The organism is Isoptericola cucumis (assembly GCF_014635665.1).
Taxonomy (GTDB): Bacteria; Actinomycetota; Actinomycetes; order Actinomycetales; family Cellulomonadaceae; genus Isoptericola; species Isoptericola cucumis.
The window spans coordinates 111,575-167,389 of record NZ_BMDG01000012.1 but is presented as its reverse complement, the minus strand read 5'-3'; the positions used below and the strand labels follow the sequence as shown (position 1 = coordinate 167,389).

54 protein-coding genes (2 of these 54 only partly in view) are annotated in these 55,815 nt (G+C 74.6%); 33 read left to right on the top strand and 21 right to left on the bottom strand.

The annotated features are described in order from the left end of the window. Both IEW03_RS16845 and IEW03_RS16840 read right to left on the bottom strand, forming a co-directional pair. Positions 1-364, bottom strand: partial view of a DoxX family protein gene (locus IEW03_RS16845; protein WP_188524851.1) — the 5' portion only. 11 nt of this gene lie to the left of the window's left edge; the window shows 364 of its 375 coding nt (coding positions 1-364); the start codon lies at positions 362-364; its stop codon lies off the left edge, out of view. A gap of 76 nt (positions 365-440) precedes the next feature. Further along, positions 441-2,078 carry an ATP-binding cassette domain-containing protein gene (locus IEW03_RS16840; RefSeq protein ID WP_188524850.1) on the bottom strand — a complete coding sequence of 546 codons (1,638 nt, stop codon included), beginning with the start codon at positions 2,076-2,078 and terminating at the stop codon, positions 441-443. 115 nt (positions 2,079-2,193) lie between these two features. Here IEW03_RS16840 and IEW03_RS16835 point away from each other — a divergent pair, with 115 nt between their 5' ends. The 3 genes from IEW03_RS16835 to IEW03_RS16825 all read left to right on the top strand — a co-directional run bounded on the left by IEW03_RS16835 (position 2,194) and on the right by IEW03_RS16825 (position 4,408). Next, positions 2,194-3,114, top strand: a complete 921-nt coding sequence (locus IEW03_RS16835; protein ID WP_229738378.1) for a LysR family transcriptional regulator — start codon at positions 2,194-2,196, stop codon at positions 3,112-3,114. A 54-nt stretch (positions 3,115-3,168) separates the two neighbouring features. After that, complete coding sequence (locus tag IEW03_RS16830) at positions 3,169-3,537, top strand: hypothetical protein (protein ID WP_229738377.1); 369 nt, start codon at positions 3,169-3,171, stop codon at positions 3,535-3,537. A gap of 148 nt (positions 3,538-3,685) precedes the next feature. Next, complete coding sequence (locus tag IEW03_RS16825; RefSeq protein ID WP_229738376.1) at positions 3,686-4,408, top strand: AAA family ATPase; 723 nt, start codon at positions 3,686-3,688, stop codon at positions 4,406-4,408. A gap of 30 nt (positions 4,409-4,438) precedes the next feature. Here IEW03_RS16825 and IEW03_RS16820 read toward each other — a convergent pair whose 3' ends face one another. Genes IEW03_RS16820 through IEW03_RS16810 form a run of 3 tightly spaced genes read right to left on the bottom strand, consistent with a single transcriptional unit; the run spans position 4,439 to position 7,130 of the window. After that, on the bottom strand, positions 4,439-5,278 hold the full coding sequence (locus IEW03_RS16820; RefSeq protein ID WP_188524848.1) for an ABC transporter permease: 840 nt from the start codon (positions 5,276-5,278) through the stop codon (positions 4,439-4,441). Next, positions 5,275-6,282 (bottom strand): ATP-binding cassette domain-containing protein, encoded by a 1,008-nt coding sequence (locus tag IEW03_RS16815; protein WP_188524847.1) that lies wholly within the window; start codon positions 6,280-6,282, stop codon positions 5,275-5,277. Before IEW03_RS16815 ends, IEW03_RS16820 begins: the two co-directional genes overlap by 4 nt. Continuing rightward, on the bottom strand, positions 6,279-7,130 hold the full coding sequence (locus IEW03_RS16810) for an alpha/beta hydrolase (protein WP_188524846.1): 852 nt from the start codon (positions 7,128-7,130) through the stop codon (positions 6,279-6,281). The genes IEW03_RS16815 and IEW03_RS16810 overlap by 4 nt, the downstream gene beginning before the upstream one ends. A gap of 254 nt (positions 7,131-7,384) precedes the next feature. Between IEW03_RS16810 and IEW03_RS16805 the strand changes: the two genes are divergently transcribed. The 4 genes from IEW03_RS16805 (at position 7,385) to IEW03_RS16790 (ending at position 12,681) form a co-directional block, all read left to right on the top strand. Further along, the gene (locus IEW03_RS16805; RefSeq protein ID WP_188524845.1) at positions 7,385-8,563 is read left to right on the top strand and encodes a sensor histidine kinase; all 1,179 of its coding nucleotides are present in this window, start codon (positions 7,385-7,387) and stop codon (positions 8,561-8,563) included. After that, complete coding sequence (locus IEW03_RS16800) at positions 8,560-9,234, top strand: response regulator (protein WP_188524844.1); 675 nt, start codon at positions 8,560-8,562, stop codon at positions 9,232-9,234. Before IEW03_RS16805 ends, IEW03_RS16800 begins: the two co-directional genes overlap by 4 nt. Before the next feature lie 112 nt (positions 9,235-9,346). Then, the gene (locus tag IEW03_RS16795; protein ID WP_188524843.1) at positions 9,347-10,183 is read left to right on the top strand and encodes an ABC transporter ATP-binding protein; all 837 of its coding nucleotides are present in this window, start codon (positions 9,347-9,349) and stop codon (positions 10,181-10,183) included. After that, on the top strand, positions 10,183-12,681 hold the full coding sequence (locus IEW03_RS16790) for an FtsX-like permease family protein (RefSeq protein WP_188524876.1): 2,499 nt from the start codon (positions 10,183-10,185) through the stop codon (positions 12,679-12,681). The genes IEW03_RS16795 and IEW03_RS16790 overlap by 1 nt, the downstream gene beginning before the upstream one ends. 81 nt (positions 12,682-12,762) lie before the next feature. On the opposite strand, the gene IEW03_RS16785 is transcribed toward IEW03_RS16790, so the two are convergent. Together IEW03_RS16785 and IEW03_RS16780 are read right to left on the bottom strand one after the other, a co-directional pair. Continuing rightward, positions 12,763-13,506 carry a ThuA domain-containing protein gene (locus IEW03_RS16785; RefSeq protein ID WP_188524842.1) on the bottom strand — a complete coding sequence of 248 codons (744 nt, stop codon included), beginning with the start codon at positions 13,504-13,506 and terminating at the stop codon, positions 12,763-12,765. Then, positions 13,503-14,609, bottom strand: a complete 1,107-nt coding sequence (locus IEW03_RS16780) for a Gfo/Idh/MocA family protein (protein WP_188524841.1) — start codon at positions 14,607-14,609, stop codon at positions 13,503-13,505. The genes IEW03_RS16785 and IEW03_RS16780 overlap by 4 nt, the downstream gene beginning before the upstream one ends. 303 nt (positions 14,610-14,912) lie before the next feature. Here IEW03_RS16780 and IEW03_RS16775 point away from each other — a divergent pair, with 303 nt between their 5' ends. Continuing rightward, positions 14,913-15,650, top strand: coding sequence for a dienelactone hydrolase family protein (locus IEW03_RS16775; RefSeq protein WP_188524840.1), 738 nt, complete (start codon positions 14,913-14,915; stop codon positions 15,648-15,650). 19 nt (positions 15,651-15,669) lie between these two features. Here the strand turns inward: IEW03_RS16775 and IEW03_RS16770 are convergent, their stop codons facing one another. From IEW03_RS16770 to IEW03_RS16755, 4 genes are all read right to left on the bottom strand, one after another. Beyond that, positions 15,670-16,392 (bottom strand): M15 family metallopeptidase, encoded by a 723-nt coding sequence (locus tag IEW03_RS16770; protein ID WP_229738375.1) that lies wholly within the window; start codon positions 16,390-16,392, stop codon positions 15,670-15,672. Between the two features lie 345 nt (positions 16,393-16,737). Then, the gene (locus IEW03_RS16765; RefSeq protein ID WP_188524839.1) at positions 16,738-17,106 is read right to left on the bottom strand and encodes a maleylpyruvate isomerase N-terminal domain-containing protein; all 369 of its coding nucleotides are present in this window, start codon (positions 17,104-17,106) and stop codon (positions 16,738-16,740) included. Continuing rightward, entirely contained in the window at positions 17,103-17,312 is a 210-nt protein-coding gene (locus tag IEW03_RS16760) for a winged helix DNA-binding protein (protein WP_188524838.1), read from the bottom strand. Before IEW03_RS16760 ends, IEW03_RS16765 begins: the two co-directional genes overlap by 4 nt. A gap of 85 nt (positions 17,313-17,397) precedes the next feature. Further along, positions 17,398-18,036, bottom strand: a complete 639-nt coding sequence (locus IEW03_RS16755; RefSeq protein WP_188524837.1) for an isochorismatase family protein — start codon at positions 18,034-18,036, stop codon at positions 17,398-17,400. A 119-nt stretch (positions 18,037-18,155) separates the two neighbouring features. On the opposite strand from IEW03_RS16755, the gene IEW03_RS16750 reads away from it, so the two are divergent. Then, positions 18,156-19,115, top strand: a complete 960-nt coding sequence (locus IEW03_RS16750) for a GlxA family transcriptional regulator (RefSeq protein WP_188524836.1) — start codon at positions 18,156-18,158, stop codon at positions 19,113-19,115. Positions 19,116-19,152: 37 nt separating this feature from the next. On the opposite strand, the gene IEW03_RS16745 is transcribed toward IEW03_RS16750, so the two are convergent. Beyond that, positions 19,153-19,989 carry an SDR family oxidoreductase gene (locus tag IEW03_RS16745; protein ID WP_188524835.1) on the bottom strand — a complete coding sequence of 279 codons (837 nt, stop codon included), beginning with the start codon at positions 19,987-19,989 and terminating at the stop codon, positions 19,153-19,155. An 88-nt stretch (positions 19,990-20,077) separates the two neighbouring features. Here IEW03_RS16745 and IEW03_RS16740 point away from each other — a divergent pair, with 88 nt between their 5' ends. Together IEW03_RS16740 and IEW03_RS16735 are read left to right on the top strand one after the other, a co-directional pair. After that, the gene (locus tag IEW03_RS16740) at positions 20,078-20,656 is read left to right on the top strand and encodes a DapH/DapD/GlmU-related protein (protein ID WP_188524834.1); all 579 of its coding nucleotides are present in this window, start codon (positions 20,078-20,080) and stop codon (positions 20,654-20,656) included. Between the two features lie 62 nt (positions 20,657-20,718). Continuing rightward, a complete protein-coding gene (locus IEW03_RS16735; protein WP_229738374.1) occupies positions 20,719-21,270 on the top strand; it encodes a putative immunity protein in 552 nt (183 codons plus the stop codon). Positions 21,271-21,321: 51 nt separating this feature from the next. Here IEW03_RS16735 and IEW03_RS20500 read toward each other — a convergent pair whose 3' ends face one another. Continuing rightward, positions 21,322-21,885, bottom strand: coding sequence for a TetR/AcrR family transcriptional regulator (locus IEW03_RS20500; protein WP_229738373.1), 564 nt, complete (start codon positions 21,883-21,885; stop codon positions 21,322-21,324). A gap of 137 nt (positions 21,886-22,022) precedes the next feature. Between IEW03_RS20500 and IEW03_RS16725 the strand changes: the two genes are divergently transcribed. After that, positions 22,023-23,885: a flavin-containing monooxygenase gene (locus tag IEW03_RS16725; RefSeq protein ID WP_229738372.1), complete on the top strand. Its 1,863-nt coding sequence runs from the start codon at positions 22,023-22,025 to the stop codon at positions 23,883-23,885. Continuing rightward, positions 23,882-24,931 carry an SMP-30/gluconolactonase/LRE family protein gene (locus IEW03_RS16720; protein WP_229738371.1) on the top strand — a complete coding sequence of 350 codons (1,050 nt, stop codon included), beginning with the start codon at positions 23,882-23,884 and terminating at the stop codon, positions 24,929-24,931. The genes IEW03_RS16725 and IEW03_RS16720 overlap by 4 nt, the downstream gene beginning before the upstream one ends. A 49-nt stretch (positions 24,932-24,980) precedes the next feature. On the opposite strand, the gene IEW03_RS16715 is transcribed toward IEW03_RS16720, so the two are convergent. Then, positions 24,981-25,538: an AAA family ATPase gene (locus IEW03_RS16715; RefSeq protein WP_229738370.1), complete on the bottom strand. Its 558-nt coding sequence runs from the start codon at positions 25,536-25,538 to the stop codon at positions 24,981-24,983. Between the two features lie 153 nt (positions 25,539-25,691). On the opposite strand from IEW03_RS16715, the gene IEW03_RS16710 reads away from it, so the two are divergent. Together IEW03_RS16710 and IEW03_RS16705 are read left to right on the top strand one after the other, a co-directional pair. Beyond that, a complete protein-coding gene (locus IEW03_RS16710) occupies positions 25,692-26,507 on the top strand; it encodes a sugar phosphate isomerase/epimerase family protein (RefSeq protein WP_188524832.1) in 816 nt (271 codons plus the stop codon). Continuing rightward, the gene (locus tag IEW03_RS16705) at positions 26,504-27,628 is read left to right on the top strand and encodes a Gfo/Idh/MocA family protein (RefSeq protein WP_188524831.1); all 1,125 of its coding nucleotides are present in this window, start codon (positions 26,504-26,506) and stop codon (positions 27,626-27,628) included. The genes IEW03_RS16710 and IEW03_RS16705 overlap by 4 nt, the downstream gene beginning before the upstream one ends. On the opposite strand, the gene IEW03_RS16700 is transcribed toward IEW03_RS16705, so the two are convergent. Genes IEW03_RS16700 through IEW03_RS16690 form a run of 3 tightly spaced genes read right to left on the bottom strand, consistent with a single transcriptional unit; the run spans position 27,625 to position 30,160 of the window. Next, positions 27,625-28,278 (bottom strand): TetR/AcrR family transcriptional regulator, encoded by a 654-nt coding sequence (locus tag IEW03_RS16700; RefSeq protein ID WP_188524830.1) that lies wholly within the window; start codon positions 28,276-28,278, stop codon positions 27,625-27,627. The genes IEW03_RS16705 and IEW03_RS16700 overlap by 4 nt on opposite strands. A gap of 43 nt (positions 28,279-28,321) precedes the next feature. Continuing rightward, positions 28,322-29,299, bottom strand: a complete 978-nt coding sequence (locus tag IEW03_RS16695; RefSeq protein WP_188524829.1) for an ArsR/SmtB family transcription factor — start codon at positions 29,297-29,299, stop codon at positions 28,322-28,324. A gap of 27 nt (positions 29,300-29,326) precedes the next feature. Further along, positions 29,327-30,160, bottom strand: coding sequence for an alpha/beta fold hydrolase (locus tag IEW03_RS16690; protein WP_188524828.1), 834 nt, complete (start codon positions 30,158-30,160; stop codon positions 29,327-29,329). Positions 30,161-30,222: 62 nt separating this feature from the next. On the opposite strand from IEW03_RS16690, the gene IEW03_RS16685 reads away from it, so the two are divergent. The 5 genes from IEW03_RS16685 (at position 30,223) to IEW03_RS16665 (ending at position 32,282) form a co-directional block, all read left to right on the top strand. Further along, positions 30,223-30,870 carry a TetR/AcrR family transcriptional regulator gene (locus IEW03_RS16685; RefSeq protein WP_188524827.1) on the top strand — a complete coding sequence of 216 codons (648 nt, stop codon included), beginning with the start codon at positions 30,223-30,225 and terminating at the stop codon, positions 30,868-30,870. A 100-nt stretch (positions 30,871-30,970) separates the two neighbouring features. Continuing rightward, a complete protein-coding gene (locus IEW03_RS16680) occupies positions 30,971-31,336 on the top strand; it encodes a cupin domain-containing protein (protein WP_188524826.1) in 366 nt (121 codons plus the stop codon). Further along, positions 31,336-31,629: a DUF4287 domain-containing protein gene (locus tag IEW03_RS16675; protein WP_188524825.1), complete on the top strand. Its 294-nt coding sequence runs from the start codon at positions 31,336-31,338 to the stop codon at positions 31,627-31,629. Before IEW03_RS16680 ends, IEW03_RS16675 begins: the two co-directional genes overlap by 1 nt. Before the next feature lie 74 nt (positions 31,630-31,703). Next, a complete protein-coding gene (locus IEW03_RS20495) occupies positions 31,704-31,868 on the top strand; it encodes a YciI family protein (protein WP_229738369.1) in 165 nt (54 codons plus the stop codon). Between the two features lie 66 nt (positions 31,869-31,934). After that, positions 31,935-32,282 carry a DUF5808 domain-containing protein gene (locus tag IEW03_RS16665; RefSeq protein WP_188524823.1) on the top strand — a complete coding sequence of 116 codons (348 nt, stop codon included), beginning with the start codon at positions 31,935-31,937 and terminating at the stop codon, positions 32,280-32,282. A 21-nt stretch (positions 32,283-32,303) separates the two neighbouring features. Here the strand turns inward: IEW03_RS16665 and IEW03_RS16660 are convergent, their stop codons facing one another. Further along, a complete protein-coding gene (locus tag IEW03_RS16660; protein ID WP_188524822.1) occupies positions 32,304-33,077 on the bottom strand; it encodes a thioesterase family protein in 774 nt (257 codons plus the stop codon). 20 nt (positions 33,078-33,097) lie between these two features. Then, on the bottom strand, positions 33,098-33,853 hold the full coding sequence (locus IEW03_RS16655; RefSeq protein ID WP_188524821.1) for a FadR/GntR family transcriptional regulator: 756 nt from the start codon (positions 33,851-33,853) through the stop codon (positions 33,098-33,100). Positions 33,854-34,012: 159 nt separating this feature from the next. On the opposite strand from IEW03_RS16655, the gene IEW03_RS16650 reads away from it, so the two are divergent. The 12 genes from IEW03_RS16650 to IEW03_RS16595 all read left to right on the top strand — a co-directional run bounded on the left by IEW03_RS16650 (position 34,013) and on the right by IEW03_RS16595 (position 53,029). Next, positions 34,013-35,179, top strand: coding sequence for a trans-sulfuration enzyme family protein (locus IEW03_RS16650; RefSeq protein ID WP_188524820.1), 1,167 nt, complete (start codon positions 34,013-34,015; stop codon positions 35,177-35,179). Positions 35,180-35,243: 64 nt separating this feature from the next. Next, positions 35,244-36,812 (top strand): Na+/H+ antiporter NhaC, encoded by a 1,569-nt coding sequence (nhaC, locus tag IEW03_RS16645; RefSeq protein ID WP_188524819.1) that lies wholly within the window; start codon positions 35,244-35,246, stop codon positions 36,810-36,812. A 263-nt stretch (positions 36,813-37,075) separates the two neighbouring features. Further along, positions 37,076-39,664, top strand: a complete 2,589-nt coding sequence (locus IEW03_RS16640; RefSeq protein ID WP_188524818.1) for an alpha-L-rhamnosidase — start codon at positions 37,076-37,078, stop codon at positions 39,662-39,664. A gap of 147 nt (positions 39,665-39,811) precedes the next feature. Next, positions 39,812-41,353, top strand: coding sequence for an ABC transporter substrate-binding protein (locus IEW03_RS16635; protein ID WP_188524817.1), 1,542 nt, complete (start codon positions 39,812-39,814; stop codon positions 41,351-41,353). Positions 41,354-41,390: 37 nt separating this feature from the next. Next, positions 41,391-42,332, top strand: coding sequence for an ABC transporter permease (locus IEW03_RS16630; protein ID WP_188524816.1), 942 nt, complete (start codon positions 41,391-41,393; stop codon positions 42,330-42,332). After that, a complete protein-coding gene (locus IEW03_RS16625) occupies positions 42,329-44,119 on the top strand; it encodes a dipeptide/oligopeptide/nickel ABC transporter permease/ATP-binding protein (protein WP_188524815.1) in 1,791 nt (596 codons plus the stop codon). The genes IEW03_RS16630 and IEW03_RS16625 overlap by 4 nt, the downstream gene beginning before the upstream one ends. Continuing rightward, on the top strand, positions 44,119-44,964 hold the full coding sequence (locus IEW03_RS16620) for an ATP-binding cassette domain-containing protein (protein WP_188524814.1): 846 nt from the start codon (positions 44,119-44,121) through the stop codon (positions 44,962-44,964). Before IEW03_RS16625 ends, IEW03_RS16620 begins: the two co-directional genes overlap by 1 nt. Next, positions 44,964-49,016, top strand: coding sequence for a glycosyl hydrolase family 2 protein (locus IEW03_RS16615; protein WP_229738368.1), 4,053 nt, complete (start codon positions 44,964-44,966; stop codon positions 49,014-49,016). Before IEW03_RS16620 ends, IEW03_RS16615 begins: the two co-directional genes overlap by 1 nt. Next, entirely contained in the window at positions 49,016-50,458 is a 1,443-nt protein-coding gene (locus tag IEW03_RS16610) for an L-fucose/L-arabinose isomerase family protein (protein WP_229738367.1), read from the top strand. The genes IEW03_RS16615 and IEW03_RS16610 overlap by 1 nt, the downstream gene beginning before the upstream one ends. 51 nt (positions 50,459-50,509) lie before the next feature. Continuing rightward, entirely contained in the window at positions 50,510-51,133 is a 624-nt protein-coding gene (locus tag IEW03_RS16605) for a sugar O-acetyltransferase (protein ID WP_188524812.1), read from the top strand. Beyond that, positions 51,126-51,722 carry a TetR/AcrR family transcriptional regulator gene (locus IEW03_RS16600; RefSeq protein ID WP_188524811.1) on the top strand — a complete coding sequence of 199 codons (597 nt, stop codon included), beginning with the start codon at positions 51,126-51,128 and terminating at the stop codon, positions 51,720-51,722. Before IEW03_RS16605 ends, IEW03_RS16600 begins: the two co-directional genes overlap by 8 nt. An 83-nt stretch (positions 51,723-51,805) precedes the next feature. Further along, entirely contained in the window at positions 51,806-53,029 is a 1,224-nt protein-coding gene (locus IEW03_RS16595) for an MFS transporter (RefSeq protein WP_188524810.1), read from the top strand. 16 nt (positions 53,030-53,045) lie between these two features. Here the strand turns inward: IEW03_RS16595 and IEW03_RS16590 are convergent, their stop codons facing one another. Further along, positions 53,046-53,465 (bottom strand): VOC family protein, encoded by a 420-nt coding sequence (locus tag IEW03_RS16590; RefSeq protein WP_188524809.1) that lies wholly within the window; start codon positions 53,463-53,465, stop codon positions 53,046-53,048. A 171-nt stretch (positions 53,466-53,636) separates the two neighbouring features. Here IEW03_RS16590 and IEW03_RS16585 point away from each other — a divergent pair, with 171 nt between their 5' ends. After that, complete coding sequence (locus IEW03_RS16585) at positions 53,637-54,656, top strand: YdcF family protein (RefSeq protein WP_188524808.1); 1,020 nt, start codon at positions 53,637-53,639, stop codon at positions 54,654-54,656. A 21-nt stretch (positions 54,657-54,677) separates the two neighbouring features. On the opposite strand, the gene IEW03_RS16580 is transcribed toward IEW03_RS16585, so the two are convergent. Next, positions 54,678-55,815, bottom strand: partial view of an MFS transporter gene (locus tag IEW03_RS16580; RefSeq protein WP_188524807.1) — the 3' portion only. The gene runs 326 nt beyond the window's last position; 1,138 of the gene's 1,464 nt are visible here — the last part of the coding sequence; its start codon lies off the right edge, out of view; the stop codon is at positions 54,678-54,680.

Below are 55,815 nucleotides of genomic sequence, written 5' to 3'. Positions count from 1 at the left end.
GCTCCGGTCCGAAACGGCCCCACGCCACGAAGAGCATCGCGCCGAGGAAGACGAGGTCGCCGAGGAGCTCGGTGTACTCGTTGCGACGGATCCGCTCGGTCACGGCGCCGGCCATGTAGAGCGCCATCGCCGAGGCGGCGACCGGCACCAGGACGGTCGCGATCCCGAGCAGGCCGGGCAGGACCAGCCCGAGCCCGCCGAGCATCTCGACGACGCCCATGAACTTCACCTTGCCGGGCGAGAAGTCCTCGGGCCAGCCCAGCCTGGCGGCATACCTCTCGTAGGACCACACCTGCTTGACGACACCTCCCGCGATGAAGCCGGACGCGAAGAGGGCTGCGACGATCCAGAGGGCGACGTTCATGATGCTCCGTTGTTCGGGTGACGTGATCGGACAGGGAGACGACGAGACGACCGGCCGGCCTGTGACGTCGCCGGTCTCAACCGGCGAGGTCCGGGTCGTCCGGGCGGAGCTCGGACAGGCCGGCGTCGAGGAGCAGCCAGCGCTCGACGCCGACGGACCGCAGGAACTCCTGGTCGTGGCTGACCACGACCAGGGCGCCGCGGAAGGACTCCAGCGCGGTGGTGAGCCGGTGCCGGCTGGTGAGGTCGAGGTTGTTGGTCGGCTCGTCCAGCAGCAGGAGCTGCGGCGCAGGCCGGGCGAGCAGCAGCGCGGCGAGCGTCGCGCGGAACCGCTCCCCACCGGAGAGCGTCCCGACCTCCTGGTCGGCGGCGCGGCCCCGGAACTCGAACCGCGCGAGCGCGGCCCGCACGTCGTTGACGCCGGCCCCGGGCGCGAACCGACCGACGTTCTCGGCCACGCTCAGCTCGTCGTCCAACAGGTCGAGGCGCTGCGGCAGGAACCGTAGCGGGACGTGCGCCCGGGCCGTCCCGGCGGACGGCCGCACCTCGCCCGCCAGGGCGCGCAGCAGCGTCGTCTTGCCGGCACCGTTGCGGCCCACGAGGGCCACCCGCTCCGGCCCGCGGACCAGCAGCTCGCCGGTCGCCCGCACCCCGTACGGCAGGACGGCGTCGCGGACGGTGAGCACGGTGCGGCGGGCCGGCACGGCGGTGTCCGGCAGGTCGACGCGGATCGCGTCGTCGTCGCGCACCGCCGACTCCGCCTCGTCGCGGCGGGCGCGAGCGTCGTCGACCTGGCCCTCGTGCATGATCCGGTGCTTGCCGGCCGCGACCTGGGCCTGGCGCTTGCGCTCGCCCATGACGACCTTGGGCTCGCGCTTGGTGTCCCACATCTTCTGGCCGTAGCGCCGGCGACGAGCGAGCTTCACCTGGGCGTCGGCGAGCTCCCGCCGCTGCTTGCGCAGGTGGGACTCGGCGTCGCGCAGGTCCCGCCTGGCAGCCTCCTGCTGGGCGGCGACCGCTTCCTCGTAGGCGGTGAGGTTGCCGCCGTACCAGGTGAGGACGCCGTCGCGCAGCTCGCCCACGTGGTCCACACGCTCGAGCAGGCCGCGGTCGTGGCTCGCGACGACGAGCGTCCCCGGGAAGTCGGCCACCACGTCGTACAGCCGGGCGCGCGCTGTCGTGTCCAGGCTGTTCGTCGGCTCGTCGAGGAGGAGGACGTCGGGGCGTGCGAGGAGCACCGCGGCCAGGCGCAACAGCACGGCCTCTCCGCCGGAGATCTCGCCGGTCGTGCGATCGAGCCCCAGCCCGTCAAGGCCGAGCCGGCCCAGGACGGCCACGGCGTGCTCCTCGACGTCCCAGTCCGTGCCGATCGTCGCGAGGTGCTCCTCGCGCACGTCGCCGCGGTCCACCGCGTGCAGGGCGGCGCGCTGCTCGGCGATGCCGAGCGCCTCGTCCACCCGCAGCCCGGTGTCCAGGGCCAGGTCCTGCGGGAGGTAGCCGACGTCGCCCTCGACCCGGACGGTCCCGGAGGTCGGGCTGAGCTCTCCCGCGACGAGGCGCAGGAACGTGGACTTGCCCGCGCCGTTGAGCCCCACCAGGCTGGTGCGGCCCGCCGGCACGGTCGTCGTGAGGGAGTCGAGCACCGGGGCGCCGTCGGGCCAGGAGAAGCCCAGGCCGGTACAGACGACCGAGGGCGGCTGTCCGTGGTGGCGCATGGTGTTCCTCCTGGTGGACGGGTCGGCGTGGGTCCAGCGTGGCCGCACCGGATGCCCGGAACAACAAGGGATCCCGTTACGATCGTTGTCTGTCGGGTTCACGATCGAGGCCCGGGTGACGCGACGACGAGCGGGACGCGAGGGGGCGTGGGGCGTGGAGCTGCGGGAGATCGAGATCTTCCTGAATCTCGCCGAGGAGCTGCACTTCGGCCGCACGGCCGAGCGGCTGCACGTGTCCGTGTCCCGCGTGAGCCAGTCGATCCGCAAGTCGGAGCGGATGATCGGGGCGCCCCTGTTCGAGCGCACCAGCCGAAAGGTCGAGCTCACCACGGTGGGGGAGGTGCTCCAGGCAGGGCTCCGGCCCGCCTACGAGGGCATCGGCCACGCCGTCTCCTCCGCGTCGGCCGCGGCGCGACGCATGTCCGGCACGCTGGCGCTCGGATTCATGGGCGCGCAGGCGCACCAGCTGGAACCCGTCCTCGCGCGGTTCCGGGCACGGCACCCCGACGCCGAGCTGCGCTACCACGAGGTCGTGTTCAGCGACCCGTTCAGCGCGCTGCGTCGCGGCGACATCGACGTGCTGACCACCTGGCTCCCCGTCGACGAGCCCGACATCACCGTCGGCCCCGTCCTGCGGACCGAGCCGCTACGGCTCCTGGTCGCGGCGGGCCACCCGCTCGCCGCGGCAGGGCGGGCGCAGATCGAGGCGCTCGCGGGTCTCGCGATCCCCGCCGTGCGTGGGGACGCCCCGGCGTCCTGGCTGGACGGCGTCCTGCTCGAGCGCACGCCGGCCGGCCGGGAGATCCCGCGCGGGCCCGCCGTCACGACCTACCAGGAGGTCCTCACCCTCGTCGCCGCGGGAAAGGTCGTCTGCCCCGTGCCCGACGAGGGCCGCCGCTACTTCCCGTGGCCCGGCGTCGTCTACCTCCCGCTGGACGGCGCCGCCCCGGTGCGCTGGGCGCTGGTGTGGCGAGCGTCCGACAGCACACCGCTGGTGCGCGCGTTCGTCGCCGAGACGCAGCGCGCCATGGGCTGAGCCGACCCGATCATTTTCGTCCGCTTCCAGTCGCCGATCCCCGGCAAGCGCGGCGTGCACACCGGCGTCTTCGGTCTCACCAACCTCCTCGGACGGGCGGGGCGCCTGACGCCCGACGAGCACGCGGCGTGGCGCGCAGGGAACGACTGGTACGACGCCGCCTACCCGGATCCGACGGACACCGATCCCTCGGTCTACGACGAGACCGCGCACCCGCGCGCGACGGCATGGTTCAAGGAGTCGGCCACCCACCTCATCGACCGGGTGCCGCCCTACCTCGCGATCCTCGGGGCGCACGGCGTGGAATGTGTCCGGGTCGAGTCGGATGACCCGGGGCGCGTGATCTATGAGGACGACGTCCAGATCGTCGTCGATCCCCACGACCCGGCCGCTCGGACGTCGTTCCATCCCGCGACTTGGTGAGCGGTGTCCCAGGGACGGTTGCTCACCGCAACGGAGCGGAGCGGTTCAGGACCTCAGACGGGTCGTGCTGCGGACGACGACGTCCTGGATCTGCAGGCACCGGTGTCGCGCTGACGTGACGAGCCCCGGCGCACGGCATGATGCCCGTGTGGACTTCTCGCAGCCGCCTGTGGTCCGGGTCGTCCCGGACGCCGAGCGTCCCCTGCCCGCGGGGGTGTGGCCGCGCACGGTGCCCGCCGTCGAGCAGGTGCTTCGCGACGGCCTCGAGCTCGCGCCGGGCGTCACGTTCCTGGTCGGGGAGAACGGCAGCGGCAAGTCGACGCTCGTCGAGGCGGTGGCGGTCGCCTACGGGCTCTCTCCTGAGGGCGGTACCGCGCACGGGCGGCACTCGACCCGCGAGTCCGAGTCGCCGCTGCACCGGGCCGTGCGGTTGCAGCGCGGCGTCGGTTCTGGTCGGTGGGGCTTCTTCCTGCGCGCCGAGACGATGCACGGCTGGTACACGTTCCTCGAAGAGCGCCCGGGACCTCACGACCCGGTGTTCCACGAGATGAGCCACGGCGAGTCGTTCCTCTCCGTCCTCGAGTCCCGCTTCGACGGGCCGGGCCTCTACTGCCTCGACGAGCCCGAGGCAGCGCTGAGCTTCGCCTCGACCCTGACCCTCATGAGTGTCCTGGCGGACGTCACGACCCGCGGCGGCCAGGTGCTGTGCGCGACGCACTCCCCGGTGCTGGCGGCGCTGCCCGGAGCGACGATCCTGGAGGTGGGACCGGAGGGCCTGCGCCCGACGACCTGGGAGGACCTTGACCTCGTGCAGCACTGGCGGGCGTTCCTCGACACGCCGGAGCGCTATCTGCGCCACCTGCTCGGGTGAGCTGAGCGGCCCGCAGCGCGCCGCCCGTGGTCAACGGCTCAGGCGGCGCAACCGTCCCAGGGCGAGCGCCGTGGCCACCGCGGTGACGGCCAGCGGCCAGGCCACGGCCAGGGCCACGGCATGCTCGGCCGGCCACGAGGCTGCGGGGTCGGCGGGGTTGCCGAACAGCTCCCGTGTGGCGATCACGGTGGCCGACAGCGGGTTCCACTCGGCGGGCACGGCCAGCCAGCCGGGCATGAGGGAGGTGGGCACGACGGTGTCCGCCACCATCGCCAGGGGGAACACGAGCGAGAAGTACTTCATCGCCGACTCAGGCCCGCTGACCAGCAGCCCCAACAGGATGCCGATCCAGGAGAAGGCGGCGCGCAGCAGGAGGAGCAGGCCCAGCGCGGCGAGGAACGCGCCGGCGCCCGCGTGCCCCTGCCAGCCGAACAGCAGCCCCAGGGCCATGAGGACCACCAGCTCGACGACGGCGGTGAGCAGGTCCGCGAGCGCCCGTCCGGCGAGCACGGCCGTGGGTGACATGGGCAGGGTCCGCATCCGGTCCAGGACGCCGCCCCGCGCGTCGGCGGCCGTCGCGACGGTGGTGCTGCCGATGCCGAACGCCATGGTGAGCGCGAAGAGGCCCGGCAGGAGGAACTCGCGGTACTCGTCGCCGGGCACGGACATCGCCGTCCCGAACGCGTCACCGAAGACGAACCCGAACATGGCCACGGCCATCACCGGGATCAGGAGGGTGCCGAGCAGCTCGTCCGGGCGGCGCACCAGGCGCAGCAGGTGACGGCGGGCCACCACCCACGTGTCGGCGAGCGCCCAGGCGAGCCGCGCCGGGCCGGTGGTGGGCAGGCTCGCGACGGTCGGTGTGCTCATGGTCCGGTCCCTTCGTGCGGTGTTCCTTGGTGCGCGAGGCCTTGGTGCCCGGGTCCTCCGGTCAGGTGGAGGAACACCTCGTCGAGGTCGGGGCGGAGCAGCGCGACGTCGGCCACCTGCAGCCCCGTCCGGTCGAGGGCCGGGGCCAGGCGGGCGAGGACCTCGCCCCCGCCGTGGACGGGGAACGAGACCTTGCGGGCGGCCGGGTCGACGTCCGGGGGCGTGCCGAGCGCGGCGGACAGGGTGCCGGAGGCCGCCCGCAGGTCGTGACCGACCGGCACCACGACCTCGACGCGGCTGCCGCCGAGCCGGGACTTGAGGTCCGTGGGGGAGCCCTCGGCCACGACCCGGCCGCGGTCGATCAGCGAGATCCGGGTGGCGAGCCGGTCGGCCTCCTCGAGGTACTGGGTGGTGAGCACCACGGTGGTGCCGGCGGCCGCCAGCTCGCGAACCGCCGACCAGACCTCGCTGCGGCTGCGCGGGTCCAGGCCGGTGGTCGGCTCGTCGAGGAAGAGCACGAGCGGGCTGCGGATCAGGCTGACGGCCAGGTCGAGGCGCCGGCGCATGCCGCCGGAGTACTGCCTGACGGGGCGGTCGGCGGCCGCGTCGAGGTCGAACCGCTCCAGCAGGTCCGTGGTCCGTCGCCGGGCCGCCCGGGCGCGCATGCGGTGCAGGCGCGCGAACATCTCGAGGTTCTGCCGTCCGCTCAGGACCTCGTCCACGGCGGCGTACTGACCTGCCACGCCGATGCGCGCCCGGACCCCGGCGGGGTCGGCGGACACGTCACGGCCCGCGACCCGGGCGTGTCCGGCGTCGAACCGCAGCAGCGTGGCCAGGATCCGCACGGCGGTGGTCTTGCCGGCGCCGTTCGGGCCGAGCAGCCCGTGCACCGTGCCGGGGGCGACGGCGAGGTCGAGGCCGTCCAGCGCGGTCCCGCGGCCCGGGTAGGTCTTCCGCAGGCCCTCGGCGAGGACGGCGGGCTCGTGGTCGGCGGCGGTGGTCATGCGACCACCGCGCGCCGGGAGGCGGGCTGCGGGGCCAGGCCCGGCCGGGCGGTGCCGGCCTGCCGGTCCAGCAGCCCCGTGGTGACGTCGTCGTGACGTCCGAGCGCGATGCGGGCGATGTTGAGCAGCGACTCGCTGCGCTCCCGGAAGTAGCCCGAGTGGCCGGTCACGTCGCCCGTCGCGAACCGTGTCGCGCCCAGCGCGGGGTGCAGCGGGGGCCGCCCCAGCCCGAGGGTGCCGAGCCTCGCGTGCGGGAAGTAGCGGATCCAGTCGGTCTCGGCCTGGGCGGCCCACAGCCGGGTGCCCGTGCCGAGCTCGTCGCGGCGCCACACGCCCAGGCCGGGGCTGCCCAGCGCCACGAAGTCGTCGACCCGCGCCGTGGCGAGGGCGAGACCGCCGACCGTGCTGCCGTAGCTGTGCCCGATCAGGGTGAGGTGCGCCGACCGCGGGAGGTAGAAGGTGAGCCGCGCCAGGTCCGGGGCCCCCTCGGCGGCGGGCACGTTGGACGCCGCCGCCGCCAGGTCCGCCGGCGCGCGGTAGCCGACCCACACCACGACGGCCACGTGGGGGTCCGGGTCGAGGGCCTGCATCGTGCGCAGCAGGAGCTCGCCGCGGGCCCGGGGGCTGTCGGGCCCCTCCTCGGTGAAGTAGTTGCCCAGGTGGTGACCGTTCCCCGGCACGAGCACCGCGACGTGGTCGGCGGTGGCGACGTCGCCCAGGGCCTCCACGACGCGGGCACCGCCGGGCGGGTCGCCGGCCAGGATCGTGCGGCCGTCGATCTCCTGCGGCCGGTACTGCAACGGGTCCGCCGGGCCCTGAGCCCTCGGCGGGAGTGTCGTCGTGGTCATGGCAGCGAAGGTAGGAAGCGGGTCTCGCCGGGCACATCACGCCCGGGAGCCATTCGGCCCCTACCCGGGTACTGCCCCGGACGCCGGCCCCGCACGTCGGCCCCGCGCGCGCAGGCGACGTCACTCTCCGGTAGGGGGGCGGGTCGTCCTCGCGCGGGACGCGCGCAGCACGCCGCGCCGTCTACCGTCGGCTGCATGAAGCCGTTCCCCGACCCCGTCCGGAGCCGCACCGGCGCGCCCCCGTGGGGCGCGCCGTGAACCGGGCCGCCGACACCGCCCGCGCGGCGCTGCCTGCGCCGCTGCGCGGGCTGGGCATGTGGGCCTGGGTGATCGGGGGCGTCGTCCTGCTCACGCTGTTCGTGCTCGGCCTCACGCTCGGGTCCATGCTGCACGGCATGCCGTTGGGCGCGGCGCTCATCGGCACGCTGCTGCTCACCGGCTCGATCGTCGTCGCGCTCGAACGACCCGTGGTCGGCGCGCTGCTGCACGTGGCGGGTGTCTTCACGACGGCGCTGTTCTCGACGGGGGAGCCGTGGCCGGCGCCGGTCGTCACGATCCTGGCGCTCGTCGCCATGCTGCTCGTGCTCGCCACCACGGCGCGCTGGTGGGTGGGCGTCGCCACCTGGGCGGTCGCGTGCCTCGGGCTGGTCGTCGTCGCCGGCGCGACGCAGCCCACGGGCGACGCCGTCGGCAACCTCATCGTCACCGCGAGCGTGACGTTCGCGGCGCTCGCGGTGGGGCTGCTCCTCGCGCTCTGGTGGCGGGCGAGCACCGACCTGGACGAGGCGCGCGTCCAGGCGCAGCAGGAGCACGAGGCCCGCCAGTGGGCCGAGGAGCGCTCGCGCGTCGCGCGGGAGATGCACGACGTCGTGGCGCACTCCATGTCGATCGTGCACATGCGCGCGACGTCCGCGCGGTACCGCATCCCCGACCTCCCGGACGCGGCGGTCGCCGAGCTCGACGGCATCGCGACGCAGGCGCGCGAGGCGCTCGGCGAGATGCGGGGCGTGCTCGGCGTGCTCCGCGGCGACGACGCCGCCCAGCTGGCGCCCCAGCCCGGGCTCGCCCAGCTGCAGGAGCTGGTCGACGGCGCCCGCGCGGCCGACGTCGACCTCACGGCGCACCTCGACGTCGTCGAGCCGGCGCCGCCCGAGTCGGTGCAGCTCGCGCTGTACCGGGTGGCGCAGGAGGCCGTCGCCAACATCGTCAGGCACGCGCCGGGCGCAGCCGCGCGCCTCACCCTCGAGGCGGGCGAGCAGCTCACGCTCACGGTCACGAGCCGCGGCGGCGTCACCGCCGAGGCGCCGGATCGCGGTGGTGCGGGTATCCGCGGCATGATCGAGCGCATGACGACGATCGGGGGCACACTCACGGCCGGGCCCGTCCCGGGCGGCTTCGAGGTCAGCGCGGTGGCTCCGCGCGGCACCGCATGATCCGCGTGCTGGTCGTCGACGACCAGGCCATGTTCCGCGTCGGGCTGGCCGCGATCCTCGACGCGCAGCCCGACATCAGCGTCGCCGGCGAGGCCGAGGACGGCACGCAGGCCCTGGCCCGCGCGCGCAGCCTGCGGCCGGACGTCGTCCTCATGGACGTGCGGATGCCCGGCATGAACGGCATCGACGCGACGGCGGCGATCCTGGGCGACACGATCTCGGCGCACCGGCCGCGCGTCGTCATGCTCACGACGTTCGACATCGACGACTACGTGTTCGCGGCGCTGCGCGCGGGGGCCAGCGGGTTCCTGCTCAAGGACGCCGCGCCCGACGACCTCGTCGCCGCCGTGCGGACCGTGCACGCGGGCGACGCACTGCTCGCGCCGCGCGTGACGCGCATGCTCGTCGAGGAGCTGCTGGAGCGCCCCGCGCCGGCACCGAAGCGTGACGTGCTCGTCGCGCTCACCGAGCGCGAGCGCGACGTGTTCATGCTGATGGCCCGTGGCATGTCGAACTCCGACATCGCGCGCCGCCTGTACATCGCCGAGCAGACGACCAAGACGCACGTGAGCCGCATCCTCGGCAAGCTCGGCCTGCCCGACCGGGTGCACGCCGTCGTGCTCGGGTACGAGGCGGGGCTCGTGCGCCCCGGCGACCCGCTGCCCGAGTAACCCCCGTACGCCGGTAGCCCCCAAGTTGGCTCTCGCGTGTGATGCCCCGGCCGCCACCGTCCCCCCACTGTGGGTCGCGTCGGAACGAGACCCACGCGAAAGAGGACCGGACATGAGGGCACGAAGCAGCAAGCGCCGCACGGCAGTCGGACGACCGGAGGCGACGGCCGGCACGCCCGGCCTCGCCGTCGAGCTCCGTGGCGTCCGGCGGCAGTACGGCCGGGGCGGGAACACGGTGCACGCCCTCGCGGGCGTGGACGCCGCCCTCCCGCGGGGCACGTTCACCGCGATCATGGGCCCGTCGGGCTCGGGCAAGTCCACCTTCCTGCAGTCCGCGGCCGGGCTCGACCGGCCGACGGCGGGGGCGGTGTTCCTCGGCGGGACCGACATCACCGGGCTGAGCGAGGACGAGCTCACCGAGCTCCGGCGCGACCGCATCGGGTTCGTCTTCCAGTCGTTCAACCTGCTGCCGTCGCTGACGGTGGAGCAGAACGTCCTGCTGCCCACCCGCCTGGCGGGGCAGCGTCAGGACCGGCGGCGGGCGGCCGCCGTGCTCGCCCAGGTCGGCCTCGCGGACAAGGGGCGGCGGCGTCCCGGCGAGCTCTCCGGCGGGCAGCAGCAGCGCGTGGCCATCGCGCGCGCCCTCGTCACCGCTCCGGACGTGATCTTCGCCGACGAGCCGACCGGCGCCCTCGACACCCGTACCGCCGCCGACGTCCTCGGGCTGCTGCGGCAGGCCGTGGACACGCTCGGCGCGACCGTCGTCATGGTCACGCACGACCCGGCGGCGGCGGCCTGGGCCGACCGCGTGCTGTTCCTCGCCGACGGCTCGTTCGCCGGCGGCCTGGAGCGGGCGTCGGCCGAGCAGATCGCGACCCGGATGACGGCGCTCACCGCGGTCGCGGCCGGCGGCGCCCGCCCGGGTGCGATGGCAGGGGCGGCGGCGTGATGCGCACCACCGGCCTGGCCCGCGCGGCCGTCCGCGCCAAGCCCGCGTCCTTCGCGGGAACCTTCGTCGCGCTCCTGATGTCCGCGCTGATCGTCGCGGCGACCGGGACGCTGCTCATGACGAGCCTGACCGCGTCCGTCCCGCCCGAGCGGTACGCGAACGCGCCGGTCGTCGCGGCGGCCGACCAGAACGAGTACGTCGTCACCGGCACCGGCGAGGACCGTGAGGCCGAGCCCGTCCCGCTCCCGGACACGGCCCGGGTCGACGCCGGCCTGGCGGCGCAGGCCGCGCAGGCGCCGGGCGTGGCGGACGCCGTCGCGGACGTCACCTTCCCGGTGCGGGCCGGGGGCGACGCCCTCACCGCGCACGGCTGGGGCTCGCACGCGTTCACCGGCTCCGCGCTGACCTCCGGGGACGCGCCGGGCGCGGGCGAGGTGGTGCTCGACGCGACCGCGGCGGACGCCGCCGGCCTCGCGGTCGGCGACACGGTCGCGATGCAGACCGCCGCGGGCCAGCGGGACTTCCGCGTCGCGGGCCTGGCCGAGGCCGGGCCGGGCGACACGGCACGCACCACCGAGGCCGCGGCCGGCACCGCCTGGTTCGCCGACACGGAGGCGCCCGCCCTCGCCGGCCACCCGGGCACGGCGGACGCCGTCGCCGTGCTGGCGGAGCCCGGTACCGGCACGGGCGCGCTCGCCGCCTCCGTGCAGGAGGCGCTGGCCGGCTCCGGCGCGCAGGTGCTCGTCGGCGACGACCGCGGCGCCGTCGAGGAGCGCGGGCTCGCCACCGCGAAGCAGACCCTCTTCGGCATCGGCGGCTCGTTCGGCGGCATCGCCGCCATCGTCGCCGTCTTCACGGCGGCCGGGACGGTCGCCCTGTCCGTCTCCCAGCGCGCCCGCGAGTTCGCGCTGCTGCGCGCCGTCGGCGCCACGCCGCGGCAGATCCGCCGCGCGGTCGCCGCCGAGGCGGTGCTCGTCGCGCCGCTCGCCGGCATCCTCGGGACGCTGCCGGGCCTCGGGCTCGCCCACTGGTGGTTCGGGCAGCTGCAGGACCGGGGCGCGATCCCCGAGGGGGTGCAGCTGGAGGTCAGCGTCTTCCCGCTGCTGGCCGCCGTCGCCGTCGGGCTGCTCACCGCGCTCGGCGCCGGGTGGATGGCCGGGCGCCGGCCGGCACGGACCAAGCCGGGCCAGGCACTGTCCGAGGCGTCGGTCGAGCGGCTCCGCCCGGGCAAGGTCCGGACGCTCCTCGGCCTGGCCGCCCTCGCCGGCGGCGCGTCGCTGACCGGCGTCTCCGCCAGCTCGACCGGGGACGACGCCGCCGGCGCGGCCCTCGGCGTCGTCATGCTGTTCATGCTCGCCGTCGGGCTGCTCGGCCCCCTGATCGCCCGGGTGGCCGCGGGCCTCTTCGGCCTCCCGCTGCGCGGCGCCGGAGCCTCCGCGTCGCTCGCGGCCGCCAACTCGCGCACCAACGCGCGGCGCCTCGCGTCGGCCACCACCCCGGTCGTGCTCGCCATGGCCTTCGCGTCGACGCTGGTCTTCATGCACTCCAGCGAGAACCACGCCGCCGACGAGCAGGTGCGCGCCGGCATCACCGCGGACCACGTGATCACGGACCCGGCCGGGCTCCCGGTGGACACCGTGGAGCGGGCCGCCGGGACGCCCGGGGTGGACGGCGCCGTCGGCGTGCTGAGCACCCAGGTGCTCGTGCCGGTCGGCTCGGGCGAGTTCTCGTCGCTGTCGGGCGCGGGCACCCAGGGGATCACCGGCTCGGGCGCCGAGCTCGCCCAGGTGCAGGACCTGGACGTGCGCGACGGCGACCTCGACCGGCTCGGCGAGGGCCGGATCGCCATCGACCGGACCCTCGCCGCCTCGGCGGAGGTCGGCGTCGGCGACGAGCTGGCGATGTTCCTGCCGGACGGCACCGAGGCGAGCCCGGAGGTCGTCGCGGTCTACGGGAACGGCCTCGGCCTCGGGACCGTCACCATGGACCGGGCCGACCTCGACGGGCACGTCACCTCGGGGTTCGACAGCACCCTGCTGGTCAGCGGCGGCTCGGCGGAGGCGCTCGCCGGCCTGGGCGACGTCACCGACGCCTCCGGCTACGCGACCGCCCAGAACGGGGAGGCCGCGCTGGGGGCCTGGATGAACGCCGCCATGGCCGCAGTCCTCGGCGGGTTCGCCGCCGTCGCCGCCGTCAACACCCTGGTGATGATGGTCCTCGACCGTCGTCGCGAGCTGGGCTCGCTGCGCCTCCTGGGCGCCACGCGGCTCCAGGTGCTGAAGATGCTCCGCTGGGAAGGCCTGCTGGTCGCCGCGATCGGCGTGGTCCTCGGGTCCGCGATCGCCGCCGCCACGCTCTTCCCCATGATGCAGGGCGTGACCGGCGCGGCGCCGTACGTGCCGCCGCTGGTCTACGGGTCCTTCGTGGCCGCCGCCGTCGGCCTGTCCCTCGCCGCGGTCGCGGTGCCGGGGCGCGCGGTCCTGCGTCGTCGGTCGTAGCGGCCGGCCTGCCACCGACGACGGGGCCGGTGAGCACCACGCTCACCGGCCCCGTCCGTTCGCCGCGTCCTGCGCCGGTGGTCAGACCGGCTGGACCAGCCAGTCGCGGCGGGCGGGGTTGGTCACCTCGGGGAGGCGACGCTCGCCGTCGGCCGGGGCCGCCCAGCGCACGCCGTTCGCGAGGACGCGACGAACCTGCGGGTGGAAGTACACCGGGTACTCCTGGTCGCCGGGGCTGAAGTAGAAGATCCGGCCGCGGCCGCGCGTGAACGTGACACCCGAGCGGAACACCTCGCCGCCCTCGAAGGAGCTGATGAACACCACCTCGTCCGGGTTGGGGATGTCGAAGTGTTCGCCGTACATCTCCTGGTGCTCGACGACGAGCGGCTGCTCGATCCCCGCGGCGATGGGGTGGCCGGGGGACGTGGTCCACACGAGCTCGCGCTCGGCGTCGTTACGCCAGGCCAGGGAGCAGGTGGTGCCCATCAGGCGGATGAAGATCTTCGAGAAGTGGGCCGAGTGCAGCACCAGCAGGCCCATCCCACCGAGCACGTGGCGCTGGACCCGCGCGACGACCTCGTCGTCCACCTGGTCGTGGGCCATGTGCCCCCACCACAGCAGCACGTCGGTGCCGGCGAGCGCCTCCTCGGAGAGGCCGTGCTCGGGCTCGGCGAGCGTCGCGGTGCGCACCTCGACGTCGTCCCCGAGCAGCTCGGTCAGGCCTTCGGCGATCGCGCCGTGGATGCCGTCGGGATAGATCGCGCGGATCTCGGCCTGGGTGGTCTCGTGGACGTTCTCGTTCCACACGAGGACACGGGTGGTCATGCGGCACCTCCGACGATGTCCAGGTTCTCGTCCAGGGAGACCTCGCGGCCGGCGGCCGCGGAGGCATAGGCGGCGTCCACGATCTTGGCGCGGCTCAGCCCGACGGTGCCGTCGTGCTCCGCCCAGGTGTGCGGGTCGCGCACGTGCTCGAGGAAGGTGTCGACGACCGCGACGTGCCCGCGTCCGGCCTCGGCCGTGACCGGCGTGTCGAGCTGCTCCGAGCCGTGGCCGGAGAAGATCGTCAGCTCGCCCGCCGGCGCGTAGTCGACGACGGACAGGTCCGCGCCGCCCTCGGTGCCGTACAGCGTGATGCCGAACTCGTCAGGGGTGGCCCGGTGCGTGGCCCAGCTCGTCTCGAGCACGACGGAGCCGCCGCCCTCCAGGCGCAGCAGCACGGTGGCCAGGTCTTCCACCTCGTACGCCGACCCGGTGCCGTGCTTGACGTCGCCCGACCCGCCCAGGCCGCGAGGGCCGAGCTCGGCGTGGGTGACGGCGGACACCGTGGTCACGCGGGGCTCGTCCATCAGGTGCAGGGTCCAGTCGAGCACGTGCACGCCGAGGTCCACGAGCGGGCCGCCGCCGGCCATCTCGGCGTTCGTGAACCAGCTGCCCAGGGCGGGGATGCCCGCCCGGCGCAGCCACATCGCCCGGGCGTGGTACGGCCGGCCGATGGTGCCGTCGTCGACAGCCGCGCGGACGGCCTCGATGTCGCCGCGCCGGCGGTGGTTGAACGTGATCTCCAGGACGCGACCCGCCTCGCGCGCCGCCTCCACCATGGCCTGCCCCTCGGCGGCCGTCCGGGCGATCGGCTTCTCGCACAGCACGTGAGCGCCCGCGCGGAGCGCCCCGATGCTGATCGGCGCGTGCAGGTACGTCGGCACCGCGACGCTCACGACGTCGAGGTCGCCCCTGGCGACGAGCTCTTCCCAGTCCTCGTACGTGGCGACGCCGTACTGCTCCGCGAGGGTCGCGCGGGCGTCGGCCTCCTTGCCGGCGACGGCCACGAGCTCGACGCCCTCTGCCGCATGAAGGGCGGCCATGTGCTGTTGGCCCGCCCAGCCGAGGCCGACGACCCCCGCGCGGATGACACCGTTGTCAGACATGCTCCTCGTTCCTCTGGCTGGTGTGGCGAAATGATTCGAGGCCAGAATTTAATGACCCGGTTGCGAGGCTAGTGAAGCGAGGTGACGAGGTCAACGCACGGCGCCACGATGGTCCACCGTGTCTTCGCACGATGTCGCCGGTGGGCGACGACGATCGCTGGTAGGTTGCCAGACGCCGTGCGACAGACCGAGGAGGTGGTACCCGTGGACGCAGTATCGACGTGGGTGCTCTCCTTCGGGGTCACGGTCGGGCGATAGGTCGCCCGGGAGCGCCGTTCACCAGCACTCCCGAAAGGCACGACCATGGACCTCTTCTCCGAACGGCGCCTCGACGACGGCGTCCTCGAGCGCGAGCTCACCCTCGGCGACGTTCCCGGCATCCTGTGGACACCGGCCTCCGCCTCGCCGTCCGCGCCCGTGCCGCTGATCCTGCTCGGCCACCCCGGCGGGCTGGGCAGGATGCACGCCCGGCTCTCGGCCCGGGCCAGGCGGTCCGCGGCGGACGGGTTCGCCACGGCGACCATCGAGCTGCCCGGGGGTGGTGGGCGGCCCCGGCTGCCCGCCGTCGACGAGGCCCGCGCCGACCTGCAGCGGGCCCTCGCGGCCGGACAGCCCGTCACCGACGACATCGTCGACCGCCTGGTCCTACCGCTGGTCGAGCAGGCCGTCCCGGAGTGGCGGGCCACCCTCGACGAGCTCCTCGCGCTCCCTGAGATCGGCGGACCGGTCGGGTTCTCGGGCGGGGTGGTCGCCGTCGGCGTCCGGCTGGCTGCGGTCGAGCCGCGCATCGCGGCCGCCGGCCTCTTCGCGGGGAGCTACGTGCCGCGCTCGACGTTCGACGACGCCCGTCGGGTCACGATCCCGCTGCACGTGCTGCTGCAGTGGGACGACGAGGGCAACGACCGGCAGCTGGCCCTGGACCTGTTCGACGCCTTCGGCTCCTCGCAGAAGACGCTGCAGGCCAACATGGGCGGGCACACCGGCGTCCCGCCCTTCGCAGGTGACGACGCGGCCCGGTTCTTCGCCCGGCACCTGCGCTAGCGGCCGCCCGGGCCTGCCGTCAGGAGGCGCTCATCTGCTGCACGCCGGCGGTCCACTCCCAGTGCCACGGCTCGTACTTCGAGCCGCCGTAGCGGGCCCAGTCGGGGTTGTCCCACCCGTACGCCGGGGCGTTGGCGGCGAGCCAGTCCCACCGGTCCCCGGAATACGACTCGGCGCAGATGTCCACGGCGAGCCCCCAGCCGTGGTTCGACGACCCGGGCACGGCGGCGAGGTAGCCCTTGGCGGCCTTCGTCGCGACCTGCTGGGAGTAGCTGCGGTAACCGTCCGTGATGCACATCGGCTCGCCGAACTGCGCGATGTACGCCTGGTTCAGCTTGGCCAGGGCGACGGCCGCGTCGGCGCGCACCTGCGTGTGGCCGTCCCACAGCGTGCACATCTCGCTGCTGGGGACCTGGCCGTTGGAGCCGTACCCGGCTGCCTCGCCGTCGCAGCCGGGCAGCACGGGAGGCGGGGGCGCGGCGGAGATCTCTCCCTGGGTCGGGCCCTCGACCGACATCCGGGCGTCCTTGGCCACCGTGACCTGGGTCCCGCCGGCCACTGCCGCTGTCCGCCCGGCAGAGGTGCGGGCCTGGCCGCGCGAAGCCCCTCCGTCGCGGTCGTCGACCGCGGCGGCGGCTGCCGCCGTGACCGCGTCCAGAGCGCCGGTGGTGGGACGGTCGTCGGCCTCGGGCGCGGTGGCCTGGGGTGCCGTGGTGAGGGCCGTGGTCGTGGCGACGGCCACGGTCAGCCCGACCCCGATGCCCGCCCAGCGGCCCGGGGTGCGCCCGCGGCGACGCGTGGAAGCGGCCGGGAGGGCGGTCGTGCGCGCGGCGGGCCGGACCGTGGCGTGTGCGGGGGGACGGGTCGGCTCGGTGGTGCCGCGTCGCGCCGGGGCCGGGTGCCGGCTCCGGCCGCCTCGTCCGGGGTCGCGTCGGCTGGGCAGGGGAGCGGCGGGGGTGCGGGGGTCGGTCGCGGAGGGCGACTCGGAGCTCCCGTGCGTCATCGTGCCGCCCGCCTTTCCTGGTGCTTCTGAACCACTGGCCGGGCAGGAACGTATCGCATCACCCCACCAAAAGTCACGAAACGATCACGGGCGGGGAATGCGGCCGGACAGCCGGACGATCCGATCCAGGGTGCTGTCGCCGGGCTCCAGCGGTGCACGGACGACTGCGAACGCCATGCCCTCCCCGCGCGCCGTGTCCGGAATCTGCTCCATGCGGCGCAGCACGAGGTCGGCGACGTCGTCGTCGACCTCGCACTCGAGACCGGTCGCGCGCGCGAGGTCCCAGGTATGGATCACGGTGTCGCACAGCTGCATCTCGTCCAGCACGTGCCGGTACAGGTCGCCGACGTCCCAGCCTTCGCAGGGTGTGGGGAGGTCGAGGTCGCCTGCCGTGACCTCGGACAGAGACGTCGCGAACGCCTCGGTGGCCGTGTGCAGCGCGGACGTGTTCATCGTCGAACCTCCAGGGCGCGCTCGAGGATGTCCTGCAGGGAATCGCGGCCATGGGCGAGGAGGCCGGACAGCAGGTCGTCCTCGGCGGCCCAGATCGCGCTGCGGACCTCCTCGACCGTGTCGCGACCCCCGGCCGTCACGTGGATGGAGTGCCGGCGACGGTCCGTCCCGGTGCGCCGCTCGGCGAGCCCGCGCGTCTCGAGCACGTCGAGGTCGTGGACGATCCGGTTCCTGCTGTACCCGAGCCGGTCCGCGATCTGGGTCTTGCTGAGTCTCGAGCTCTCGCGGCCCTCAGGCGCGCGGCGCGACGGCGCGTCCCCGGGCCGCCGAGGTGACCAGGTCGCCGGCGGGCAGGGACCGCCCGCTCTTCGCGGCCTCGGCCCACGTCCGGGTGTCGGTGACCGCGACCCAGTTCGAGTGCAGCAGGGCCATGAGGGTCTCGTGGACCTGTCGGGCGGGGGCTGTCCCCGCGTCGTTGGCGAGGTCGATGGCGCCGGTCGCGTCGGAGAGCACCTCGACGATGAGCCCGAGCGGCTCGGCGGCGGCTGCCGAGCCGACGACGCAGTTGTTCGTCATGTAGCCCACCAGGGTGAGCGTGTCGACCTCGTGCTCGCGCAGCCACTGCTCGAGGTCGGTCGCGGTGAAGATGCTCGAGTAGTTCTTGACCACCCGCTTCGCGGCGAAGGCCGTGCGGCGCTCGATCTGCGGGTGCAGCTCCCGGCCCGCCGAGCCGGCTGCGAACGCGGGCGCGTCGCCGGGCGCCTCGTGCTGCACGACGACGACGGGGACGTCGGCCGCCTCCGCGGCGTCGATCGCGTCGAGGATGCGGGCGAGGGAGTCCTCGCGGGGCGGGAACTGGATCGGCAGCGCGCCCTCGAAGTACTCCTGCTGGACGTCGATCAGGACGAGGGCTCGGCGCGGGGTGCTCACGGTGTTCTCCCTGGGGGTGGACGGGACGGCGCGGGGGCGCCGTCGACCTCATCGTGCTGCCGCAGGACGCGGTACCGTGAGTGGCAGGAAAGCACATCTTCGATGAGATCAGGACAACCATGAGAGTCGCAGTCCACGCCTTCGACGGGATCAACGCGTTCCACCTGTCCGCGCCGCTGCTGGTGTTCGGCGAGGTGGCCCGGCTGGGCCTGGCGACGGGCTGGAGCACCACGGTGTGGAGCGAGGACGCCGGCCCCGTCCGCACCTCGGAGGGCCTGCTCGTCGGCGACCTGGCCGGCCCGGAGGCCGTGGACTCGGCGGACCTGCTGGTCTTCCCCTCCTGGCCGGTCGACACGCCGGAGCCGAGCGGCGCGCTCCTCGACGCTGCCCGGGACACGCACCGTCGTGGCGGGGGACTCGTCGGCCTGTGCCTCGGTGCGTTCCCCGTCGTGGCCAGCGGCGTGCTCGACGGACGGACGGCGACCACCCACTGGGCGCACGCGGCGGAGCTCGCCGACCGGTATCCCGCCGTCGACGTGCAGGCGGGTCCCCTGTACCTGGACCACGGCGACGTCCTGACCTCCGCCGGCACCGCGTCCGCGCTCGACGCCTGCCTGCACCTCGTCCGGCGCCGGCTCGGGGCGGCGGTGGCCGCGACGGTCGCCCGCCACCTCGTCATCGCGCCCCACCGGGAGGGGGACCAGGCGCAGTACATCGACCGCCCGCTGCGCGCCGACGGGCCCGGGCCGCTCCACGACACCATCACCTGGGCGGAGGGCCATCTCGACGCGGACCTGTCCGTCGACCGGCTCGCGGAGCGCGCGCGCATGAGCGCGCGGCACTTCTCCCGGTCCTTCCAGCAGGCGACAGGGACGACGCCGGCCCGCTGGGTCCTCACCCGCCGCCTCGACGAGGCGCGACGGCTGCTGGAGACCACGACCTGGCCGGTGAGCCGGGTCGCCGGGTCCTGCGGCTTCGCGAGCGTCGTGACGTTCCGGCAGAACTTCGTCGCGCGCTTCTCCACGACGCCGACGTCCTACCGGCACCGCTTCGCGGGCACGGTCGCGCCGGCGCTGTGACGGCGGCCCGACCGCCCCGGGCCGGCGGCCCGGCAGGTCAGGCCGAGGGCAGCCGGATCGCGCCGGAGCGGACTGCGGCGACGACACCGCCGTCGACGAGCAGGTCGGTACCGGTGACGAAGGACGCGTCCGGGCCGAGCAGGAAGGCGACGGCTCCGGCGATGTCGGTCGGCGTGCCGACGCGCCCGGTCCCCGACCCGTCGATCATCGCCCGCATGCCGGCGCCGGACTCACCCGCGAGCTCCTGCTGCCCCATGGGCGTGGAGATGACGCCCGGGCTGATGCTGTTGACGCGGGCGCCGCGCGCCCCCCACGCGAGGCTCGCGGCCTGTACCCGGACCTGGTTCGCGCGCTTCGCGATGCTGTAGGCGGTCCCGGGGTCCGGCACGGCGCCGTCCTGGAGGAACGGCAGGGTGAGCAGCTCGTCGGCCGGTGTCCCGGCCAGGGCCGCCTCCGTCTCGGCGGGGAAGCGGCCGGCCGCCATCGATCCGGCCATGCTCGCGACGACGACGCCCGAGCCGCCCGGGGCGATCACCCGCCCGAACTCCTGGAGGCTGAACGCGACACCCGCGAGGTCGACCCCGAGGATCGCGTCCACGGGCGCCTGCACCGGCGACAGCCCGGCGGTGTGGGCGACCTGCCGGACGTCCCCGAGGACTGCCGCGCCGTCCGCCAGCGCCGCCACCGATGCGTGCGACGAGACGTCGACCGGCTGCGTCCGCACCGTGAACCCGTCGCCCCGCAGCCGGTCCGCGACCTGCCCGAGCAGGGTCTCGTCGAAGTCTGCGAGCAGCAGCTCGCGGCCCGACCCGAGGCGGCGCGCGATGGCCTCGCCCATGCCGCCGACGCCGATGACGACGAGAACCTCTGCCATGACCACTCCTGAACCGTGAGGCGACTGTCCGGATACCTCACCCTACGGGCGCCCGGCGGCGTCGGTGCCGTCGGGAAGAATCCCGCGCATGCCCAGCGAGCGTCTGATGCCCATCCACGACCCCGAGGTCCCGACGACGGCGCAGCGACCGCTCGGCGCCGAGTTCACCGCGATGTCCCAGCGCGTGCTGCGGGTCACCGAGCTCACGTCCCGGCTGAACGTCCTCCCGTTCGAGGACGACGCGGGCAAGGCAGCGCTGCTCGAGCAGATCCTCGGCCGCCCGCTCCCGGCCGGCGTCACGATCTACCCGCCGTTCTTCACCGACCACGGGCTGCGCCTGGACCTGGGCGAGCGGGTGTTCGTCAACCAGAACTGCACCTTCCTCGACTACGCCGGCATCCGTCTGGGCGCGGGGACGATGGTGGGCCCGCGGGCCACGTTCATCACGATGAGCCACCCGGTCGACCCGGGCGAGCGGCGCCTGTACCTCACCGGCGGGCCCATCGACGTCGCGGAGAACGTGTGGATCGGTGCCGGCGCGACGATCCTGCCGGGAGTCAGCATCGGGCGCGACGCCGTCGTCGCCGCGGGCGCCGTCGTCGCGGACGACGTGCCGCCGCGGAGCCTGGTCACCGGGGCGAAGGCCGCCGTCCGGCGGACCTGGTAGCCCTCGTCGCCGGTCCGTGCGGTGGGGGTGACGACCGCCGCCCCGGACCTACGATGCGAGCCATGGCTCACAGCTCGTCCACCGTGACCGGAGACTTCGTCCTCTCGATGGACGAGCTGCGCACGGTGGCGCGCTTCGTGGTCCGCCACGCGGAGGACGTCCTGCCCGTGTTCGAGCGCCAGGTGCGGGACGACCCACGTCCACGGGCGGCGGTCGACGCGGCCCGGGTGTTCGTCGACGGCGCCGCCAGGTCGAGGCTGCAGCGCGTCACCTCCCTCGATGCCCACCGGGCGGCCCGGGCCGCGCCGTCCGAGGCGGCACGGCTTGCCGCCCGGTCGGCCGGGGACGCCGCGTCGGCCGCGTACCTGCACCCCATCGCGCGGGCGACCCAGGTCGGCCACATCCTGCGTGCCGCGGCGAGCGCCGCGCACGTCGGCGAGCTGGAGGCGGCCGGCGACCCCGCGGTCGGGGAGGCGCTGCTGGAACGGTCGCGGCGGCGCGCGACGCCGGAGCTCGTCGACGTGCTCCGCCGGTACCCGCCTGCGCCGGGAGGCCGGAGCCGGGTCGCGCAGCTGATGACCACGCTGGACCGTGCGCTGCGCGCCGCGCCCTGAGCCAGCCGGGCTGGCCGGCCGGTCCGGCCGTCGCCGTGCGGGCGGGCCGAGCTAGCCCGGCGGGTCGGTCGTGAAGAGCCCGCGGTGCAGGATGGCACGCACGCGGCCGGACCGGGAGGTGCGCTCGTCGAGCGCGTCCGCGGCCTGGGCGGCCATCGCCATGGGCAGGGTCAGCAGGACGTCCTGGGTCGTGGTCCCCGGGTGGAGGGCGCCGACAGTGTGCGCGTGGGCGACGAGCGGGTCGAGCGCCGCGGCGGTGCGGTCGGCGAGGTCCCGTGTCCCGAGGGCGTCGTCGTGCGCGACCATCCGCGCGAGCCAGGGGGCGTCGAGCTGGACGTCGAGCAGGTAGTGGTAGAGCCGCTGGGCGCCGTCGTCGGCGCCGGCCAGGGAGACGGCGCGCGCCTCGATGTCGGCGACGTTCTCCCGCAGGACGGCGGCCGCGAGCGCCGTCCGGTCGGGGAAGTGCCGGTGCAGCGTGGTGCGGCTGACGCCGGCGGCGCGCGCGATCTCCTCGAGCGGGACGTCCGGGCCGCGGCGGGCGAAGACGTCGCGGGCGGCGCCCACGAGGCGCTCGCGGTTGCGTGCCGCGTCTCGTCGGGTGGGTGCGTCCGCCATGGGGCCGAGGGTAGCCAGCGCAGGTGCGGGGAGGCAGGTCGGGGGTGGGTGAAAAACGTACATGGATGTACGGTTCACCGGGTGCCGGGCGTTGCCCCGAGCACACGAGACGCCACCCCGTACGAGAGAGGCTCATCGTGACCGAGACGACGACGGCCGCCGCAGCGCCGGCCGACCTGGGGTTCGACCCGGACGCCCTGCGCGAGAAGTACCGGCAGGAGCGTGACCGCCGGACCCGCCGGGACGGCAACGCGCAGTACCGCCGCGCGGCGGGGGAGTTCGGGTACTACGCGAAGGACCCGTACACGCCGCGCGCCGAGCGCGCGCCGCTGACCGACCGGGTCGAGGTCCTGGTGGTGGGCGGCGGCTTCGGCGGCCTGCTCACCGGCGCGCGGCTGCGCGAGGCGGGCTTCGCGTCCGTGCGCATGATGGACGAGGCCGGCGACTTCGGCGGCACCTGGTACTGGAACCGGTACCCGGGCATCCACTGCGACATCGAGTCGTACGTGTACATGCCGCTGCTGGAGGAGACCGGGTACGTCCCGACGATGCGGTACGCGCCGGGCGAGGAGATCCGGCAGCACGCCGTGCGGATCGCCGAGCACTACGGCCTGTACCGCGACGCCGTCTTCCACACGCGCGTGACCGAGCTGACGTGGGACGAGGACGCCGCCGAGTGGCTCGTGCGCACCGACCGCGGGGACGCGATGCGCGCCCGCTACGTCGTCGTGTCCTCCGGCACGCTGAGCCAGCCCAAGCTGCCCGGCATCCCCGGCATCGAGGACTTCCGCGGGCACACCTTCCACACCAGCCGGTGGGACTACGGCTACACCGGCGGGACCGCCGACGGCGGGATGACCGGGCTGGCGGACAAGCGGGTCGCGGTGGTGGGCACCGGTGCGACGGGCCTGCAGGCGATCCCGCACGTGGCGCGGGACGCCGCGCACCTGTACGTCATGCAGCGCACGCCGTCGTTGGTGGACGTGCGGGACAACCGGCCCACCGACCCCGCGTGGGCGGCGTCGCTGAAGCCGGGCTGGCAGCGGGAGCGGATGGAGAACTTCCTCGCGATCCTGTCGGGCGAGGAGGTCGAGCAGGACCTCACGCAGGACGGCTGGACGTCCACCGCGCGCCTGCAGCGCAAGATGATCACCGGGGCCGTGGACACGTCGGTGGACCCGGCCGAGCGGGAGCGGCTCGACGAGCTCGCCGACTTCGTGAAGATGAACGAGATCCGCGCGCGCGTCGAGACGATCGTCGAGGACCCGGCGACGGCCGAGGCGCTCAAGCCCTGGTACCGGTACATGTGCAAGCGGCCGGGGTTCTCCGACCTGTACCTCCAGTCCTTCAATCGCGACAATGTCACGCTCGTGGACACCGCCGACCACGGCGGCATCACCCGGATGACCGAGACCGGCGTCGTCGTGGGCGAGGACGAGTACGAGGTCGACTGCGTCGTCTTCGCCACCGGGTTCGAGACGGGGGTCTCGGGCGTCGTCTCGGGCACGATGCCCGTCCACGGGCGCGGCGGGCAGACGCTGCTCGAGGCGTGGGGCCGCGGGCCGCGCACGCTGCACGGCTTCTGCTCGCACGGGTTCCCCAACCTGTTCCACCTGGGGACGATGCAGAACGCGAACTCGGTGAACTTCGTGCACATCCTGTCCGAGCAGGCCGAGCACATCGCCGCCGTGGTCGCCGCCGCGCGCAAGTCCGGCGCCCGGTACGTCGAGCCGACGCGCGAGTCCGAGCAGGCCTGGTGCGACACCATCCTGGACGTCGCGGTCGACAACTCCGCGTTCCTCGCCGAGTGCACCCCCGGCTACTACAACGGCGAGGGCACGCGGCGCGCGACGCCGACGTCGTACAGCCCGGGTCCGGTCGCGTTCCACCGCGTGCTGGCCAGGTGGCGGGAGGGCGGTGGCCTCGCCGACGTGCTCGTCGACCCGGCGGAACCCGTCGAGGCGATGGAAGCTAGCGAGACGACGGAGGGCGCCCGATGAGCGCCGCGGTGCGCCGCCGCGGCCCCGCCGCGATGGTCCCGTCGCGGCTGGTGGCGGGCGTGCTGGCCGGCTGTGCGACGACGGCTGACGCCGTCCCGGCGGACCGGCCGGCCGCGCCCGGCGCGCACGGCCGCGTCGAGACCCGCACGGCCGAGCAGGTCCTCCAGGTGAGCGAGGTCCACGACGAGACCGGGATGACCCTGCTCGAGGGCCCGACGTTCGGCGCCGACGGCCGGCTCTACCTCGTCGACGTCACGGCGCCCGCGGGCGACCCTCAGCTGATGGCGGTGGACCTCGCGGCCGGCGAGGTGGAGCCGGTGCTCACCGACGGGTCCGGCGCGTACACGTCGGCGCAGTTCAGCCCCGTCGACGGGCGGCTGTACCTCACCGACTACGCCGGCGGCCGGATCGTCAGCCTCCGCCTGGACGGCGACGGCCTGCGCGTGGTCGCGAAGGGTCCCGTCGACGGGCGCCGGATGCAGCCCGACGACCTCACGTTCGACGACGACGGGAACATGTTCGTCACCGACGCGCAGTACACGACCTACCCCGACGCCGAGCCGTCGGGCCGCGTGCTGCGGTTCGACGCCGCCGACGGCGAGGGCACCGTCCTGGCCGACCACCAGCCCAACCCCAACGGGATCTCCTTCGACGCCGGCGGCGGCGCGCTGTGGGTGAGCCAGCTCGACGCCAACCGCGTCGACCGGCTCACCCTCGACGAGGACCGCACGGCCGTCACCGCCGGGCACACCGGCATGCACGTCGACGGGGGCACGACCCAGACCGACTCGAACGCCGTCGACGCGGCCGGCAACGTCTACCAGGGCGTGCACGGCGAGCCGAAGATCCTCGTCTTCGACCCCGACGGCACGCGACGCGCCACCGTCGTGCTCCCCGCCGGGCACGACGGCCTCGAGTCCGCGACGAACCTCGCGATCCGGCCCGGCACCACCGACGCCTTCGTCACCGTCAGCGGGCCCGCGGGCGGCTTCGTCTACCGGTTCGACGCCCTCGCCGCCGGGGTGCGCCAGTCCAACGGCGGCTGACGGGACCATGACGGCGGCCCGGGACGGCTGCGGGGACCGGCCGACCGGGTCAGGGGACGCGGGCCTCCTCGAGGCGGTCCAGGATCTCGTCGACGGTCGCGTCGACGTCCCGGCCGCCGGTGTCGAGGTGCAGCCCTCCGGCGGTCGCCTCGGCCTCGGCGGCGAGCTCGTCGGGCGTCCACGCGCCGTACCCCTGCTTGTGGCGCGCCGCGTCGCGGGCCGCCAGGGTGGCCGCGTCGGGAACCAGGACGACGGCGTACCGCGGGCGCGTGCGCAGGCGGCCCAGGAAGCGTGCCAGGTCGTCCCCGAGCAGGATGTCCTGGACGACCGCGGTGACGCCGCGGGCCGCGTAGGTGTCGGCGGCCTGGGCTGCCAGCTCGTGACGCAGGTCGAGCTGCGCGCGGGCGGCCGCGGACAGGGGCGGGTCCATCGGAGCCTGTCCGCTGACCATCGCGCGCCGGAACGTGTCGCCGCGCACGTGGGCGGCGAGCGGCAGCCGCCGCGCGAGCGCGTCGGCGACGGTCGACTTGCCGGCGGCCATCGCCCCCGTGATCACGATGACGGACGCGCCGAGCGGACCGGGGGCGGGGCTGTTCGCGGAGGTCACGGGCAGGACGCTACGTCCGCGCGGCGCAGGTGGCACGGGACGCGGTCCGGAAAATGGATTCTTCCATTGGAAGAATCGGGATAGGCTCGTGTCCCGAAGGCCTCGAGCGGTCGTCTGCGCCGGGGCAGGACAGCGAAGACGAGGGAGTGCTCCATGTCGAAGACCGCCGCACCGGGTACGTCGGTGCAGCTCTACTCGGTGCGCGACGCCATCGCCGCCGACCTTGCCGGTGCCGTCGCGCGCGTGGCGGAGATCGGGTACACGCAGGTCGAGCCGTACGCGTTCCACCAGCGCACCGACGAGTACGCCAAGGCGTTCGCCGACTCCGGCGTCACGGCGCCGTCGGGCCACGCGCCCGTCATCGACGCCGAGGACCCGGACGTCGTGTTCGACGCTGCCGCCCGCCTCGGGATGGGGATCGTCATCGACCCCTTCGTCCCGACGGACCGCTGGCAGACCGCCGACGACGCGAAGCGCCTCGCCGACCGCGTCAACGAGCTCACCGTCCGGGCGGCCGCCCACGACGTGCGCTTCGGCTACCACAACCACCAGTGGGAGTTCACGAACAAGGTCGACGGCCGCCCGGTCTTCGAGCTCTTCGCGGCGCAGCTCGCGCCCGAGGCCGTCCTCGAGGTCGACACGTTCTGGGCGACCGTCGGCGGCGCCGACGCCCCGGCCGTCCTGCGGTCCCTGGGCGACCGCGTCGTCGCGATCCACGTGAAGGACGGGAAGGTGTCCGGCGACATCGCGACCGTCCTGCCCTCCAGCGAGAGCGCGCTCGAGGTGCCGGACGCCCTGCGCGCCGCGTTCGAGAACCAGATGCCGGCCGGGCAGGGCGACGTCGACGTCGCGGCGATCCTCGCCGCCGCGCCGCAGGCCCTCCGGGTCGTCGAGTTCGACTCGTACGCCGGCGACGTCTTCGAGGGCATCGCCTCCTCGCTGGCCTGGCTGAACGAGAACGACAAGTGAGCGGGTCCGGCGTGGCCGGCGTCGGCCTCATCGGCGCGGGGAACATCTCCGACCAGTACCTGTCGAACCTCACCCGGTTCCCCGACGTCGAGGTGCGGTTCGTCGCCGACCTCCTCACCGACCGGGCCGCCGCGCAGGCGGCGGCGTACGGCGTGGCGGACTCGGGCACGGTCGACGAGCTGCTGGCGCGCGACGACATCGAGGTGGTCCTCAACCTCACCACCCCCGCCTCGCACACCGAGGTGGGGCACCAGGCCGTCGCTGCCGGCAAGCACGTGTGGAGCGAGAAGCCGCTCGCCCTGGACCACGACGGCGGGGCCGCACTGCTGGCCGCCGCCGAGGCGGCCGGCCTGCGGGTCGCCTGCGCGCCCGACACCGTGCTCGGCGCCGGGCTGCAGACCGGGCTGCGCGCCATCGCGCGCGGGGACATCGGCGAGCCGCTGACCGCGACGACGATGTTCCACGTGCCCGGGCCGGAGGCGTGGCACCCGAACCCGAGCTTCCTGTACGGCCACGGCGCCGGCCCGCTGTTCGACATGGGGCCGTACTACGTGACGACGCTCGTGCACGCGCTCGGCCCGGCGACCCGCGTGCACGCGGTGTCCTCGCGGTCGCACGCGACCCGCACGGTCGGCTCGGGCCCGCTCGCCGGGCAGGAGTTCGACGTCGAGGTGCCCACGCACCACGCGGCGCTGATCGAGTTCGACGGCGGGCGCTCCGCCCAGTCGGTGTTCTCGTTCCAGCACGCCCTGGCCCGCGCCGGGCTGGTGGAGATCAACGGCACCGAGGGCACGATCGTCCTGCCCGACCCGAACACGTTCGGCGGCGACAGCACGCTGTGGCGCCCGGGCCAGGACGGGCCGACGGTGCTGCCCGCCGAGGGCGCCGAGTACGGGCGCGGGGCCGGCGTCGTCGACCTCGTCCGGTCGATCCGCGCCGGGGAGACCGAGCGCGCTTCCGGCGCGGTCGCGTCCCACGTCCTCGACGTGCTGCTCGCGATCCGCGACTCGGCCGCCGGCGGTGCGGCGGTCGACGTGGCGTCCACCGTGGACGCGATCGCGCCGCTGCCGGAGGGCTGGGACCCGACGGTGGCGACGCTGGGAGTCTCGGCGGTCGTCTAGCCCGGGCGCGAGTCCCGGGGCTCCGGGCGTGACCCGTTCCCCGGGAGCAGGCGCTCCAGGAGCTCCAACGACCGGCGGACGTCGACCGCCTCCGGGTCGAGCAGCCACTGCAGCTGCAGCCCGTCGGACGCCGCGGCCACGAGAGCCGCGGCGTCCGACGGGTCGACGTCCGCCGCGACCGTCCCCGCGCGCTGTCCCGCCTCGATCCGCTCGACGAGGTCGGCGCGCACGCGGCGGAAGCGCTCGGTGACGAACTCGCGCGTCTGCGGGTGAGCGTCCGCCTGGAGGGCGTCGGTCGTGAGGGTCGCGTACAGCCCGACGATGCCCGGGATGGACCGGTTGCGCTCCGCGCTGCGCTCCATCAGCGTGACCGCGGGGACGTCCTCGGGGTCGGAGGGCTCCTTCTCCTGCTGCTCGTGCTGGCGGTAGACCTCGATGAGCAGCTCGTCGCGCGACGCGAAGTAGTAGCGCAGCGCCGCGTGCGACACCCCGATCGACTCGCCGATCGCCCGCAGCGACGTGTCCGTGCCGTGCTCCGCGAACAGCTCGATCGCGCGGGCGAGGATCTCCGCACGCCGTTCCGCGGCCTGCCGGTACGAACGTCCGGGGGTTCGACCCACGGGTCCCGCGCCGCCTTCCGGGTTCACCATGCGGTCATCGTACGGAGCGGGCCCCGGCGGCGGCCCGCAGGCGTCACGCACCGACCAGCGCCTCGCCCAGCGGCGTGCGCACGTGCAGGACGCTCGCGCCGTCGCGCCTCGAGTCGACGAGGCGGGCGGCACGCAGCAGCGCGAGGTGGTGCGACGCCGTCGACACGGCGAGCCCGCCGGCCGCCGCGACCTCGCTCGTCGAAAGCGGTTCCCGGAGCGCGAGCAGCACCCCCGCGCGGCCGGCCCCGAGCAGTCCGGCGAGCGCGTCGGACGGGTCGGCGGCGTCGTCGGCCCAGCGCTCCGAGAGGCCGAGCGCCGGGTAGAAGAGCGTGGGCTGCGCGGGCGGCTCGGTCACGACGGAGCACCGTGGCGCCATGACCGACGGCACGAGCACAAGGCCGCTGCCCGCGCAGTCCAGCACCTCGCCGTGCAGCCGCAGCCGCACCCGCACCGCGTCGGGTGCCCAGCTCACCGCCTCGTGCAGGGTCTCGACCATCTCGCCCAGGCCGTGCGTCGTCGTGCGGCGGGACCGGGTGCCGATGTCGGCGCGCAGGATGCGTTCGAGCTGCGGCCAGTACGGGGCGACCAGCGCGTCCCAGCACTGCTCCCAGGCGTCCGCGACGGCCGCCCGCGTGCGCTCCGGGTCGTCGGCCATCGCGCGCAGCGCGCGTTGCTCGGCACCCGTCGTGCGGTCGACGCGCTTGAGCAGGTCGACCCGCATCGGCCCCGGGTCGGCCTCGTGGAGCCGCTCCAGCTCCCCGGCCGGGCCCAGGTCCCAGCCGGGCGTCGAGGTGAGGAAGTCCGGCAGGTACCCGTCGGGGCCGATCAGCAGCCGCATCAGCTCGAACGCCCGCTCCGGGACCTGCCGCCGGGCCCGGCGCAGCCAGCCCCACTGCAGCGGGTGGTACTGGGGCCGGCTCAGCACGCGGACGGCGTGCGCGAGCTCGTGGCCGGGGGAGATGCCGAACCGGATCGCCGACACGTCACCCGGCGCGAGTCGGAACTCCACGTGGCGAGGCACGCCGACACCGTAGCCGCGCCGTCGTGGCTAGACGCGCTGCGCCGCGAACTCGACGAGGAGCCGGGCGAAGCGCTCCGGCTGGTCCTCGCCCACGAGCGTGGCGGACTCCTCCAGGACCTCGAGGCGGGCGTCGGGGTAGAGAGCCGCGAGCCGAGGGCCGTGGCCGGCCGGCATGAGCGGGTCGTGCGCCGCCCACACCACCAGCACCGGCTTGGTGAACGCGCGCCAGCCTTCGGCGAGCCGCAGCAGCTCGGCGCGCCCCGGGGCGCTGCCGGCGAACTTGGCGAAGTCCCGGCGGATCCTCCGGTCGCGGGTGGCGGGGGCGAACCAGTCCACGAGCAGGTCGTCCGGGAGGCCCACCACCGACATCCCGCCGTAGCCGCCGGGCATGCGGCGGAACGCTCGCACCCGGAAGAGCTGCAGGGTGAGCCACATCCCGCCGGGGATCCGTGCGGCCCGTCCCAGCGCCTTCGCGGCGCCGGGAGGAAAGTTGTCGAACGCCTCGCAGGCGGCCAGCACCAGCCGCCCGATCCGGTCGGTGCGGCCGTCGTTGACGAGGAACTGCCCGCCGCCCCAGTCGTTCAGCACCAGCGTGACGTCGGTGAGGTCGAGCGCGTCGAGGAGATCGCCGAGGAGCCGCGCCATCCCGCGCTGCGACAGGTCCGCGTCCGCCCGCATGGGCTCGCGGTGGCCGCCGAGCGGCAGGGTCGGGGTGATGACCCGGAACCCCGGGAGCAGCGGGACCACCTTGCGCCAGGCGCGGGAGTCCATCGGCGGGCCGTGCCCGAGCACCACGACGGGCCCCGTGCCGCCCGTGTCCTCATAGGTGACGGGCCCTGCCTCCAGCTCGACGACTGCCATGTGACACGCCCTTCGGCCACTCTTGATAGATCGTTCTAGCCAGGCCACCGTAGACTCGCGGCATGTCCGCGGCAACCCCCTCGAACCACCCCCCGCTCCTCGCGGAGGCCCCCGCCGGAGCCGACACGCGTACCCGCATCCGGCACGCGGCGGCGCGGCTGTTCGCGCGGCGCGGGTACGCCGGCACGGGCCTCAAGCAGGTGGCCACGGACGCCGCAGCGCCCTTCGGCTCGATCTACCACTTCTTCCCCGGCGGCAAGGATGCGCTCGCGGAGGACATGATCCGCACGACCGGACCGCAGTTCATGGCGCTCGTGCTGGGTCTCCTGGAGGAACGGGCCGACCCGGTCGAGGCCGTCGTGCACGCCTTCGACTCCGCCGCCGAGGAGCTGGTCGCCGACAGCTATGCCGACGGGTGCCCCGTCGCGACGATGGCGCTCGACGTCGCCGACACCAACGAGCCGCTGCGCCGGGCCGCCGCCGACGTGTTCGCCGAGTGGCTCGACGGCGGCACGGCGTGGTTCTCCCGGCATGTCGCCCGCGACCGCGCGCGGGACCTGGCGCTGGCGATGATCATGCTCACCGAGGGCGCGTTCCTGCTGGGCCGCACCACGCGCGACCCGGGACCGCTGCGGGCCGCCGGTCGCACCATGGGCACGCTGGTCCAGAGCGCTCTCGACGCGACGCCGCGCGGACCGCGGTCGCGCTGACCTTTCGACGCTCGTCGAAAGGGTCGTGGACCCGCCGGTCTCTCGCGAGGCTGGTCGCACCGACGCCGCCCCGGGGTCGGTCGACACGCAGGAGGCTGCAATGACCACGGTGGTACCCGCAGAGGCGATCCGGCTCGACGGCTCGCGGACGCTGCGCTTCGAGGGCGAGCCCCATGGCTCGGGCGTCTCGTTCTTCCTCGTCACCAACGACCCCGGCCAGGGCCCGGGCCTGCACAGGCACCCGTACAGCGAGACGTGGAACGTGCTCGACGGCGAGGCGACGATCCGGATCGGCGACGAGACCGTCGTCGCCCGCGCGGGCGACACCGCCGTCGTGGGGCCCGACACGTGGCACGGCTTCACCAACTCCGGGACCGGCCTGCTGCGCATGATGTGCATCCACGCGTCGGGCACGATGATCCAGCAGGACAAGAGCCCGGAGCCCGAGACCCAGGAGAGCCGCTGATGTCCTTCCAGGCCTACCTCGACGCCGTCGAGACCAGGACCGGGCTGACGCCCCGCCAGCTCGTGGACGCCGCGGCAGAGCAGGGTTTCGGCCCCGGCAGCAAGGCGACCCCCGTCGTCGCGTGGCTCAAGGAGACGTACGGGATCGGGCACGGCCACGCGACGGCCGTCACGCACGTCATCACCAAGGGTGACCGGATCGCCACCACGCATGTCGGCACCGAGGGGTCGCACCGCGACGCGAGCGACCGGCTGTGGCTCGACGGCAGGGACAGCATGCCCGTCGACCGGTGATCCGGACGCCGCGCGTGCGGGCCGACGCCCGCTCGTGTGTGCTGGGCGGTACCGATGCCGAGGAGGCAGAGCCCGTGGTCACCGACGGCCCGTTCGTCGAGGCGTCCGAGTACGTGGGCGGCTTCTGGGTGATCGAGGCCGACGACGAGGCCGCGGCCGTCGGGTGGGCGACGCGGGGGGCGCTGGCGCTGCGGAGCCGGATCGAGGTGCGCGCCCTGCAGGAGCCACCAGAGGCCTGAGACCCCGAGAGGGGGCACGCTGGGAGAAGGCGCCGCGGCCTCTGGCGCCGACGAGAGGAGCGCGAGATGAGCGGAAAGCAAGGTGGGCGGGAGCATGCCGCCCACAAGGGCGGCAAGCGCAAGGGCGGGCTCGGCGCCCTGATCCGGCTGGTGACGATCGGGCTCGTCATCGCGGCCGTCACCAAGGAGCTGCAGAAGGACCCGGACGAGCGGACCTGGCACGGCACCGTGGGCTTCGTGCCCTACGAGTTCCGCGTCCCGACCGTCGAGCGGTTCAAGGAGCGTGTGTGGGACCCCGAGGGCGAGCACCTCGTCAGCCCCCACGTGTTCGGCGTCGGGTGGACGCTGAACCTCGGGCGCGTCGTGGCGCTGGTGCGCGAGCGTTTCGCCGACGAGGAGCCCGACGTCGCCTGACGCCGGCCGGGGACCCCCGGCTCAGCCTCGTCGCCGCACGACGAGCGACTGGTTGCTCACCCCGACCGGTCCGTGCACGTCGTGCAGGACGGCGCTGGTCAGTCCGGCGCCCGCCGGCCCGAAGGTCACGGTCGTGTCCAGGCCCAGCCACTCGCCGTCGGGCGCGCGGAAGAGGTCGGCCGTGAGGTCGAGGTTGGGGAACGCCACCTCGCGCGGGTCGACGCGCACCGACATCCCGTTGGCGACGTCGAGCAGCCCGGCGAACCGGGCGAGGCCGCCGACCTCCTCGTCCTCGACCAGCGGGTGCGGGGTGCGGACCCAGACCGTGCCGCGGCCGGGCCCGGCCATGGTGCGCCGCACGTCGATCGACGCGACGAAGTCGCCCGGCCAGTCGGTCGTCGGGTCCCACGACGGCGTGGCCTCGGGGCCCGGGACCGGGGCCGGCGCGCCCGCCTCGAGCTCCCGGGTGTCGGCCACCGCCGCGAGCCACGCGCGGAGGGTGACCGACCGGCGTCCGCCGCACGCGACCTCCGCCTCCACCAGCTCGACGCCCCGGCCCGGGCGCAGCACGCGCACCTGCGTCTCCATGGGGGCGAGCGGGTAGGTCCCCCAGATGTCGAAGGTCAGGCGCGTCGGCGCCAGGTCGTCGCGGCCTCGCGCCGCGCGGTCGAGCTCGACGAGGTGCGTGAGCAGGCCGAGGGTGGGGGCGACGTGCTGCTCGTCCGTCTTCCAGGCGCCGCCGACGTGGCGGGTGGGGGTGAACGTCGTCGCGCCGGTGCGGGTGAAGTAGGCCATGGGAGTCTCCTACCAGATGCTCACGAGTCCGTGCCCTGCGGCCGGGTCTCGATCTCCTGCATGGTGACGTGCAGGTGCTCCTCCATCGCCGCGGCCGCGCGTGACGGGTCGCCCGACAGGACCGCCTCGAGGAGCTCCTCGTGCTCGGCGGCGGAGCCGGCCGGGTCGGCGCCGGTGGCGAGGTACCGCCGGTGGCTCTCGCGCCTGCTGCCGGCGAGCGTCCGCTCGAGGGCGTCGAGGATCTGGGCGAGGCTGGCGTTGCCCGACGCCGCCGCGACGGCCTGGTGGAAGGCCAGGTCGGTGCGCAGGCGGGTGGGCATGTCGGCGGGGTCGGCCAGGAGCTCGTCGACGGCCGCCCGGGCCCGGGCGAGATGCTCGTGCGCGTCGTCGCGGTCGGGCCCGGCGACCCGCCGGGCCGCGAGCCGGGCGCCGTGCACCTCGAGCGCCGTGCGGATCTCGGTGAACTCCAGGAGGGCGCGGCGGTCGCGCAGCACCGCGAGCGCCACGAAGTTCTCGACCGGCAGGGCGTTGGGCGAGGCGATCACCGCGGCCTTGCCCTGACGGCGCTCGACGAGGCCGCGGGCCTCGAGCGACTTCATCGCCTCGCGGAGCACCACGCGGCTGACGCCGAACCGTGTCGCGAGCTCGCCCTCGGACGGCAGCCGGTCGCCGGGGGCGGCGCCGGGGGCGAGGCACAGCTCCTCGATGAACTCGACGACCTGCGCGGTGAGCGACCGCGGCCGGGCGCGTCGTGCTCCGTTCTCCGTGCTCTCCACCCCGTCCGCCTCTGCTCGTGCGCCGTCGCTGCCGAGCGCGAGCCTACCGACCGCAGGGGCGGAGTTGACCACAGAGCAGCTTGTATTACAGGCTGCGTGCCGACGACGCCGTCGGGCACCTCCGGTCCGGCGCCGCCACCGAGCGACGAGGGAGCGCCAGTGAACGACACCGACCGGCAGATCTGCACGGGGCCCTGGGACGGGCCGGGCGACGGCCCGGGCGCCATCGCGCCGCCGATCTTCCAGACGAGCCTGTTCGCCAAGGCGTCGTTCGGGGACTTCGTCCGCCAGCAGGCCGCCGAGCACGAGAACTACGTCTACAGCCGCGGCACCAACCCGACGGTCGCCTTCCTCGAGAAGCGCCTGGCGCTGCTGGAGGGCGGCGAGGCCGCCAAGTGCTTCGCCTCCGGCATGGGCGCGATCGGCGCCGTCCTCGGCGGGCTGCTGAAGGCCGGCGACCACGTCCTGTTCGTCAACAACGTCTACGGCCCGACGCTGGAGCTCGCGCAGCACCTCGGACGGCTCGGGATCGACCACACGGTCGTCACCGACCCGGGCGCCGACGTCGAGAGCCACCTGACCGACCGGACCGCGCTCGTCTACGTGGAGAGCCCCGGGACGATGCTCATGAAGCTCATGGACCTGCGCGCGCTGACCGAGGTCACGCGCCGGCGCGGCATCCTCACCGCGATCGACAACACGTGGGCGACGCCTCTGTTCCAGAAGCCCCTCGGGCTCGGCGTGGACCTGGTGATCCACTCGCTCACCAAGTACGTCGGCGGCCACAGCGACGTGACCGGTGGCGTCGTGGTGGGCTCGACGGAGCTGGTCCGGGAGATCTTCTACCGGGGCCACCAGCTCTTCGGCGCGGTCATGTCGGCGATGGAGGCCTCGCTCGTGCTGCGCGGCCTGCGCACCCTCCCGGTGCGCATGGAGCAGCACCAGGAGAACGCCGCGCGCGTCATCGACCACCTGCTCGAGCACCCGGCCGTGGCCGCGGTGCACCACCCGTACGCGAACCACGCGCCCGACGACCCGCTCGTGCGCTCGCAGCTCACCGGGTACTCCGGCCTGCTCAGCCTCGAGCTGCGCGACGGCGGCTTCGACGCCGTGTCCCGCTTCGTCGACGCCCTGCGGCTCTTCCGCATCGGCGTGAGCTGGGGCGGCTACGAGAGCCTCGTGAGCTCCCCGGTGCGGCCCGGCAACGCCGCGCAGCTCGCGGCGAACGGCATCCCCGGCGGGCTGGTCCGCCTGTCGGTCGGCCTCGAGGGGGCGCAGAGCCAGATCGAGGACCTGGACCGCGGGTTCGCCGCGACCGCCCGCTGACGACGCCCGGCCGACGACGATGCGGGCCCGGCGCCGACGCCGGGCCCGGGGACGAGAGGAAACGATGCAGTTTCAGCAGGACGAGACCTACCCCGGGGCGCCTGAGGGCGAGCGGCTCGACGAGGAGGCCCGAGACGGCGCCGGGCAGGACGACCGGCAGGACGACCGGCAGGACGACCGGCAGGACGACCGGCCGGACGACCGGCCGGGGCCCCGGCCCGCGGTGGCGCTCGTGGTGCTGCTGGTCGCGGCGGGGATCCTGGTCGGGGGCATCGGGGTCCTGAAGTTCCCGGCGGAGCTCATGCTCATCTTCGCCGCCGTCGTGCTCACGGCGTTCGCCACCCGCCACGGCAGCGGGCTGGACCAGGTCCTCGCCGACATGGGCAGCAAGATCAAGCGCGCGCTGCCGGCGATCCTCATCCTGCTCAGCATCGGCATGCTCATCGGCACGTGGATGATCGCGGGCACCATCCCGCTGATGGTCACCTACGGGCTGGAGCTCATCGACCCGTCGTACCTGTACGTGCTGGCGTTCGTCGTGACGGCGCTGGTGGCGACGTTCACGGGGACGTCCTGGGGTGCGGGCGGCACGATCGGTGTCGCCCTCGTCGGGGTCGCGACGACGATGGACGTGTCGCTGGCGATCACGGCGGGTGCCGTCGTGTCGGGCGCGTACTTCGGCGACAAGCTCTCGCCGCTGTCGGACACGACGAACATGAGCTCGCTGGCGGCCGGCGCCGGCCTCTACGAGCACATCCGGCACATGCTCTACACGGCGGTGCCGTCCTCGGTGGTCGCGATCGTCGTCTTCCTCGTCGCGGGCCTATCCATCGACGCGTCGTCCGTGGACCTGGGCGTCGTCGACGGCACGGTCGCCGAGCTGGAGGGGCTGTTCACCCTCTCGCCGGTGCTCCTGGTCCCGCCCGCCGTGGTGCTCGTGGGGTCGGTCCTGCGCCGGTCGCCGCTAATCGTGCTCTTCGTGTCGTCCATGTCCGCCGTGGTGCTGGCGGTGCTGGTGCAGGGCTTCAGCTGGGCCGACACGTTCGCCGCCGCCGTCTCCGGATTCACGTCCGACATGCTGTCCGGGGAGGTGTCGCCGGACCTCGCGGAGCTGCTCGACCGCGGCGGGCTCTACTCGATGTACGCCTCGGCGTTCTTCGTGTTCTGTGCGTTCTTCTTCGCGGCCGCGCTGGAGGGCTCGAACGTCCTGCGGGTGCTGCTGAGCGGCCTGGTGGAGCGGCTGCGCTCGACGGGCAGCCTCGTGCTGGCGACGCTGCTGTCGGGCTTCGCCATCATCAACGGCACGTCGAACGCGCTGGTCACGTACTTCCTGGTCAACGACCTGTACGGCAAGGCGTACGCGCGGCGGAACCTGCACCCGGTCAACCTGTCCCGGAGCATGGAGGACTCGATCACCATCACCGAGGTGCTCATGCCGTGGACCGTCTCGGGGGTGTTCTTCGCGACGACGCTCGGCGTGGGGAACTTCGAGTTCCTGCCGTGGGCGGTCTTCTGCTGGACCGGCTTCCTCTTCTCCGCCCTGCTGGCGTTCCTCGCGCCCGTCACCCGCGGCTTCGGGATCCGCGCCCTCGACCCCGGCGCCCGCCCGGCGCGCACCGAGGTCGCGGCCTGACCGACCCCCCCTGCGCCAGGCCGGCGACGGGCGCGGGACCGTGCGCGGCGCGGCGCGGGGGACCGGGCCGTCCCCGGCCGTGCGCCGGCCGATGCCCGGCCGTCCGCCGGCCGCGCGACGGACCGGGAGACGCGAACCTCTTGACGCCCGGGACGGCATGCTGTTGCATGTTGATACGATTCAATCCAGCCGACGGAGAGCCCGATGGAGGGCTCCCGATGGACCCCGACGACGGGGCAGTCCCCCGTGGAGGAGGCGCGACGATGCGCATCGAACGGCTCGTGGCCGAGTACGACGCACCCGACCTGGGCCTCGGCGTGGCCGCGCCCCGGCTCTCGTGGAGCCGCAGCGGAGGTGCCCAGGAGCAGTCGGCCTACGAGCTGCGGCTGCGCGACGCCGACGGCGGTGTCGACGTCGCGGCCGGGACCGGCCACCAGCAGGTGCTGGTGGCGTGGCCGTTCCGGGACCTGCGCTCGCGCGAGCGGGTCGAGGTCGAGGTCCGGGTGCAGGCCGGCGGCGAGTGGTCGGGCTGGAGCGCGCCGCTGGTCGTCGAGACCGGCCTCCTCGAGGCCGGCGACGTCCGGGCGCGGATGATCAGCCCGCGCGACGTCGGCGGCCTCGACGACGGCGCGGTCGTGCTGGCACGCGACCTGGAGCTGGCCGGGACGGTGGCCGCCGCGCGCCTCTACATCACGGCGCACGGCGTCTACGACGCCTGGATCGGCGGCCACCGCGTCGGCGACCACCAGCTCGCGCCGGGCTGGACGTCGTACGACGCCCGGCTGCGCTACCAGACGTTCGACGTCACCGAGCACCTGCGGGAGCACGCGGCGGCCGGCGGGACGGAGATCGCGGTCGGGCTCGGCAACGGCTGGTACCGCGGGCAGCTGACGTGGAACCTGTCCCGGGACACCTACGGCGACCGGCTGGGCCTGCTCGCCCAGCTCGAGATCACCTACGACGACGGCCGCACGCAGACCGTCGTCACCGACGAGTCGTGGCGCGCCGGGCCCACCGGCGTCCTCGCCGACGACCTGTACGACGGGCAGGCGACCGACCTGCGCGTCCCCCTCGCCCCCGAGGCGCCGGCGGACGGGCCGGTCGACGTCGTCGACACCGACCTCGGCCGGCTCGTGGCACCCATGGGGCCGCCGGTCCGCGAGGTCGGCACCGTCCCCGCCGTCGAGGTGCTGGCGGCGCCGAGCGGCGCCCAGCTCGTCGACTTCGGCCAGAACCTCGTCGGGTGGGTGCGGCTGCGCGTGACGGGGGAGCCGGGGCAGGAGGTCACCGTCCGGCACGCGGAGGTGCTGGAGCACGGGGAGCTCGGCGTGCGCCCCCTGCGCGACGCGAAGGCGACCGACACGTACGTGCTCGCCGGCGGCGAGCAGGTGCTCGAGCCGCGGTACACCTTCCACGGCTTCCGGTACGCGGAGGTCACGGGCGCGCAGGTGACGGCCGCCGACGCCGAGGGCGTCGTCGTCAGCTCCGACCTGCGCCGCACCGGCTGGTTCGAGTGCTCCGAGCCGGACGTGAACCGTCTCCACGAGAACGTCGTGTGGGGCATGCGAGGGAACTTCGTCGACGTGCCCACCGACTGCCCGCAGCGCGACGAGCGGCTGGGCTGGACCGGCGACATCAACGTCTTCGCGCCGACGGCCGGCTTCCTCTTCGACGTCGGCGGGTTCCTGGGCTCGTGGCTGCAGGACCTCGCTGCCGACCAGCACGCCGACGGCGGCGTGCCCATGGTCGTGCCGGACGTCGTGCACGAGAACGTCGGCGGGCCGCGGCCCGGGGACGACGGCCAGACCCCGGGCGCGGGCTGGGCCGACGCGGCCGTGCACGTGCCGTGGACCCTCTACGAGCGCTACGGCGACGTCGGGGTGCTGGAACGGCAGTACGACTCGATGCGGGCCTGGGTCGACAAGCAGCGCGCCCTGGCCGGCGAGTCCCTGCTGTGGGACACGGGCTTCCAGTTCGGCGACTGGCTGGACCCGGACGCGCCGCCTCACGACGCGGCCGCCGCGAAGGCCGACCCGGCCGTCGTCGCCACGGCCTACTTCGCCCGCAGCGCCCGCCTGCTGTCCCGCACGGCGGAGCTGCTGGGCCGGGACGCCGACGCCGCCGCCTACGGGCGCCTGTCCGACGACGTCGCGGCCGCCTTCCGCGAGGCCTACGTCGACGAGGGCGGCATCGTGCGCAGCGACTGCCAGACCGTCTACGCGCTGGCGATCGTCTGGGACCTGCTGGCGACGGACGCGCAGCGGCACGGCGCGGGCCAGCGCCTGGCCGCGCTGGTGCGGGAGGCCGACTTCCACGTCAGCACCGGGTTCCTCGGCACCCCGCTGATCCTGGACGCGCTGTGCGACGCGGGGTACCCGGAGCTGGCGCACGCGATGCTGCTGACCCGCACGAACCCGTCGTGGCTGTACCCGGTGAGCATGGGCGCCACCACGGTCTGGGAGCGGTGGGACTCGATGCTGCCGGACGGGTCGATCAACCCGGGCGAGATGACGTCGTTCAACCACTACGCCTACGGCGCCGTCGCCGACTGGCTGCACCGGCGGGTGGCCGGGCTCGCGCCCGCCGCGCCCGGCTACCGCGAGATCTCGGTCCGCCCGCTCGTGACCGGGCAGCTGCAGCACGCCACCGCCGGCTACGACAGCCCGTACGGGCGCATCGACGTGTCGTGGCGCCTCGACGGCGAGCGGTTCGAGCTCGACCTGCGCGTCCCGCCGGGCGTCGTGGCCCACCTCGACCTGCCGCTGGACGAGCCGGCGCGGACCGTCGGCGCGGGCGAGCACCACGTGTCCGGCGACTGGGTCCCGGTCGGCCGCCCGCTGCCCGTCGGCTGACGCGGGGGCGCGCGGCTCCCCGGTCCGGGGCGACCCGCGATGACAGCGTTGTCGGGCGGCGGGCCCGCGCGCGACGCCATGCCTGAACTACCCGCCCGGGCCGCCGGCCCGGGCGGGGCGTACTTCTCGACGATGAGAGGACTGACCATGAGATGGCTCAGGAAGTGTCGCGGTATCGGGTCCGCGGCCGTGGTGGTGACGCTCGCCTCGGTGGCGCTCGCGGGCTGCGCGGGCGACGAGCCGGAGGCCGCCGCCGCGCAGAGCGGTGAGCGGACGCTGACGCTCGGGGTCTCGGGGGAGCCGCAGTCCTTCGACCCCGCCCTGCAGCAGAGCGGCGGCGACCAGCGGTGGCGCTGGCAGGCGACCTTCGACTCGTTGCTGCACTGCGAGGAGGACGGCTCCGTCGTGCCCAACGCGGCCGAGTCGTACACGCTCAGCAAGGACGCCCGGACGCTCACCATGAAGCTCCGCGAGGGCATGACGTTCTCGGACGGCTCCCCGGTGGACGCGGCGGCCGCGAAGGCCACCATCGAGCACATGAAGGTGGGCGGCGGCAGCGACGCCGGCCGCGTCGCCGACGTGACCGTCGAGACGCCCGACGACCTCACCGTCGTCCTCGAGGCGCCCCGGCCCACGGGCCAGCTGCCCACCTTCATGTGCCTCGCGCCGGGGGCGATCGCCCAGCCGGAGCAGATCGAGAGCGGCGCGGTCGCCTCCAACCCCGTCAGCTCCGGCCCCTACGTGCTCGACGTCGCCGGGTCGACGTCCGGGTCCGTCTACCGGTTCGAGAAGCGCGACGACTACTGGAACGCCGACGCGTACGCCTACGACGTCATCACGTTCGTCACCATGTCCGAGGCGACGGCGCGGCTCAACGCGCTGATGTCGGGCGAGATCGACGGCGCCACCATCAACTATGACCAGGCGGGCGAGGCGGAGAGCGCCGGCCTGCACGTGCTCTCCGCGCCCGGCACCTGGACGGGGCTGTACCTCAACGACCGCGCCGGCGAGAGGGTCCCCGCGCTCGGCGACGTCCGGGTGCGGCGGGCGATCAACATGGTGTTCGACCGCCAGGCGGTCGCCGACCACATCATGGGCGGCGAGGCCACCCCGACGACGCAGATCTTCAACCCGTCGTCGGCCGCGTTCGACCCCGAGCTGGACGAGCGCTACCCCTACGACATCGAGGCGGCCCGGAAGCTGATGAAGGAGGCCGGCTATTCCGGCGGCTTCGAGGTCGAGGTGCCCACGCAGGGCGAGAACCCGATCTACGCCCCGATGGTGGCCCAGCAGCTCGGGCTGCTGAACATCAGGGTCAAGGAGGTCCCGCTCACCGGGCCGACCGCCATCACGGACATCCTCGGCGGCCGCTTCTCGATCATGGACGCCCGGATGAGCACGTCCGCCTCGTCGCTTTTCAGCATCGTCGAGGCGCTCGAGCCCGGCTCCATCTGGAACGTCATGCAGACCGAGGACCCGAAGCTCCAGCACCTGCTCGACGAGGCGCAGGTCGCGCGCGGCGAGCGGGCGGACGAGGTGTACCGCGAGATCAACGAGTACGTCGTCGACCAGGCGTGGTTCGCCCCGTGGGTCGCGGAGAACACCTTCTTCGCGGTCCGTGACGCGGAGATGCTGCCGGCGATGTCGGACCCGTTCAAGTTCAACCCGTACCTGCGGGACTTCAAGTGATCGTCCGCACAGGCCACACAAGGAGGTGGGGCATCTCATGATCGGATTCACGCTGCGCCGGCTCGCCTCGGCGCTCCTGCTCGTCGTCGTCGTCACCTGCGCGACGTTCCTGCTGATCTTCAGCGACGGCACCACGATCGCGCGCGCCACGCTCGGCGAGAGCGCGACCCAGGAGGCCGTCGAGGCCAAGGCCGTCCAGCTCGGCCTGGACCAGCCCGTCGTCACGCAGTACCTGGACTGGGTCCAGGGCGTCCTGCACGGCAGCCTCGGCAACAGCTACTTCACGGGCGAGCCCGTGACGGCGATGCTCCTCACGAGGCTGCCCGTCACGCTCTCCCTGACCGTCATCGTCGTGCTGCTCACGGCGCTGATCAGCGTGCTGGTCGGCACGCTCGCCGCCGTGCGCGGCGGCTGGCTCGACCGTGCCCTGCAGCTCCTCGCGGTCGCGGGTGCCGCGGTCCCCGGGTTCATCGTCGCGATCGTCCTCGTGCTGACGGTCGCCGTCGGCTGGGGCGTCCTGCCTGCGACCGGCTACGTGCCTCTCACCACCGACCCCGGCGGGTGGGCACGGTCGCTCGTGCTCCCCGTGCTCGCGATCCTCGTCGGCTCCGTGGGCGGGGCGGCGCAGCAGTTCCGCGGCGCGATCTCCGACGTCCTCCAGCAGGACTTCGTGCGCACCCTGCGCTCGCGCGGGATCGGCGAGCTCCCCATCGTCGCGCGGCACGTGCTGCGCGGCGCCGCCGCGCCCGGCCTGACGATCCTCAGCCTGCAGACGATCGGCATGCTCGGCGGCGTCGTCCTCATCGAGCAGGTGTTCGCGCTCCCCGGGGTGGGCAACCTCGCGCTCGAGACGACCATGCGCTCCGACGTCCCCGTCGTCATGGGGTGCGTCGTCTTCACCGTCCTCGTCGTCGTGGTCGTGAACCTCCTGGCGGACGTCGTCGGTGCCTGGATCAACCCGAAGGTGAGGCTCGCATGAGCACGGTGCACACCCCCCAGGCCGTCCTCGACGCCCGCGACGCCCGCCCCGAGGCCGGGGCGGCGCCGGGGCCGCGCGACGACGGGCGCGGTGACGACGGGGCGCTGCGACGCCTCCTGCACGACCCGCTCGCCGTCGGCGCGATGGCGTACATCGCCCTCGTGGTCGTGGTGGGCGTGTTCGCGCCGCTGATCGCGCCGAGCTCGCCGAGCTTCGTCGACCTCTCCCAGGCGAACACCGCCCCGTTCAGCGGCGGGGACTTCCTGCTCGGCGGCGACTCCTCCGGCCGGGACGTCTTCTCCCGCCTGCTCTGGGCCACCCGCGGCACGCTCGTCGCGTGCGTCATCGTCCTCGTCGTCTCCACCGTGATCGGGGTGGTGGGCGGGCTGCTCGCCGGCTACTTCCGCGGCCGCACCGAGGTGGTCGCGAGCTGGGTCGCGGACGCGATCATGGCCCTGCCCGGCATCGTGCTCCTCATCGCGCTCTACACGGTCATCGGGCCGTCGATCCCGACGGCGATGGCCGTCTTCGGGGTGCTCATCGCCCCCGCGAACTACCGCCTCGTGCGAGCGGTCGTGGGCCAGGTGCGCAGCGAGCTGTACATCGACGCCGCCAAGGTCTCGGGGCTGTCCGACCTGCGCATCGTCTTCCGGCACGTGCTGACGGCGGTGCGCGCGCCGATCCTCATCCAGAGCGGGTACGTGCTGGCCGCCGGCATCGGCATCCAGGCGGGCCTGGAGTTCCTCGGCCTGGGCAACCCGAGCGTCCCGTCGTGGGGCGGCGTCCTCGAGCAGGCGTTCTCCGCGATCTACCTCAACCCGCAGGGGGTCGTCGCCCCGGCGGTCGTCGTGAGCCTCACGACGCTGGCGTTCGTGCTGATGGGCAACGCGCTGCGCGACGCGCTGCAGAGCACGGGCCGGAGCCGCCCGGTCGACGCCGACCGGGTCGCCGAGGCGCGCGCCGCCCGCGTGGCGCCGGCGGCCGACCCGGAGCCCGACGCGCTCGTGGCCGTGCGGTCGCTCAGCCTCGGCTACCCCGACGGCGAGGGCGGCGTGCGCTCGGTCGTCGACGGCGTCGACCTCGTCGTCCACCGCGGCGAGATCCACGGCCTGGTGGGGGAGTCCGGCTCGGGCAAGTCGCAGACGGCGTTCGCGATGCTGGGGCTGCTCCCCAAGGACGCCGTGGTGCTCGGCGGGGCGGTGCTGTTCGACGGCGCCGACCTCCTCGGCGACGCCGGCGCGATGCGCCGCGCGCGCGGCACCCGGATCGCCTACGTGCCGCAGGAGCCGATGAGCAACCTCGACCCGACGATCACCATCGGGCGCCAGCTCACCCTCGGGCTCCGGGCGGCCCGCCCGATGCCCAAGGCCGCGGCGCGCACGCACCTGCTCGGCCTGCTGGCGCGCGTCGGCATCGCGGACCCGGAGGCGGTCTTCGACCTGTACCCGCACCAGATCTCCGGCGGCATGGCGCAGCGCGTCCTCATCACGGGGGCGATCGCCGGCGACCCGGACCTCATCGTCGCCGACGAGCCGACCACCGCGCTCGACGTCACCGTGCAGGCCGACGTGCTGGCGCTCCTGCGCGAGCTGCGGGACGAGCGCGGGCTCGGGATGGTCCTCGTCACCCACGACCTGGGCGTCGTGGCGGACATCTGCGACTCGGTGAGCGTCATGCGCGACGGGTCGATCGTCGAGCACCAGGAGGTCAGGTCCTTGTTCGCCGCACCCGAGCACCCGTACACGCGGGAGCTGCTCTCCTCCACCCTCGACCCCGAGGAGGCGTGATGAACCACGCGAGCGCACTGCTGTCCGTGGAGCACCTGGTCGTCGAGTACCGGTCCGGGCGCCTGCGGGGCCCGAAGCGGGTCATCGACGACGTGAGCCTGACGATCGGGGCGGGCGAGACGCTCGGCCTCGTCGGGGAGTCCGGGTCCGGCAAGACGACGATCGGCCGGGCGATCCTCGGGCTCGCGCCCGTGACGTCCGGGCGGGTCGTCCTCGACGGCACCGACATCAGCCGGCTCGGCCGCCGTGAGCGGCGCGACCGGGCGCAGGGGGTCCAGGCGATCTTCCAGGACCCGTACTCCTCCCTGAACCCGTCGATGTCGATCGCGGAGATCCTCGTGGAGCCGATCCGCGAGGGCACGCAGGCGGAGAAGCGCCGGCGGGTGCACGAGCTGCTCGACGCCGTGCGGCTGCCGTCCGACGCGGGCCGTCGTCAGGCTCGCGAGTTCTCCGGCGGCCAGCGCCAGCGGATCGCCATCGCCCGCGCCCTGGCCCTGCACCCGCGGCTCATCGTCTGCGACGAGCCGACGAGCGCGCTCGACATGAGCACGCAGACGCGGGTGCTGGAGCTGCTGCGCGAGATCCAGCAGCGCACGGCCGTGTCCTACCTGTTCATCAGTCACGACCTGGGCGTCGTGCGGGCGATGAGCGACCGGACCGCGGTGCTGCTGGGCGGCCGGGTGGTGGAGGAGGGGACGGCCGACCAGGTCGCCGGCGACCCGCGGCACCCGTACAGCAAGCGGCTGCAGATGGCGACGCCCGTCGCCGACCCCGTGCTGCAGGCGCAGCGCCGCCAGGAGCGCCAGGCGCTGCTGCGCGAGCAGGCCGCGGCGGGGGTGGCCTGATGGACCCGCAGCTCGTCGACCTGTTCGAGAACCCGCCACGCCACCACGGCCCCGTGCCGCTGTGGTGGTGGAGCGGGGCGCCCGTCACGCGCGAGCGCGTGCGGTGGCAGCTGGAGAGGTTCGTCGCCGGGGGGATCCACGACCTCGTGCTCATGAACCTGGCGCCCAAGGGGCCGACGTACGGCGCCCCGCCGGACGACCCGCCGTGGTTCAGCGAGCCCTGGTGGGACCTGGTCGGGTACGCGTGCGACGTCGCGGCGGAGCTCGGGGTGCACCTCTGGCTCTACGACCAGATCGGGTTCTCCGGCGCGAACGTGCAGGGCGCGATCGTGGCCGCCCACCCCGAGGCGGCCGGCCGGGTGCTGCGGCACCGGTCCGCGGCCGTCGACGACGACGGCCGCGTGCCCGTGGGCGACCGCGACCACCTCCTCGGCGTCTACGCCGGGCGGGACGGCGCCCACGGGTGGCGCCGCCTCCCGGTGCGCGACGGGCGCGTCGACGCGCGTGCGGGGACGGAGGTGCGGGTGGTGTGCTGGCAGGAGACCGCCTTCGACTATCTGTCCCCGGAGGCCTGCGCCCGGCTGATCGACGCCGTCCACGGCGAGTTCGACCGCCGCCTCCCCGAGCACCTGGGCTCCGTCATCGCCGGCAGCTTCCAGGACGAGCTCCCGGCCATGCCGACCTGGTCCGCCCGGTTCGCCGACGAGTTCGCGCGCCGCCGCGGCTACGACCTGCTGGACCACCTCCCGTCGCTGTGGGAACGCGGGGGCGCGGCCGACGACGAGGTGCGCGCGGACTACCACCTCGTGCGCACCCAGCTCGCCGAGGAGGCGTTCTTCCGCCCGCTCGGCGAGTGGCACGAGCGGCGCGGCATGCTCGTCGGCGCCGACCAGACGAACCCGGCGCGGGCGGGCTGGCCGACGCAGAGCTCGCAGCTCTACGGCGACTACTTCGCCACCCACCGGTGGATCAACGCCGTCGGCAGCGACCACGAGGGCGACGCGCGCGTGCACTCGTCGATGGCCGACCTGTACGGCCACCCGCGGGTGTGGATCGAGTCGTTCCACTCCAGCGGGTGGGGCGGCACCCTGGAGGACACCTGGGACTGGCTGCTGCCGTTCTTCCGCAGCGGCGCGGACCTGTACAACCCGCACGCCGTCTACTACGACACCCGGGCCGGCTGGTTCGAGTGGGCCCCGCCGGGGACCGACTTCCGGCAGCCGTACTACGCCGCCTACCCGAGCTTCGCCCGCGCGGTGGCGCGCACCTCGGCGCTGCTGACCTGGGGCGACCACGTCGTCGACGTCGGCCTGCTCTACCCGGCCGCGACCGGGCACGCCGAGCTGACGCCGGACGGGCCGATCGACTACTTCGGCGACGGGCAGGTGGGCGCGTCGCACGAGCGCGCCGACCGGGCGCAGGCCACCTACCTGGCGCTCGCCGGGACGAACAACTGGTTCCGCCACGCGCCGGGGGCGTTCGACGTCGCCGGCGTCGACTTCGACGTGGTCGACGAGGACTCGGTCCGCCGGGGCGTCGCCGACGACGGGGCCCTGCGCGTCGAGGCGCTGCGGCTGCGCACCGTCGTGCTCCCCGCCGTCACGCACCTGCAGCCCGGCACCGCCGAGCAGCTCGTGCGCCTGCTCGACGCCGGCGGGCGCGTCGTGGTCGTGGGCGCGGACCCGGAGCACGTGACGGGGCGCGTGACGGGGCGCGCCGTGCCGGAGTCGTCGCGGGCGGCGCTGGCCGCGCTCACCGCGCACCCGCGGCTCGTGCGCGTGGGCTCGCCCGAGGAGGCCGTGTCCGTGGTCGCCGACGGCGGGACCCCGGCGTGGGCGCCGCAGGGACTGCGCGCCCGCCGGTCCGGGGACGTCACTGTGGCGTTCCTGCCGGCGGCGGCCCCGAACGCCACCGCCTTCCCGCTGCGTCGCGACCCGGGCTCGCTGCACTGGGACGACATCGACTTCGACCCCGCCCGCTACGCCGCCGCCACCCGGGTCGAGGTGGACGGGCCCGTGGCGTGGGCCGAGGTGTGGAACCCGGCGACGGGCCACCGCGCCGAGGCGACCGTCACGACGGGGCCGGCGGGGAGCACGATCGACGTCGACCTCGCCGGCGCGCCGGCGGTGTTCGTCGTCTGGGGCGAGGGCGAGCCCGCGCGCGCGGCCGTCGCCGCTCCCGTCGCTCGATCCGGCGCGGCACCCGCGGCGCCGGACGACGCGACCGAGGAGGTCCTCGACGACGGCTGGACCCACGAGCTGGTGCCCACCCTCGACAACACGTGGGGGGACATCGCGCTGCCCGCGGGCGCCGACGTGCCGCTGGAGGTCTGGCGGATGCGCTGGCGCGACGGGGACGCCGAGCCGGTGGACGTGCGTGCGACCTTCGGCCAGCAGGTGCTGGTGCACGGCCCCGCGACCGCGCCGCCGTCGCCGCTCGGTCCGAAGGAGGCCGAGCGGGTGCACGGCGGCGCCGACCTCGCCGGCCCGGACTGGCAGGTCCACCGGTTCTCGCGGTCGCGCGGCCTCGACACCGACGACGGCCACCGGTACGAGCCGAAGGGGTTCGTCCCGGAGGAGTTCCTGGTGCTCCCGGCCCCCGGCGACGGCGAGCACGTCACGGTGCGCACCGTGCTGCGGGTGCCGGAGGCCGGCGCGTACGACCTCACCGTGGCGGCGCCGGGCGCGAAGCGGGTCCGGGTCGACGGGGTCGAGGTGCACGACGACGGCGGGTCCGACGGGCTGTTCGCGACGACCGTCCCCGTGCGGCTCGCGGGCCGCACCGCCGTGCTGGAGTACACCGTCGGCGCGAGCGAGCTCCCCGCGTCGGTGCACGGCGACCGGCCGCGCACGATGGGCTCGTGGTTCATGCTCGAGCGCGCGGGGGAGCACGTCGCGCGGCCCGAGTTCGTCGCGCCCGCCGCCGTGACGGGCGGCGAGGGCGACCTGCGCACCCGCTTCACCACCGCCGCCGACGCCGAGCGCCTCGTGGTCGTCGTCGGCTCGACCAGCGCGGCGCGGGTCGAGCTGGACGGCCGCCCGGTGGGGCGCCAGGAGAAGGTGCAGTACTACGAGTCGGACGCCGGCGACCGGCCGATGTTCTTCACGCACCGGCTCGACGGCGTCCCCGCCGGCGAGCACGAGCTGCGGGTCGTGGCCGAGACCGCCGACCCCGGGCACGCCGTCTCGGTGGACGCCGTCGTCGACGGGCCGGCGGGCCGGCAGGCCGTGGTGAGCGGCCCCGCCTGGACGACCGGCACCACCGGCGAGCGGGTGCGCGTGGTGCGCGGGCTGGGCGCGGGGCTGACCCACACCCACGTCGCCCGTCGCCCGCACCCGCTGCCGGGCACGTCGTGGCTGGCGGGGGAGCCCGAGCTCGGGGCCCCGGCGGTCGCGTTCGAGGCGGCCCGGTCCGCGGCACCCCGCGGCCAGGAGTTCGAGGTCCTGCTGCCGGCGGGCACCCGCGAGGTGGACCTGCCGGTGCCGGCGTCGTCGGTGCGGCTCGGCGGGCAGGTCGTGACCCCGGAGGCCGGGACGCTGGTGCTGGAGCGGCCCCTGGAGCGGCCCACGGAGCTGGTCGTGCAGGTCGGGCCGCGGGCGTTCTCGGTCGGGGGTGCGGCCTGGTCCGGCCCGGTCGTGGTGCGGACGGAGGCCTTCGGCGGGCCGTTCGGCGACTGGCGGGAGCTGGGGCTCGGCGCGTGGAGCGGTGCGGTGCGCTCGACCCGGCGGCTCGCCGCCCGGGACGGGGAGCGGCTGACGCTGGACCTCGGCCGGGTGCGCGGGGCGGTCGTGGTGGCGGTGGACGGCGAGGTCCGGGACACCGTCTTCTGCAGCCCGTTCGCCGTCGACCTCGGGCCGCTCGCGCCGGGGGAGCACGAGGTGGCCGTGACCGTCTACGGCACCCTCGCGCCCCGGCTCGACTCCGTCAGCCCGACGGCGTTCCTGCGCCCGTCCCAGCTCCTGACGGGCGTGCTCGGACCGGTCCGGCTGCGCCGGCACCGCGCCGGCTCCGACACCAGCACCGACATTTCTCGAGCAGAAGGGGACCGATGATGACCGACCTGCACCCTGCGCCGCAGGACCTCCTGCCCCGCACCGTCCGCCGCCGGGTGAAGATCGGCCTGGTGGCCGGCGGCCTCGGGACCTACTGGCCGCAGTTCCCGGGTCTGCTGCCGCGGCTGCAGGAGTCGGCGCGGTACGTCTCCGAGCGCTTCCGTGGGATGGACGCCGAGGTGACGGACGTCGGGTTCGTCTCCGACGCCCAGGAGGGCGCGGCGGCGGCCGAGCGGCTGCGGCAGGCCGACTGCGACGTCATCGTGCTGTTCCTGGCGACCTACCTGACGTCCTCGATGGTGCTGCCGATCGCGCAGCGGTCCGGGGCGCCGGTGCTGGTGGTCGACCTGCAGCCCACCGCGCGGATGAACCACGCCGAGACCGACACGGGCGACTGGCTCGCCTACTGCGGGCAGTGCCCGGTGCCGGAGCTGGGGAACGTCTTCCGGCGCGCCGGGATCCCGTTCCGCTCCGTCTCGGGCTGGCTGGAGCAGGACGCCGCGTGGCGCCGCATCGAGCGGTGGGTCGCCGGGGCGCGGGTGCGCGGCGCGCTGCGGCACGCCCGGCACGGGCTCATGGGCCACCTGTACCCGGGCATGCTCGACGTCTCGACCGACCTCACGCTGCTCCCGGCCACCTTCGGGTCGCACGTGGAGGTGCTGGAGCTCGACGACCTGCGGTCCCGCGTCGAGCAGGTGACGGACGAGGAGGTGCGGGAGCGGACGGCCCTCGCCCGCGAGATCTTCCACGTGGACGGCTCGGTGGCGGAGGACGACTTCGCGTGGGGCGCCCGGGTCTCGGTCGGCCTCGACCGGCTCGTGGACGACTTCGGGCTCGACACGCTCGCCTACTACCACCGCGGCCTCGACGGCGAGCTGCACGAGCGGCTGGCGGCGGGGATGATCCTCGGCGCCACGCTCCTCACCGGCCGGGGCGTCCCGACCACCGGGGAGTACGAGCTGCGCACCACGGTGGCACAGCTCGTCACCGACGTCGCCGGGGCGGGCGGCTCCTTCTGCGAGATCCAGGCGCTGAACTTCGACGACGACGTGGTCGAGATGGGTCACGACGGGCCGGCGCACCTCGGGAACTCCGCCGGCCGGCCGCTGCTGCGCGGCCTCGGCGTCTACCACGGCAAGCGCGGCTGGGGCGTGTCGGTGGAGCTCGACGTGCGGCCCGGGCCCGTCACGCTGCTCGGCGTGGGGCAGGACGCCGACGGCGGCCTGTCGTTCGTCGTCTCCGAGGGCGCCGTCGTGCCGGGGCCGCTGCTCGAGATCGGGAACACGACGAGCCGGGTCGACTTCGGCCGCGACCCGGGCGAGTGGGTCGACGCGTGGTCGGCGACCGGGGTCGGTCACCACTGGTCCCTCGCGCTCGGCCATCGCGCGGGCGACCTGCGCGCGGCCGCCGACCTGCTGGGGGTGCCGTTCCGCACGGTGTGACGCCGCGCCCGGCTGCGTACGGTCGTACGCAGCCGGGCTACCATCGCCCGCATGACGACCGACCACTTCGCCGGCGACCTGCGCACGAACCACGAGCGCATGCTCGCGGGCGACCTGTACATCGCCGACGACCCCGAGATCGAGCGGCGGGCCCGGCGGGCGATGCGCCTGCAGGGCGAGTACGCCCGCACCGCCCCGCTCGACCCCGAGAAGGCCGGGGCGGTGCTCGCCGACCTGCTGGGCACGCTGGGGGAGGGCGCCGTCGTCCGCGCGCCGCTGTACGTGGACTACGGGGAGAACCTCCACGTCGGCGCCCGCACGTTCGTCAACTACCACCTCACCGCGCTGGACGTCGCGCCCATCACGATCGGCGAGGACTGCCAGATCGGCCCGAACGTCCAGCTCCTCACGCCGACGCACCCCGTCGAGCCCGGCCCGCGCCGGGACAAGCTGGAGGCCGCGCTGCCCATCACGCTGGGCGACAACGTCTGGCTGGGCGGCGGGGTGATCGTCTGCCCGGGCGTCACCATCGGGGACAACACGGTGATCGGGGCGGGCGCGGTCGTGACGCGGGACGTCCCGGCGAACGTCGTGGCGGTCGGCAACCCCGCCCGCGTGGTCAGGTCGATCGGCGACGACGCCGGGCGCGCGGAGGCCGGGGGGACCGATGGCTGACGGGCCCGCGCCGCGCCGCCGCACGCGCCGCACCGACCCCGGCCGGCGCGACCGGATCATCGACGCCTGCCTCGACGTCGTCGTCGCGAACGGGGTGAGCGGCACCTCGCACCGCCGCGTCGCCGAGGCGGCGGACGTGCCCCTGGGTTCCATGACCTACCACTTCACCGGGATGGACGAGCTGCTGCGGGAGGCGTTCACGCGCTACGCGCGCACGGTGAGCGACCGGTTCGAGCGGCGGATGTCCGAGGCGGCGGACGTCGGCGAGGCGCGGCGGGCGGTCGTCGCGATGATCACGTCGGACGTCGTGACGAGCCGGCGCGACCTCGTCCTCACCCACGAGCTGTACACGCTGGCCGCGCGCGAGCCCGCGTTCCGCGACATCACCAACGCGTGGATGGCGCGCTCCCGCCACGCGCTGGAGCGGCACTTCGACCCGACGACGGCCCGCCTGGTGGACGCGCTCATCGAGGGGCTCACCATCCACCGGGCCCTGGACACGCCGCAGGACCCGCCGGGCGGCGGCGCGGGGTACGACACGGCGCTCGTCGTCGACGCCGTCGAGCGCGTCACGGCCGACCCGGGCTGACGCCCGGCAGGGTGCCTCGCCCTCGGGCGCGCCCGGCCGGAATGCGGTCGAATCGTTACGACGCAGTGTGTACGCTCGTCCGCATGCCCGAACAGCTCCGCAGCCGCCTGTCGCTCTTCGCCCTCACGCTGCTGGTCGGCCTGGGGATGTCGTCCTGGGTGACCCGCACGCCGGCCGTGCGCGACGCCGTGGACGCGTCGACGGCGGGCATGGGCATGGTCCTGTTCGGGCTGTCCGTCGGGTCGATGGCGGGCGTGATGTCCGCGGGGCCCCTCGTGCGGCGCCACGGCGCGCGGCCCGTCGTCGTCGTCGGCACGCTGCTGATCGTCGCCGGCGTCGTCGTGGTCGGCCTGGCCGCGGGGGTCGGGCTCGCCGCCGCGGTGTTCGCCGGCCTGCTCCTCTTCGGCGTGGGCGGCGGCCTGGGCGAGATCGGGCTCAACATCGAGGGCGCGGCCCTCGAGTCCCGCACCGGCCGCCCGGTGCTGCCCGCGCTGCACGGCAGCTTCAGCCTCGGCACGGTGATCGGTGCCCTCGTGGGGATCGCGCTCACCGCCGCCGACTTCCCGGTGGTGTGGCACCTGCTCGCGATGGCGGTCGTCATGGCGGCGCTCGCGGCCTGGGCGCTGCCAGGGCTCCCCGCCGGCACCGGGCGACAGGCCCGGGTGGCGCCCGCCGCCGCCGGCGCGGTCGGGCACCGGCCGAGCGTGTGGCGCCACCCCCGCCTGCTGCTCATCGGCGTCGTCGTGCTGGCGATGGCGTTCGCCGAGGGCGCCGCCAACGACTGGCTGCCGCTGCTCATGGTGGACGGGCACGGGATGTCCGCCACCCACGGGTCGCTGGTCTACGCCGGGTTCGCCGCGGCGATGACGGTGGGCCGGTTCTCCGGCGGGCCGGTCGTCGCGCGGTTCGGCCGCGCCGCGGTGCTGTCGGTGAGCGCCGTGTGCGCGATCGTCGGCGTCCTGGCCGTGGTGTTCGCGTCCGGCCCGGTCGTGGCGGGGGCCGCCGTCGTCCTGTGGGGCCTGGGCGCCTCGCTCGGCTTCCCGGTCGCGATCTCCGCGGCCGGCGACGACCCGGAGCGCGGCGACGAGCGCGTCAGCGCCGTCGCCACCAGCGGCTACCTCGCGTTCCTCGTCGGCCCGCCGCTGCTCGGGTTCCTGGGCGAGCACCTCGGGCTGCGGCCCGCCATGCTCGTCGTCGTCGCGCTGCTCGTCGTGGCGGCGTTCGCCGCGCGGGCCGCGTCGCCGCGACCGGCCGCGCCGGCTGACGACGACGTCGCCGCGGGCGCCGGGGCCGACGCCGGCCGGTAGGCGCCGGCCCGGGCCGTCAGGCGCGCAGCGCGGCCCGCTCGCCATCGCTGCGCAGGATGCAGAACTCGTTGCCCTCGGGGTCGGCCAGCACCACCCACCCGCCGGTGCCGTCGGGGCTCCGCCGGTCGGCGACCTGCGTCGCGCCGAGGGCCAGCAGCCGCTCGACCTCCTCGGCCTGCGTCCGGTCCGTGGGCCGCAGGTCGAGGTGCACGCGGTTCTTCAGCTCCTTGGGCTCGGGCACCTCGATGAACAACAGGTGCCCGTGGCTCTCGGCCGGGGCCTCGTGGCCGGCCGGGGGCACGATCATGCACTCCTCGTCGCCCGGCTCGTCGGGCTCGCCCGGCACTCCGGTGTAGCCGAGCACGGCGGCCCAGAACTGGGACTGCGCGTAGGCGTCGCGGGCGTCGAACGAGGTGTGCGAGATGCGTGAGGTCATGCAGGCATCTGAGCACGTCGTGGTGGGCGTGCCCACGCTATTTTCCGCGGCGTCCGGCCGTAGGGTCGGTGCTGCCGCACCCGTCCCTGAGCCCCGGAGGTCCTGCATGGTCGCGCACGACGCGCGGATCGCGCCCTGAACGCCGACGTCACCGCGACCGTCGGCTCCGTCGTGACGTCCGCCGTGGTGTGCGGCCTGTGGGTGGTGTGGCTCCGCGCCTCGCTGCGCGCCGACCGCCGTCGGCTGCGCAACGGCTTCCTGCTGATCGCCGTCCTGTACACGGCGGTGGCGCTGCTGGGGCAGGTCGTCATGCTCACGCCCGGCGGCCCGGCCGTGATGTCGTGGGCCAGCTTCGTGCTGTTCCTCGGCCTGGTCCTGGGGCTGCTCGCCCTGCCGGTCTTCCTCGTGGTCAACGGCCTCACGATGGTGCGCCGCGAGCGGCGCACGCCCGCCAACCTGCTGTCGCTGCTCGCGGGGCTGGCCATGCTGGTCGCGCCCTTCGTCGTGGTGGCGCCGGTCGTGCTGCGCGCGGCGTGGACGTGGGGCCTGGCGGTGGCGGTGCTGATGGGCACGGCCTGGCTCGGGTTCACGTTCCTGGGCTTCGTCGCGCAGACGCTGTTGTACCGCCGCTACGTGGCCGCAGCGCCGGCGAACGGCGTGATCGTGCTGGGGTCCAGGGTGGTGGCCGGGCGGGTCCCGCCGCTGCTCGCGGCCCGGCTCACGACGGCGACGGCGGCCGCCGCGCGCCTGAGCGCCGGCGGCCGGCTGGTCCCGATCGTCCCGTCGGGCGGGCAGGGCCGCGACGAGGACCGCCCCGAGGGCGCCGCCATGGGGGACTGGCTGGTCGAGCACGGGGTGTCGCGCGAGCTGGTGCTGGTGGAGGACCGGGCGCGCACCACGCGGGAGAACCTCACCTACGGCGTGGCGCTGCTCGCGGAGCACGGCGTGCCGGCCCCCTACCTCGTGGCGACGAACAACTACCACGCGCCGCGGGCCGCGCTCGAGGCGATGGACCTGGGCCTCGACGTGCACGCCGTGGGCGCCCCGACGGCGGGCTACTTCTTCCCCAGCGCCTACCTGCGCGAGTTCGTCGCGGTCCTCCGCCGCCGCCCGACGGTGCACGTCGTGGCGGCGGCGGGGATCCTCGTCGCCGCGGTCCTGGCGACGATGCTGGGCGTGGCGGCGATGTAGCGCCCGGCCTCGGCCTCCGCCTCAGCCGACCAGCGCGGGCTCGTCGTCGTGGGCCTCGGCCCGGTCGTCGTCGCCCGTGCGCTGCCGGGGCACGAGCAGCACGATCAGCGCGCCCACCGCCGCCGCGACGGCGCCGACCGCGAAGCAGAGCGTGAACGCGCCCTGGGCGGGGATCTCGGGCGTGCCCGGCGCGAGGACGACGGTCTGGCTGGTGAGGATCATCGCCATGACGGCGCCGGCCACGGTGGTGCCCATCGAGCGCATGAGGCTGTTCAGACCGACGCTCGCCGCCGACTCGGAGGCCGGGACGTTGGTGAGGATGAGCGTGGGCATCGCGGCGTAGCCGATGCCGACACCGGCCGAGGCCACGCACGACGCGACCATGAGCTGCCAGGGAGCGTCGGTCATGAACACCGCGACGACGTAACCGAGCGCGAGCACGCCGGCGCCGACGCAGAGCGTGGTGCGGCCGCCGAGCCGGGTCAGCATGCGCGAGGAGATCGGCGTGAAGAGCATCATCATCAGGCCGCCGGGCGCCATCCACAGGCCGGCCTGCAGGATCGTCTGGCCGAGCCCGTAGCCGGTGGCCTCCGGCATCTGCAGCAGCTGCGGCACGACGATGGACTGCGCCATCATGCCGAAGCCGATCAGCAGGGCGGCGATGTTGGTGAACAGCACCGGCTTGCGGGCGCTGGTGCGCAGGTCGACGAGCGGGTCGGAGTGGCGCAGCTCGTACCAGCCCCACAGGAGCAGGACGACGACGCCGCCCCCGATCGTCGCGAGGGTGCTCGCGGAGGCCCAGCCCCAGTCGTTGCCCTTGGAGACGCCGACCAGCACGCCGACGAGGCCGACGGCGAGGCCGAGGGCGCCCACGGCGTCGAACCGGCCGGGGTGCGCGTCGCGCACGTGCGGCACGACGACGAGGGTCAGGGCGGCCATGACGACGGCGAGGACGGTGGAGACCCAGAACAGGACGTGCCAGTCGTAGTCCTGGGCGATCCAGGCCGCGAGCGGCAGCCCGAGGGCGCCGCCGACGCCGAGCGTGGCGCTGATGCCCGCGACGGCGGTGTTGCGCAGGTGCGCCGGCGCGAGCTCGCGCACCATGCTGATGGCGACCGGGATGTAGCCCATCGCGATGCCCTGCAGGACGCGGCCGACC

Coding starts and splice junctions, on each gene's coding strand:
- IEW03_RS16840 (WP_188524850.1), bottom strand. CDS start 2,078: ATGCGCCACCACGGACAGCCGCCCTCGGTCGTCTGTACCGGCCTGGGC.
- IEW03_RS16820 (WP_188524848.1), bottom strand. CDS start 5,278: ATGAGCACACCGACCGTCGCGAGCCTGCCCACCACCGGCCCGGCGCGG.
- IEW03_RS16815 (WP_188524847.1), bottom strand. CDS start 6,282: ATGACCACCGCCGCCGACCACGAGCCCGCCGTCCTCGCCGAGGGCCTG.
- IEW03_RS16810 (WP_188524846.1), bottom strand. CDS start 7,130: ATGACCACGACGACACTCCCGCCGAGGGCTCAGGGCCCGGCGGACCCG.
- IEW03_RS16800 (WP_188524844.1), top strand. CDS start 8,560: ATGATCCGCGTGCTGGTCGTCGACGACCAGGCCATGTTCCGCGTCGGG.
- IEW03_RS16795 (WP_188524843.1), top strand. CDS start 9,347: ATGAGGGCACGAAGCAGCAAGCGCCGCACGGCAGTCGGACGACCGGAG.
- IEW03_RS16790 (WP_188524876.1), top strand. CDS start 10,183: ATGCGCACCACCGGCCTGGCCCGCGCGGCCGTCCGCGCCAAGCCCGCG.
- IEW03_RS16785 (WP_188524842.1), bottom strand. CDS start 13,506: ATGACCACCCGTGTCCTCGTGTGGAACGAGAACGTCCACGAGACCACC.
- IEW03_RS16780 (WP_188524841.1), bottom strand. CDS start 14,609: ATGTCTGACAACGGTGTCATCCGCGCGGGGGTCGTCGGCCTCGGCTGG.
- IEW03_RS16775 (WP_188524840.1), top strand. CDS start 14,913: ATGGACCTCTTCTCCGAACGGCGCCTCGACGACGGCGTCCTCGAGCGC.
- IEW03_RS16765 (WP_188524839.1), bottom strand. CDS start 17,106: ATGAACACGTCCGCGCTGCACACGGCCACCGAGGCGTTCGCGACGTCT.
- IEW03_RS16750 (WP_188524836.1), top strand. CDS start 18,156: ATGAGAGTCGCAGTCCACGCCTTCGACGGGATCAACGCGTTCCACCTG.
- IEW03_RS16745 (WP_188524835.1), bottom strand. CDS start 19,989: ATGGCAGAGGTTCTCGTCGTCATCGGCGTCGGCGGCATGGGCGAGGCC.
- IEW03_RS16740 (WP_188524834.1), top strand. CDS start 20,078: ATGCCCAGCGAGCGTCTGATGCCCATCCACGACCCCGAGGTCCCGACG.
- IEW03_RS16735 (WP_229738374.1), top strand. CDS start 20,719: ATGGCTCACAGCTCGTCCACCGTGACCGGAGACTTCGTCCTCTCGATG.
- IEW03_RS20500 (WP_229738373.1), bottom strand. CDS start 21,885: ATGGCGGACGCACCCACCCGACGAGACGCGGCACGCAACCGCGAGCGC.
- IEW03_RS16720 (WP_229738371.1), top strand. CDS start 23,882: ATGAGCGCCGCGGTGCGCCGCCGCGGCCCCGCCGCGATGGTCCCGTCG.
- IEW03_RS16710 (WP_188524832.1), top strand. CDS start 25,692: ATGTCGAAGACCGCCGCACCGGGTACGTCGGTGCAGCTCTACTCGGTG.
- IEW03_RS16700 (WP_188524830.1), bottom strand. CDS start 28,278: ATGGTGAACCCGGAAGGCGGCGCGGGACCCGTGGGTCGAACCCCCGGA.
- IEW03_RS16690 (WP_188524828.1), bottom strand. CDS start 30,160: ATGGCAGTCGTCGAGCTGGAGGCAGGGCCCGTCACCTATGAGGACACG.
- IEW03_RS16685 (WP_188524827.1), top strand. CDS start 30,223: ATGTCCGCGGCAACCCCCTCGAACCACCCCCCGCTCCTCGCGGAGGCC.
- IEW03_RS16680 (WP_188524826.1), top strand. CDS start 30,971: ATGACCACGGTGGTACCCGCAGAGGCGATCCGGCTCGACGGCTCGCGG.
- IEW03_RS16675 (WP_188524825.1), top strand. CDS start 31,336: ATGTCCTTCCAGGCCTACCTCGACGCCGTCGAGACCAGGACCGGGCTG.
- IEW03_RS16665 (WP_188524823.1), top strand. CDS start 31,935: ATGAGCGGAAAGCAAGGTGGGCGGGAGCATGCCGCCCACAAGGGCGGC.
- IEW03_RS16660 (WP_188524822.1), bottom strand. CDS start 33,077: ATGGCCTACTTCACCCGCACCGGCGCGACGACGTTCACCCCCACCCGC.
- nhaC (WP_188524819.1), top strand. CDS start 35,244: ATGCAGTTTCAGCAGGACGAGACCTACCCCGGGGCGCCTGAGGGCGAG.
- IEW03_RS16640 (WP_188524818.1), top strand. CDS start 37,076: ATGCGCATCGAACGGCTCGTGGCCGAGTACGACGCACCCGACCTGGGC.
- IEW03_RS16635 (WP_188524817.1), top strand. CDS start 39,812: ATGAGATGGCTCAGGAAGTGTCGCGGTATCGGGTCCGCGGCCGTGGTG.
- IEW03_RS16630 (WP_188524816.1), top strand. CDS start 41,391: ATGATCGGATTCACGCTGCGCCGGCTCGCCTCGGCGCTCCTGCTCGTC.
- IEW03_RS16625 (WP_188524815.1), top strand. CDS start 42,329: ATGAGCACGGTGCACACCCCCCAGGCCGTCCTCGACGCCCGCGACGCC.
- IEW03_RS16620 (WP_188524814.1), top strand. CDS start 44,119: ATGAACCACGCGAGCGCACTGCTGTCCGTGGAGCACCTGGTCGTCGAG.
- IEW03_RS16615 (WP_229738368.1), top strand. CDS start 44,964: ATGGACCCGCAGCTCGTCGACCTGTTCGAGAACCCGCCACGCCACCAC.
- IEW03_RS16610 (WP_229738367.1), top strand. CDS start 49,016: ATGACCGACCTGCACCCTGCGCCGCAGGACCTCCTGCCCCGCACCGTC.
- IEW03_RS16605 (WP_188524812.1), top strand. CDS start 50,510: ATGACGACCGACCACTTCGCCGGCGACCTGCGCACGAACCACGAGCGC.
- IEW03_RS16600 (WP_188524811.1), top strand. CDS start 51,126: ATGGCTGACGGGCCCGCGCCGCGCCGCCGCACGCGCCGCACCGACCCC.
- IEW03_RS16595 (WP_188524810.1), top strand. CDS start 51,806: ATGCCCGAACAGCTCCGCAGCCGCCTGTCGCTCTTCGCCCTCACGCTG.
- IEW03_RS16590 (WP_188524809.1), bottom strand. CDS start 53,465: ATGACCTCACGCATCTCGCACACCTCGTTCGACGCCCGCGACGCCTAC.